Origin of the sequence: Arthrobacter sp. 92 (genome assembly GCF_050260325.1) — a bacterium.
Lineage (GTDB): Bacteria > Actinomycetota > Actinomycetes > Actinomycetales > Micrococcaceae > Arthrobacter.
The window spans coordinates 4326247-4381288 of record NZ_CP189863.1 but is presented as its reverse complement, the minus strand read 5'-3'; the positions used below and the strand labels follow the sequence as shown (position 1 = coordinate 4381288).

The following is a 55042-nucleotide window of genomic DNA, read 5'->3' as shown; positions in this document are numbered from 1 at the left end:
GGGTATGGGTGAGCGGGCCCATCTGGCTGGCGGCTGGGCAACCGCTGGACCTGATGGGGAACAGTTCCGGGTGACGGTATTCATTCCGTACGGTGTCCGCGCGGCGGGCGTGCCGTCGTCGTCCGGGCCGGCGCCGCTTTCGGTCCCTGCCCCGGCAGCCCCCGCGGTTCTCCGTGCCTGACGCCGGAACGCCCATCAGGGTGGCGCTGGTGGATGACCAGCCGCTATTCCGCGCCGGAATCAGGATGCTGATTGAAAGCCAGGCGGACATGCAGCTGTCCGGGGAGGCGGACGATGGCGAACAGGCCGTGACGCTTGCGGCCGAGCGCAATCCGGACGTGATGCTTATGGATCTCCGGATGCCGGTCCTCGACGGCGTCGCCGCCACCGGGCGGATCATGCAGATAGCGGACGCCGCGGGAACCGGCAGGCCAAAGATTATTGCGTTGACCACCTTCAACCGGGACCAGGCCGTGGTGGAGGCGGTTCAGGCCGGGGCCAGCGGGTATCTGCTCAAGAGCGCCGAGCCGGAGTTCCTGCTCGCGGCCATTCGGACGGTCTATCTGGGTTACTCGGTGATCGCCCCAGGTTCCGTGCACGCACTGTTCCAGCACGCCGCGCGCACCATGCCGTCGGCCCTGCCGGATCTGTCAGTCCTGGAAGTCCTCTCGGCGCGGGAGCGGGATGTCTTCCTACTCGCTGCCAAAGGCCTGGCCAACGGCGAAATGGCCGAGAGTCTGTTTGTCTCCGAGGCAACAGTCAAGACGCATCTTCGCAGCGTGTTGGACAAGCTGGGGCTCCGCACAAGGCTGCAGCTGGTGGCCTTTGCGCATGAGCGTCACCTCCTGGGATAGCGGTCAGAGAATCAGCTGCTCGGCCAGGAGCGCCGTTCCCAGTCCCACCATGATGATGCCGCTGGCGAGAGTGACCCTTCGGGCCGCGCCTGGCCGTGAATGGAGGAGCCTCCTGGCCAGCAGCGCCACACAGCTGTAAACAGCCCCGGCCAGCAGGACAAACGTCAGGCCCAACAGCCCCGACTGAACCGGAACCGGGAGCGGTGCCTCGGCGCTGACGAACTGTGGCACCAGGGCCACGTAGAACAGCAGGCCCTTCGGGTTGATGCCGCTGGTGCCCACGCCCTGGAGGTACGTGCGGAACTGGTTGGGCTGCGTGCGGGTGTCCGCGGGATCGGCTGGGACGGACATGTCCAACGCTGGGCCGGCACCGAAGCTGGCGCCGCGCCATGACCGGATGGTGCTGACACCAAGCCACAGCAGGTAGCCCGCGCCGGCTATTGTCAGCCAGCCCAGGACACCCGGCATGCCCGCCAGCAGCGCGGCCAGGCCGGCGACGATCAGCACGGTATGCAGGACGTAGCCGCTGCAGAGGCCAGCCACGGCCGGGATGAAGCTCCGTTCCTTCAGCCCAGCGGCGATCGAGTAGGCCCAGTCCACTCCCGGGGTGCATGCCAGCGCGGCGGCGACCACTACAAAGGCGAGGAATAGCTGGGGGTTCATGGCGATCTCCTGAGGACTGGGGTTACAGGAGAAACTGTAGGCAATTCCGCTCGACAAGTGTTCCCTGATTTAGCCCTGATGTGGATCGAAAGCGTAAGATTATTGCGTGATTGACCATATAGACAGAAATATATTGCGTCATCTGAAAAAGGATGGCCGGATGACCGCGACGGCCCTCGCAGCCAAGGTGGGGCTGACGGTCGCGCCATGCCACCGCAGGTTGCGGGACCTGGAGTCTTCCGGAGTCATCCGCGGCTACCGGGCGGACATCGATCCGGCGGCCGTGGGGCTGGGTTTTGAAGCGATCGTTTTCGTGACGCTCCGCCAGGTGGACCGCTCCACTATGGAGATTTTTGAGAACCGTGTGGCCGCGAATCCGAACATCGTGGAGGCCCAGCGGCTCTTCGGCTCCCCGGATTACCTCTTGAAGGTCATCGCCGCGGACCTGCCCGCCTACCAGCGCTTCTACGACGCCGAACTGACCTCGCTGCCCGGGGTGGAGCGGCTGACGTCCACACTGGTGATGAAGAACCTGAAATCCAATGCGGGTCCGCCGGTCTAGCAGGCTGGCCCTGCGGGCGGGCCTCTGCGGCAGACGTTCCTGCCCGCATACAAGCGGGCAGGAAGAGCATCGTCAGCTTGCTTATTATTTCCCGGCTTCATAGTGTTTAAGTCGCAAGGCATCACACTCTCCGCGTGGGAACGCCTCCACATGCTTGGTTGTGCGGACCCGCCTGGCAACAGGAGGAACCATGTCAGAACACAATATTGCAGGCAAGAAAGTCGCCTTTCTGCTGACAGACGGCGTGGAACAGGTGGAGCTGACCAGTCCCTGGGACGCCGTCACCAAAGCGGGTGGCCAGCCCACCCTCGTGGCGCCGAAGACCGGCAAGATCCAGGGGTACGAAGGCACCGAAAAGGGCGGAACGTTCGACGTCGACATCGCGGTGGCGGACGCGGACGCCAATGATTTCCACGCACTCGTGATCCCCGGGGGAGTCGTCAACGCCGACCACCTCCGGGTGGACAAGGACGCGCAGTCCTTCGCCCGGAGCTTCTTTGAACAGCACAAGCCGGTGGCCTCAATCTGCCACGGCCCGTGGCTGCTCATCGACGCCGGTGTGGTGCGCGGCCGGAAGATGACGTCCTACCACACGCTCCAGACCGACCTGAAGAACGCCGGTGCTGACTGGAGCGACCAGGAGGTGGTGGTGGACCAGGGCTTTGTGACCAGCCGCCACCCCGGCGATCTGCCCGCTTTCAACGACAAGTTGCTCGAAGAAATCGAAGAAGGCGAGCACGCCGGCCAGACTGCATAGTCGGAAACATCCTTCAGCGTTCTGAGGGCACAAAAGGGGCGATGACGGCATTCCGGGTTCCGGCATTTCGGGCCCCGCCGGTCATCGCCCCCTCTCGCGCTCGTGGGACCTAGTCGCTGGACCCCGGATCGGTGGTCAGCCCGCGGTCGTCCCCGGTCTGGTCGTCTTGCTCTTGGGCCGGTCCTGGTGGATTGGTGGCGTCACTGCTGCTGCCGCTGTCCGGCTGCTCTGGCTGCATGCCCGGGGCGTCAGCGTTGGGGCCGGGCTGGTCTTCGGGCTCACCGGTGGTTCCCCGGGGGACCGGCTTGGCGCCGCCTTGGGCGCCGCCGCCCTGGACGCCACCGCCTACGAGGTCGTCCGGTGCATTCTCATCCGTGCTCATGGATTCTCCTCGTCTTAGGGAGTAAATGTCCCTAGTAAGTGAATTGACCATCCCACGCTACAGCCGACGCCTGAACGCGTACAGGCTGGCCGCGGTGGTTTGCGGGCGCCTGGCTTTAGCGGACGGTCGCTTTATACGTCAGGATCTCGGTGCCATTACCCTCGTCGCCATTATCCGGGGCCACGCGGATGGTGAGCTCGCCGCCGTCCGCCGTCATTTTGAACGGGTTCCTGGTGGCCACGTGGCCGGCCGAGGACCACTGCTGGAAGGGTACGTCGCGGAGCACATTGTGGCTCGTCAGGTCAATCAGCGCCATTCCGCCAAGCTCGTACGTTGACGCAGTGCCGCCGGCGTCGGGCGTTTGGGGCAGATTGGTCACGCCTGCGCAGAGCATTTTGGAATTCGCGGCGTACTGGCAATCCTGGTAGTCGACGAAATAGTTCGGGTTTTCCCAGGTGTCCAGTTGCTTCCCCTGGAGGTCCCATTCGGCAAAGCGGCGCGAACCCCAGGTGTTGCCCACCAGATGCCCGGTCTGCTTGTCCATGACAATTCCACCAAAGTGGTCCGGTACCTCGAACTGCTTGTGGACGTCCAGGCTGGCCGCGTCAACGCGGTAGACAATCGCGCTGCTGTTGGGCCGGTACTGAGCCACAGGGACCCAGACGCTGGTGCCGTCGAAGTCGATGCCGCCGGGGTGGTACATGTCGCCTTCGCCGAGCGTGATGTCCTTCAGCAGGTTCCCTGCCTTGTCCATCACGAAGAGGTGTCCAATTCCCTTGCCCGGGGTTCGGTCGTAGCCGCCCTGCGGGCTCGGGTACTTTACCGTGGGCTCCGTGATCTGGACGGCGGAGAGGAAGATGCGGTCCCCGGCGAAGGCGATTCCCTCGGTGTGGTAGGTGGGGAAATTGAGTTTCAGCTTCTCCGTCAGTTGCCACTTGGTGTTGCGGTCGACGGCGTTGAAGCCGTCCGTCACAGCGGTGTCACTGGCGTGGTGGTCGGCGGCCCCGGCGTTATTCGAGTCCGCTTGGGCAACGGCTGTCCCGCCGATAGCGGCCGCGATCAGGGCCGTGAGTGCTGCTGCGAAGATGCCGCGGGTGCGAGTTGTGCTCATGTGTGCCTCTCGGTGGTTCGTGGACTGTCCGAGGCTAAATGAGGGTCATGAACCAGATGCATCCACAAGCTGAACAGATCATGGAACGCGGCGCCAGCCGGAGGCTGCCTAGTGGGGCAGCGCGGGCCACTGCCTCAGTTCGTGGGTCTCGCCGTACGGGACTTCGCGGCTGACGGCCACTGTGTAGGTAGAGTAGCCGGTCTGAGTCACGAGCACCCCGTGACGGCGCTCCTGCATCGCGTGCCGGAGCGCGATATCCACGGCGCAGTTCAAATCGTTTTCGATGGTCGCGGGGTCGCTGGCGGTGATTTCCAGCAGGATGTCCGAATGGCGCTTGATCATTTGGGACTCTCTTTCGCGGTGCTTGAATCAGGAGGGCAAGGGTCAAGGGGCAAGGGGGGCTTGGAGTCGTTTCGATGGTGAGGCCAGGGATGCCGATTGCGGCTTAAAAGTGAATCGTGGCGCCCGGCATTCTCTGATGGGGCGGGGGCCGGCGCGGTGCGTCCGGCGGAAGGGATCGGGAACGCTTGCGTTCCTTGCGGATCCACACTTAGTGTGGCCGACGCTCAGGCCGTTGGCAAGAAACTGCCGGATCTTTTTTGGCACGCATTCATTCAGTTGCCCGCTCCTACAGCGTTTACACGGAAAAATCACCTCTGGTTTGCCCGAGGTTGAGGTTCTACAATCAGGTTGGCGCGGCTGGCGAAGGCACTCCGGTTCGCCACATTGGGGCTATGAAAATGCTTCGGTGCCGACTTTAAGGACGCGATATGCCGGATATTCCCGGGTTGCTCAACGCACTGCTCCCGGAGGACCTGGCCCTGCTTCAACAGCACGGGCCGGACCATGCCCTTGATAGCGCCTTGATCGACGCGATCGACCGCGCCGCGGGTGGCCCCGGCGAAGGCCGCGGCTACTACGTGGTGCGCGGCAGCCTCGAGCCACTCGAACACCGCAGCTACTACTTGCGCGGTGACGTGGCCGAGGCCCTCTTCGCGCGGGCGGCCATCGAAGGTGCCTATGGAGGGAGTGCCTGAGCCGGCAGGCGCCTGGTTCTGCACCGGGACCGGGAGTCCGAGTCCGATGGTGAGCTGGTGAGTCGCTAAGGTCCGGCCGACGCCTGCCCTGCGCTGTGCAATAATATGCGCATGGATGCAGATAAGCAGATAGCAGGCTTGAGCGTGGACAGCCAATATGTGGAGCTCGCCGTGGAAGTTTTCTCCATGCTCGCCGACGCTACACGGATTCGAATCATCCTGGCGCTGCGCGATGGCGAACTTCCCGTGAGCAGCCTGGCCGAGATTGTGGGCAAATCCCCCGCAGCGGTCTCCCAGCATCTAGCCAAGATGCGGCTGACCCGCCTGGTGAGTGCCCGTCAGGACGGGGTGCGGGTGTACTACCGGCTGGAAAATGAGCATGCCCGCCAGCTGGTCAGCGATGCCATCTTCCAGGCCGAGCATGCCCTTGACGCGGAGCCCCGCCACCACGCCCGGGGGGTCAGCCACTCGGACGACTCGCATGCGGACGCCGCACGTGCAGGCGCTGGGCACCGGAGGGAGGACGCATGAGCCACCACGGACGCCCGTCGGGACCCGCCTCCGGGACAGATGATCACGGCCACGAGCTTAGTCCTCTGCCCGAGCACAACCCTCTGCCCGAGCACAGCCACGATCACCCTCATGACCATCCCCATCCCCATCCGCACGGCCATGACCATGACCATGAGCACGGCCATGACCATGAGCATCCCACGGGTCTCAAGGGTTTCCTGCATGCACTATTCGTGCCCCACAGCCACGACGCCGCCGACTCCATCGACGACGCCATGGAGTCGAGCAGCCAGGGCATCCGGGCCGTGAAAATCAGCCTGGCAGGCCTTGGGGCCACCGCCGTGCTGCAGTTGGCGGTGGTCCTCATCAGCGGCTCCGTCGCTTTGCTCGCGGATACGATCCACAACTTCTCCGACGCACTAACCGCAATCCCGTTGTGGATCGCCTTTGTGCTGGGCCGCCGGGCGCCCACGCGCCGCTATACCTACGGCTTTGGCCGGGCGGAGGATCTCGCCGGACTCTTCATCGTGGCCATGATTGCACTTTCAGCCGTGGTGGCGGGATGGGAGTCAATCGACCGTCTGTTCCATCCCCAGCCGCTGACTAATCTGGGCTGGGTCCTGGCTGCCGGCATCGTCGGCTTCGCCGGCAACGAGCTGGTGGCTATCTACCGGATCCGGGTGGGGCGCCGCATCGGTTCTGCGGCCTTGGTGGCGGATGGCCTGCATGCCCGGACGGATGGATTCACCTCCCTGGCCGTGGTGGCGGGCGTGGTGGGCGTGTGGCTTGGATTTCCGTTGGCCGATCCGATCGTGGGTCTTCTCATCACCATCACCATCGCAGTCCTCCTGTGGGGGACAGCCAGGGATATCGGCAGGCGGCTGTTGGACGGCGTCGACCCCGCCCTGGTCGCACGCACGGAGTCGGCAGTCGGAGCCATTCCGGGGATTGAATCCGTCAACACCGTGCGGCTGCGCTGGTCAGGCCACCGCCTCAATGCCGTGATCTCGGTTGCGACCGCCGGCTCGATGCCCGTGGCTGCCTTTCACGAGCTTGAGCACTCTTCGGACGAGGCACTCCGGCGGGTGCTTCCCAGCCTCGGAACGGTCACGCTGCACCCGGTCCCCTCCGGCCACTGACGCGGAGGGCGCCAGGCAGTGGGTCCAGAAACTCAGACGCCCGAACGCCTGGGCGGGAGGTCCATAGACCAGGGCGAATCCCTCAGCTTCACGCCGTAGTGTTACCCGTAGGTTGACGCTTTAGAACGGATTCGCATGGCAGAACTGAACGTCCAGGAGCGTAGCTCCAGGCAGATGTCCATCACCGATGCCGCCAGCCTCCCGCCGGAGCGGGTTGGTGAGCTGCTGGAGTCCGGCCCGGCGGGTCTTTCGGGTGTGGAGGCAGGCAGGCGGTTGGCCGAACTGGGTCCCAATGCGGTCCGCACCCACCGCGCCAGCGCCTGGTCGGTGCTGATACGGCAACTGGGCAGCCCCATCCTGATCCTGCTGCTGATTACCGCCGGGTTGTCCCTGTTCCTGGGGGATGCCACGAATTCGATTGTGATCGGCGTGATCTTGTTGGTGAGCGTGGGATTGGGCTTCACCAATGAGTTCCGCGCGGAGCGCGCAGCCGAGGCGCTCCATTCACGCGTCACGCATCGCGCCGTGGCAGTGCGTGACGGTATGCCACAGGAAGTGGACGTCACGGCGCTGGTTCCGGGCGACGTCGTGCACCTGGGACTTGGCGCCATCATTCCCGCCGATATCCGGCTGCTGACCAGCAAGGACCTCCTCTGCGACGAAAGCATCCTGACCGGAGAGTCGATGCCCGCAGGCAAGGACCCGGCCGCGGTTCCGCCCGGAGCCGCCCTGGCGGATCTGACCTCGTGCATCTTCATGGGCACGGTCCTTCAGTCGGGCAACTGCACGGGCCTGGTGGTGGCCACCGGTGGCCACGCTGAATTCGGGCGGATAGCCCTGGGCCTCGGCGAGCGGCAGCCTCAAACGGAATTCCAGCTGGGGCTGAAGCGGTTCTCGTTCCTCCTCCTCCAGGTGGCGATTGCGCTGACCTCCCTGATCTTCCTGGCGAACGTGCTGCTGCAGCGTCCCTTGATCGAGTCCCTCCTCTTTTCCCTGGCCATCGCGGTAGGCATCACCCCGCAGCTGCTGCCTGCGGTGGTAAGCACCAGCCTGGCCACCGGAACCAGGCAGCTCGCGCGGCGCAAGGTCCTGGTCAAACGCCTGGTGTGTATTGAGGACCTGGGGGACATGGACGTCCTGGTCACGGACAAAACGGGCACGCTCACCGAAGGGAAGATCAGCTTCACCGGCGCATTGCCGGCGGCCACCGGCGTCTCCGGCGCCGAACTGCTCACCTTGGGCCTGCTGGCCACCGAGGCCGACTACACCGAAGCGAAAGCGTCGGCGGTGGGGCAGAACGCCCTGGATGCCGCACTCTGGGAGAGCCCGGAAGCCGCAGCCTTTGACCCGTCCCGTTACGAACGCCTGGACGTGATCGACTTCGACCACCAGCGCCGCAGGACCAGCGTGCTGGTCCGGGAGGGCGGCGGCACTGTTCGTATCATCACCAAAGGATCCCCGGAAGACGTTCTGGCCCTCTGCGGCGAGACGTCTGCCGCCGTCCGGGCCATGCTGGATGAACAGTTCGACGCCGGGTCCCGGGTGGTGGCCGTAGCCACGCGTCCCGCTGACGGATTGAAGGACCTGAGGCCGGCCGACGAAAAGGACCTGAACCTCGCCGGGTTCCTCGTGTTCCTGGACCGGCCCAAGGCCAACGCCCGGGCCTCCCTGGACCAACTCGAGGCGCTCGGCATCACCGTCAAGATCGCCACGGGTGACAACGCCAAGGTGGCCGAGAAGGTCTGTGACGAACTCGGCGTCCTTTCCGGCGGGACACTCACCGGTGCGGCGGTGGAAGCCATGTCGGACGAGGAACTGAGCGCCGCTGCACGGGAGGCAAGCATTTTCGCCCGTGTTTCTCCGGAACAGAAAGCGCGGATCATCGGAATCCTTCGCCAAACCGGCGGGTCCGTGGGCTTTATGGGCGACGGCGTCAACGACGCCCTTGCGCTCCACGCTGCGGACATCGGCATCTCCGTGGACAGTGCGACGGATGTGGCCAAGGATGCGGCCGACGTGGTGCTGCTGGACAAGGACCTCGGGGTGCTGGCAGAAGGCGTGATGGAGGGGCGGAGGATTTTCGCCAACACCATCAAGTATGTGCTGATGGGAACGTCCAGCAACTTCGGCAACATGTTCAGCGCGGCCACGGCCTCGGTGGTGCTGAGTTTCCTGCCCATGCTGCCCGGACAGATCCTGCTCAACAACCTGCTCTATGACACCGGGCAGCTTGCCATCCCGGGCGACCGCGTTGACAAGGAGCAGCTGCTTGCTCCGTCGCACTGGAATATCAGCTTCATCCGGCGCTTTATGTTCCTTTTTGGACCGATCAGTTCCATCTTCGATTTCGCTACGTTTGGCCTCATGCTGTTTGTTTTCAACGCAGTCCCAGGCGAGTTCCGGGCCGGATGGTTCATTGAGTCCATCGCGACGCAGACTCTCATCATCTTTGCGATCAGGACACGGCGGGTCCCCTTCCTGCGCAGCCGGCCTTCGGCCGGTTTGCTGGGAGCGTCACTCGGCGTGGTGGCCCTCGGAGTGTTCCTGCCCCTATCGCCTCTGGCCGGCGTGCTCGGTTTCGACACCCTCCCGGTGCCGTTCTTCCTTGCGCTGTTAGGGATGACGGTGTTCTACCTGGTCCTCGTGGAGTTCGCCAAGCAGTGGTTCTTCTCACGTGCCGCGCAACAGCCTCCTGCGCCCACCATCCGCGTCCGCCGCCGCGCAGCCTCACACCACATCTCCCGCCGTGCCGCCCGATTCAGTTCTCCCGTTGCGGACATTGCACGCGGGCGCCTGGTGCAGGGAGGACGCAAGCGGAAACCGCGCAGCTCCCGCAGCAGGGCCTGATTCCCGCCCTGGAGCCTTCGCTGTTCCTCCGCTCCTCTTTCGCTAACCCATGGATAGCGGATAATCTGAATCCCGTCAGGATGCCGCTTCGGCGGCACCCCAGTTCCTGGCCAAGAGAGGCTAGTAATGACCGAGAAGCTGCATCTCACGCCGGAAGATGATTTTCCGGAGGATCTCGCCCAGGTGGAGGACAAGGACCTGCAAATCCTGGACAGCCAGGTCCAGCGTCAGCTCGACTACGAGTACGTGGCCGACGGGGAGCCTAACCCGGAGACGGAGTTCAGGCACTACGACCTCGACGAAGAATTTAGCGAACGCGACAAACGCGAGTAACCTTCCGGGTGCCGTACCAAATACTGTGCGGGTAAGGGTTCGAGACTTCCAACCACGCACAGAAACGGGTACGGCATTCATGACTGGTGAGTTAAGGGACGGCCCGCTCGTCTCCGAGATCGAAGTAGACGGCCTCCAAGGGCAGGTCTTCGCCTCCCGCCGACCTCGGGAAACACCCGCTGACGCCACAGTTCCCGCAGCGCCCGCCGTCGTGCTCATCCACGGCATCGGCGTCTCGCATCGGTACTTGGCCAGGCTCCACAGGCTCCTGTCGCGCTCCGTTGATACGTACTCGATTGATCTTCCCGGCTTTGGTTCCACCCCGAGACCGGAGCATCAGCTCACCGTCCCCGACTATGCGGCCTACATCTTGGGAGCCCTGGCGCAGGTCGGGGTGCACGAGTTCGTGCTGGTGGGCCACTCCATGGGCTCCCAGTTCGCCATCGAGGCGGCGCTGCAGGAGCCGGAGCGAATCCGACACGTGGTCCTGATGGGACCGGTGGTGGACTCGCGGCGCCGTTCAGTGCCCCGGCAGGCCCTCGCGCTGGGGATCGATTCGCTGTTCTTTGAGACGCCCTCTTCGAACTTCCTCGTGGCCAGCGACTACTTCCGCTGCGGCCTGTCCTGGTACCTGAAAACGCTTCAGGTGATGATGGACTACCCCACGGAGGAGCGGATCCCCGGCGTCAGGGCCCCCGTACTGGTGATTCGCGGAGCTAACGACCCCGTGGCAGGCGCCATCTGGTGCCGCCGGCTGGCCGCCCGGGCAGCAGGCGGCCGGCTGCTGGAAGTGCCGAACAACGGCCACGTGGTCCAGCACACCGGTGCCGGGGAAGTGGCGCAAGCCATCACGTCCTTTGCGAGCCTTCCTGCCGGCGCCCCCGAGCTCCAGCCGTGAGCCGGCTGCCCTGACGGCTAGGCGGAGGATGTTTGGCAGGGGATCTCCAGAACGGCACCGTGCTCAACCCATTCGCTCCCAGTGCCCAGCTCGGAACTCAGCCGCTGCATCCGCTCGGCGATCTTCCGCGACTCCCTTCCCGCCAGACGCGCCTGGAAACCGGCGATGACGGTGGGATGGAGCCGGAGCAGAGCCGGCACGCCGTCGTGGGTCTCCAGCCCGAAGATGAAGGACTGGTCGTTTCGCTCCTCCGGGTCCACGGCATAGTCGTCCACGAAATCGCCGGCGCTGTAGATGATGGGCCGGCCCTGGTGGATCTCCACGCCGCGGAAGATGTGGGCCGAATGCCCGAAGACGACGTCGGCGCCGGCCTCAACCAGCGCCCTGCCCAAGGCCTGGTGCGCCGGCGGGACCTCCGCACCCCAGTTAGGGCCCCAGTGCGCCGAAACCACCAGGATGTCCACCATTGCCTTGGTGTGCCGCACCAGCTCCAGCAAGCCCGAAGTTCGCCGGTCAACGGCGTCGACCGGGACATAGTAGACACCCGGGTGATGCGGTGCGGCCTCCCAGTCCGGCTGGTTGTCGGTGAAAGCGAGGAAACCAACCGTGGTGGAGCCAGCGGTCATGATGGCCGGATGCCGGGCCGTTTCGAGGTTGAGTCCGGCTCCCGCATGCAGGATGCCGGCCAGGTCAAGGACGTCAGGGGTTTCCCTGAATGCATCGACCCCAAAGTCGAGCACATGGTTGTTTGCCAGCGACACCACATCGATGCCCGCCGCCTTGAGGGTTTCCACGTTCTTCAAGTCCGAGCGGAAGTGAAAGACCTTCCTGGGCTGCGGCTGGCCGCCGTCGGCTAGGACGCATTCGAGGTTGGCGAACCGCAGATCGGCGGCTCTCAGGACGGGAAGGGTGTCGCCCCAGGGATAGGCGGCCGGGGCTTTCCTCAGGTGTTCGTTCACGAGCCGGCCCAGCATGACGTCACCCAGCAAGACCAGCCGCATGTCCACCCTCCTGTCGTCCGTGTTCTTCAACCCTGTTGGGGTCAGCCCTTCGCCGGTCCAGCCACGGCATGCTTGGATCCGGCCCGGAGGGCGGTCCTGATGCTGACCTTCGAGGTGTATGAGATGGAGCCGTACTGGAAGAGCCGCACCGCCACCCGGAGCATCAGGGCCGCACCCAGGTAGAGGATGGCAACCACCGTGGCTGCCTCGAACACGTTGAGCGAGCCGAAGGCGTTACGAAGCAATGCCGTGACGGGAGCGGAGAACGGGAAATAGGTGAACACCTGGACAATGGCCGCGTGCGGTTCCGAGACCACCAGGCTCACTGCGTAGAACGGAATGAAGATCAGGGCGATCATCACACCCATAAAGCTTCCGGCCTCCTTCGCTGTGGGCATCACGGCTCCTATGGCCACCAGCGTGGTGGTGAACAGCGCGAACCCACCCACCAGGATCAGGAAGCCCACGGTCATCCGGACCGGGTCGAACACCAGCTCGGCGGTATTGAAGTCAGGGATGGTCACCGCCTCGCGGTAGAAGAGCGCCGCGAACAGAATGGGGGAGGCGAAGACGATCACCTGCAGCAGGCCCACCATAAACAGTGCCACCACTTTGCCGGTGATCAGCGTGGTGGGCTTGAGGGTGGTCAGGATCATTTCCGTCACCCGGTTCTCCTTTTCCTCCAGGGTGGAGTTCAGCATCTGCCCGGCGAGGAGCACCACCAGGCCATAGAAGACCACCAGGAAGGCCATGGGCGGGATCACGGAGTTGATGCCGCCGGCCTCCACGGTGCCCCGGTAGGCGGTGGTCTGGACTTTCGCCGTCCCCGCCGCGAGGCTCGAAAGCTGCGGGGAACCGATCTTTTGGGCCACTCCCCGGGCAAGCATGGCTTGTGCCACCGCTCCGTACTTGCCGTTCTCGAACACTCCTTTGTCGATTCCGTAGACCCGGATGGGCGTGGACTCGGGGTGGGCGGGGAAATCGAAGAACGCCTCGACGGAACCGTTTTGGACGGCATGGATGCCTTCCTCGGGGGATGCCGCCGGAACGGCCCCGAAGGCAGCGGCGGAGCCGGGGGTGATCAGGCCCGAGGCATCCGTGAAGGAGATGGTGAACTGCGCGTTCTTCTGGGCGTCGGCGGCACTGCTGGTGCTCGTGTTGCTCAGGTAGATCATCCCGAACACCACCGCCATGATGATGGGAACGGACAATGTGCCGATCCAGAACCGGATCTTCGTAACAGTGCGGATGAATTCGAAACCAATGACTGTGCCGAGGTTGTGCTGTGCCATGGCCCTACACTCCTGCCGACGCGGTGACCTGGGATGGCGGCTTGTTCTGATCTCCGTACACGCGGATGAAAATGTCCTCCAGCGAGATTTTGGTGGTGGTGAAACTGCGGATGACGACGCCGGCATCCATCAGGTCCTTCAGGATGTCCGCTTCGTCCGTGTCATCCGCGATGGACAGCTCCGCGTAGTTGGTCTCCTGCAGCGTCACGTCATAGTGGGGCGACGGCGGGATGGGACCGGCATGGCGGATCCGGACGATCCGTCCGCCGTACTTGTCCTGCACCTCATCGATGGTGCCGTACGCCTCGGATGTGCCGTCCTTCAGGAGAATGATGCGGTCGCAGAGCCGTTCCACCTCCTCCATCTGGTGCGTCACCATAACCACAGTGGCGCCGTCGTTCTTCTGTTCCGCGATGATATCCATCAGAAGGCGGCGGTTCACCGGATCAAAACCCTTGGTGGGTTCATCGAGGATGAGAAGCTCCGGCCGGTTCATGATGGTGACGCCGAGCTGAACCTTTTGCTGCTGCCCGCTGGAGAGCTTATCCACCAGCGTGGTGGCCTTGTCCGCCAGATCCACCCGGTCAAGATAGGCCAGCGACCATTGCCTGGCATGGTGGCGGTCCATGCCCTTGAGGCGGCCAAAGTAGGTCATGATGTCCATGACTTTCTCTTTTTTGTAAAGGCCGCGCTCCTCGGGGAGATATCCCAGACGGCTGCCGTGCTCGGGTTTAAACGGCCGCCCGTTGATGTGGAGAATTCCGGCGGTGGGCTCGTAGAGGCCCAATAGCGCGCGGATGGTGGTGGTCTTGCCCGAGCCGTTGCTGCCCAGGAATCCGAAGGTTTCACCTGCGCGGACATCGAAGGAAAGGTCACGGATCACCGTGGTGTCGGCGAAGTCCATCCGGAAGCCACTGATGTGCACAACTGCTTCATCCATGGCTGATACCGCCTGTGCCGATCATTGCCTGCCGGTGTCCAGCCCCCAGTCCGACCTTCTTGTCACCAGCGTGGCGCGGAGCCCCCGGCACCGGAAGGGGCGAAGGTCCCGGACGCAGGATGGCCGGGACGCGAAGTTCCCGCGTCCCGGCCATCAGTCACGACTATTTCTCGTTAAAGGCGTCCTTGACGTCCTCACCAACCTGCTTCACGTCGGCAGTGCTCTTTTCGATCTTGCCTTCGGTTTCCAGCTTGTTGTTGTTGGTCAACTTGCCGAATGCTTCCTTGGCTTCGCCGACGGCTTTCTCGGCAGCGTTCTTGATCTTGTGGCCCAAACCCATGTTTGTTTCCTCAATCAGTTGTTGCTCAGTCGCAGACGGGCGGATGCCAGCCAATGCCCCTCCACCTTAGGTGCAACCGCCCCTCGGTATTGCCGCGGGGCGATTCAGGACTCGGGCGTCGGTGAGCCGATGACGTTAAATGTTGAGCCGGCTGCGGCGGAACTGGAACAGAACCTCGACGCCGATGCACCCTCCGAGGGCGGCAAAAAAGACCACGTTTGCCAGCTCCGGAGCAGGCCACGCAACGCCAAAGAAGTCCGCCACGAATGGAGTGGTGAGCAGCAGGAGGAGAACGGCGTACATGGCGCCGACGATGAGAATGCGCCAGGCGTTCATCGGGCGGGAGAGGACCACGAGCACCCACAGCGCCACGAGTGCGAGCACAATCACCGAACCCGTGCGCACCGTGTCCTGCTTGTGGCCGCCCACGATCGCCGCGTAAGCGTTCAGGGCAAGTACCGCCGCGGTGATGATGAGGCCTGCTGGCACCGCAAACCCCAGGGAACGCCTCAGGAACCCTGGCTTGTATCGTCGCGTATTGGGCATGAGGGCGAGGAAAAAGGCAGGGATGCCAATGGTGATTCCGTCCGTGGCGGAGAGCTGGCGCGGCAGGAAAGGAAATCCCCACAGCAGGGCCCCGAAGACCACAGAGAGGGCCACCGCATAGGCGGTCTTAGCCAGGAAAAGCATGGATACGCGCTCGATGTTGGCGATGACACGCCGCCCCTCCGCCACGACGCCCGGCAGCCGGTCGAAGCGGCCGTCCAGCAGCACAAGACGGGCAACGGCCTTGGTGGCCGGAGCAGCGGAGTTCATGGCGATTCCAATGTCAGCCTCCTTCAGAGCCAAGGCATCGTTGACCCCGTCTCCGGTCATGGCCACCACATGACCGCGGCTGCGGAGGGCACTGACCATTTCCCTCTTCTGCGCCGGAGAGACGCGGCCGAACACCATGTGGTTCTCCAGGACCTCCGCCATGAGCTCCGGATCCGCCGGCAAGTCGCGCGCGTCATACCCGTCGCCAGAGTCCAGGCCGACTTCGCGGGCTACTGCCGCCACCGTCCGGGGGTCGTCGCCTGAGAAAATCCTTAGCTCCACGCCTTGGTTGCCAAAATACGCGAGGGTCTCGGCGGCGTCGGGCCGCACCTTTTCGCGGAATGTCAGTAGGACCGAAGGCGCCAATTCGGCAGGCAATGAGCCGGCCGCGGCCTCCCGGGAAGTCATCGGCTCAGAGGCATGGGCGAGGACCAGGGTCCGAAACCCGGTTGAGGCCAGCCGGGCAGCTCTTGCCAAGGCGTCCGTGTTGCCCGGTGTGGTGGCCTTCAGCACCAGCTCGGGGGCGCCCAGCACCCACACGCCGGAGACTGCACCCTCGCCGAAGCTGACCGCGCTCCACTTCCGCACAGAGGCGAAGGGGACCGCGGAGACGGGACGAAGTCCGCTGTCATCCGTAAACCTGGCGGTGAGGCACCGCGCTGTGGCGTTCGCATTGGGGTCGGCGCCGAACCAGGTCAAGGCAGCGCTCCACCCCGGCGCCCGGTCGGGACCGGCGTCGTGAACATCGTCGAAAATGATCCTGCCCTCGGTGAGTGTGCCGGTCTTATCCAGGCAAAGCACATCCACCCGCGCCAGGCCTTCGACCGCGGCCAGCTCCTGGATGAGGACCTTCTCGCGGGCCAAGCGCAGTCCACCAACGGCGAAGGCGACGCTGGTCATGAGAACGAGGCCCAGCGGAATCATGGCTATCACGCTGGCGACAGCACCCACTGCCCCGGTCCTCCATTCCCCGGTTGCCAAGGCCTGGTTCCACCCGCCGTGGGCCTGCATCTCTCCATTGATAACAACCGCCATGACAGGCAGAAGGGCCAACGTAATCCAGCGAAGGATCTTGTTGAGTCCGTTGCGGATCTCCGAGTTGACCAGGGAAAATCGTTTGGCTTCACCCGTTAGCCGGCCAGCGAAGGAGTCGTCTCCGACGCGGATGACCCGGGCCCGGCCTTGGCCGCTGACGACGGTGGAGCCGGCGAGGACCTCGGCACCGGACTCCTTGTCCACGGGGTCGGATTCGCCGGTGAGCAGTGATTCATCAATTTCCAGCCCGCGGGCATCATGAACGGTGGCGTCAGCCGGTATCTGGTCTCCGGCAAAGAGCAGGATCACGTCATCAAGGACCACCTCTTCCATGGCGATGTCCTTGATGACACCGTCCCGCAGTACCCGGGCGTGCGGGGAGTTCAGCACTGCGAGTCTGTCCAAGGACTTCTTGGCCCGATATTCCTGTGCCACACCGATGACGGCGTTACCAACAGCAGCGAACCCGAAGAGCGCGTCCTGCCATTGGCCGAGAAACAGGAGCAGCGCGAAACTCCCCGCCACAACCGCGTTGAACAGAGTCAGGACGTTGGCGCGGAAGATATTCCACAGGCTTCGGCTGGACGTGTTGGAGACCAGGTTGGTCAGCCCTCCCCGGACGCGTTCGGAGACGTCCTCGCTGGAGAGGCCCTTCATCATCCATGTGCGTCCTCGAACATTTTGCGGCCGTGTCCCCGTGGTCATGAGCGTCTCTCCCTGCTGGACGGGACCAATTCGGGCGGTGCCGTTCGGCTGTTCCGGCTCCGCTACTGGCAGCGCGCCAACTTGGCCACGCGTCTTTGTTGTCCTTAGTGTGTCACTGCTGTTGCGAGGACACCTCCGGCGACGTGCGCGGGGACGGTACCATCGTGACCATGCGCGGAGTTTTCGACATCGCTGGGCCTATCCTGGAAGTGTTGGTGTGGATCTGCCTTCCTCCTGGTTTGGTGCTCCTGCTGACCGCCGGCGTGCTCAGGCGGCTTGGCGAACAATGGACCCAATCTGAGGGTGTTGTGTATGCCGACGAAAGCGGAGTGGGATTCCGCTGGTTCGACCATCACTTCCACGTGCACAACGCACCCATGTCGCCCCACGACATCAGCCATATGGCGCCCGGGGACCCCGTCACCATCCATTACGCCACCAAGACCCCGTCCCAGTGGCAGACCTCCGCGCCCCAGGTGCGCGGGGAGACGGCAGGGGTCCTGGGCCGGGTGCTGACGGGCATCGGCGCAGTGGCTATGGTCTCGGGTTTCTTTCTGCCGCTGTTCTGACCTGCCGCTGTTCCGGGAGGACTTGCCTGGGCATAGGAGCAGGTCCTCCCGGGGCCCCTATCAGCGGGGGCCGGCGGGTTCTGCGGACAGGGCGCCCCTGACCGATGGCCAGGATTTCAGGACCTCCAAAACCTCAGGGTTGCTCTCCACGAGGAGGCATTCCCGGAATGAGTCCTCAAGCAGCCCGTCCATGGTGACGCGGCGGCCGGAGGAGGCGCTGAGAATGGCGGCTTCCACCATCGCCAGGCTCATGACATTCTGGTGCGCCTGCCCCATGGGGCTGCTGCCTGTGCGAAGCGCCAGCACAAAGTCCCGCAGCGAGCCCGCGATCTCCTGGCCCGGGTCTTCGCTGCTTCTTCCCCTGGCTGGAGTCCCGGTGGTTTCAATGGTGGGCTCGTTCTCGCCGTCCCACAGGACGGAGCCGTGCTCGCCGCTGATCCGCCATGCGGCATTCCAGGAGGTCTCCTTGCCCGGGCTGCACCAGCTGCCGGTGAACACGAACCGTTCCCCGCCGGTCATCTCGAAAACGGCAGTGGCGCATGCGTCGCCGCGGTACCAGCTCCAGGGCGGGTTGTACTCCTCGCAGAAGACCGAGACAGGGTCGGCGTCGAGAACGAACCGTGCCATGTCGAACTGGTGGATGGCCATGTCCAACAGCAGCGGATGGTCCATGGCGTCCCTGAATCCGCCGAAGCGCGGGGCCTTGAAGAAATCGGCCGAGACGATGCCCACGCTGCCTAGCGAGGAGGCCAGCCGCTTGGCCTCGAACAGCTGCCGGTTGTATCTGCGGGACTGGCTGACCATAAACAGCTGACCGGACAGTTCGGCCGCGGCGGCTAGGGACAGCCCCTGCGCCACGGTGGAGGCCACCGGTTTTTCGCCCAATACCGGCAGGCCGGCGGCCAGCGCTTCGACGGTCACAGGGTGGTGCGCTGCGGGGACGGTGACATTGATGACGGCCCGCGCCCCAACGTCGGCCGCCAGCTGAGCGGTACCGATGCCGACCGGGAGATCCGGGCGCCCCAGCGCGGTTGCCGCCGCGCGGGCTGCGCCCAGATCCAGGTCCACAATGCCGGCCAATTCCACCAGCGGCGACTGCTCCACGGTACTAAGCCAGGCGCGTCCCATGCCGCCGGCCCCGACGACGATGACGCGAAGAGGAGTGCCGTCCTCGGGAATGGTGGCGAAAGTCATGCTCATGCGTTGGCCCCTTGATAGCTCTTGCCGTTGAAGAAGTCGTTGGTCTCGTAGCGCAGAAGTTCCGGGTAGGCGCGCACCGGTCGGTCCGCGAGAGCCCATATGACGGCGTTGGAGATGACCCGGCGGACATCCTTGTGGTGGTAGACGGGGTAGTCCTGGTCGCCGGGGCTGAAGAAGAAAATCTTGCCGTGGCCGCGCCGGAACGTGCAGCCTGACCGGAACACTTCCCCTCCGCTGAAGGAGCTGATGAACACGAGTTCTTCCGGGGTGGGGATATCGAAGAATTCTCCGTACATTTCCTGCTGATCGATGATGATGGGGTGCGGCACTCCCTTGGCGATCGGGTGCGTGGGGTCCACTGTCCAGACGAGTTCGCGGTCCTGCTCGGATCGCCAACGCAGCGTGCAGGAGGTGCCCATGAGCTTGGTGAATATTTTTGACCAGTGACCGGAGTGCAGCACAATGAGTCCCATGCCGGCCAGGACGTGACGGTGCACGCGATCCACAATGTCGTCGTCGACGTCGGTGTGGGACATATGCCCCCACCAGGTCAGAACATCGGTGTTGGCAAGGACGTCTTCGGTGAGGCCGTGATCGGGCTCGTCGAGGGTGGCAGTCCTGACGCTCACCTTGGCGCCGAGGTTCTCCTCGATGCCGGCTTTGACGGCTCCATGCATGCCATCGGGGTAGAGGCGGGCCACGTTCTCGTCGCGCTTTTCGTGCCGGTTTTCGCTCCAGACGGTGACCCGGATGGCACCGGTGTGGGAAGGGGCTGTGTCAGCCATGGTTGCTCCTTGAAATGAAATGGTGATTGGAAGATGTGATGGACTGGATTATTTGACCGTGCTGTTATGTCACGGCTCCTATTTCACGGCTCCGCCGGTGGTGCCTGCGGCGATGTACTTCTGTGCCGCCACCAGCAGGATGATGGCCGGAATGGAGGCGAGCACCGCCGTGGCCATGACCGAACTCCAGTCGTTCACGTAGGCGCCGATGTACTGGAAGATTCCCAGGGTTACGGGCCGGACGGCTTCGGTGGTGGTCAGGGTCAATGCGAACAGGAAGTCGCTCCACGCGAACAGGAAGGTAAAAAGCCCGGCCGTGATCAACGAGTTCCGGCTTAGCGGCAGCACAATCGACCAGAAGGCGCGGAAGTGTCCCGCACCATCCACCCTGGCGGCCTCAATGACGGAGGCTGGCAGGCCGTTCATAAATGCCCGGATGATGAGGATCGCGAACGGGATGCCGTGGGCCGAATCCGCCAGGATCAGGCCGGGGATGGAATTGAGCAGGCCCAGATCGTTGTACGCGGTATAGAGCGCATTGGCCACCACGATGCCCGGGATCATCTGGCTGATCAGGATCGCGAAGAGCACGATTCCGGCCCCGCGCACCTTGAAGTAAGCCAGGGCATACGCGGCCGGAGCGGCGATGGCCAGGCTCAGCGCCACGCTCCCCAGCGAAATGATCAGGCTGGTGCCCAGATTTCCACCTTGTTCGCTGATGGCGGTGGCATAGCCGGTGAAATCTGGCTTCAGCGGCAGCCACGACGTTTCCAAAGTGGCTCCGTTGGGCTGCAGGGAGGCATTGACCATCCAGTAGACCGGGAACAGCATCACGGCCAGAAAGAACAGGGCCAGGGCCGTGGATCCCCAGTTCTTCCGGTCTTCAGGCGCGCCGGGCTTGCCGGGACGGTGGACTGGACGGGAGACCGTTCTCGTCGTCATGGTTTCCTCACTCATCAACAGCCCGCCGGCTTGCCCGGAGGTACAGGACCGCGAACACCAGGGAGATCGTCACCAGGACGTTGCCCAGCGCGGCGCCCTCACCGAACTTGAACTCCTGGAAGGACAGCGCGTATGACTGCGTGGCGATGGTCTGGGTTGAGTTGGCGGGTCCGCCATTGGTCAGGCCCAGTATGATGTCCAGCACCTTCAGCGTGTAGACGACGCCGAGTACCAGGACAACGCTCACCACCGGCCTGAGCATGGGCCAGGTGATGTGCCGGAACGCCTTCCAGCCGGTGGCGCCATCCAGGGAGCCCGCCTCGTAAAGTTCATCAGGGATTTCCCGCAGGCCGCCGTAGAGGATGGTCAGGTTGAAAGGAATGCCGATCCAGATGTTCACTCCGACGACGGCGATCAGGGCCAGCGAGGTGCTTGTCAGCCACGGCACGCCGGTGTCCACGATGTGCAGCTCGCCCAGGAACCGGTTCAGCGCCCCGCTGTCCTTGTCCAGGATCCAGCGCCATACTGCGCTGGAAACGATCAACGGCAGGAGCCAGGGGAGCAGCAGCAGGCTTCGAAGGATCCCGTTAAGCGGAAACTTTCGCTGGAAGAAGATGGCCAGCGCCAGGCCGACCGCGAATTGGCCGGCTATCGAGCCGACGGTGAACAGCGCTGTATTGACCAGCGAAGTGGAGAATAACGACGACGACAGGACGGTCACGTAGTTGGCCAGCCCCACCCACGGGGCTTCGCCGGTGAAGAATGTGGCGGTGGTGTAGTCCTGGAAACTCATAACCACGTTCTTGACCACGGGATAGCCGAAGAACATGGCCATGTAGACCACGGCGGGCACCAGGAACAGCCATTGGAAGAGACGTTCGCGGCACCGGCGGGTGCGCCGACCCGGAACCGGAGCCGGCAGGCTGCCCCGGACTTTGGAGAGCGCGGGCCCGGTTTTCGCCTGGGACAAATCGGCTGTCAATGACATGGCGGCCTGCTCACTTGCCCTGGGCTTGCTTCAGGGCCTCCGAGGGGGACGCCTTTCCCGTGAGCGCTGTCTGGATGGCTGTGTAGATTTTGGTGGCCTGGGCCGGCCATCCCTCGCCGAGCTGGCCGGTCCGCGCACGGGCGGTCTTCACGAGCTCGGTGAAGGTGGCTAGCTTGGGGTTCTCGGAGGCGAACTTTGTGGCGAGGGAGGTTTTGGACGGAATAGTGTTCCGGACCTTGGCCATAGCCAGCTGGTTTTCGTCGCTGTTCATGCATCCGACGACCTCTGCCGCCTTGGCCTGGCGGGCCTTGTTCCCGGTCTGCGGGACAGTCCAGACTTCGCCGCCCAACGGCGCTACCGACGTCTGGGTGGCCTCCCGGACCGGGATCTTGACCACTCCGTACTGCAGGGACGCCTGCTTATCGAGGGACGGGATCTGCCATGGGCCGTTGACCATCATGGCGGATTTGCCTGCCAGGAACTGGTCCTTGACGTCGGCCTGAGTCCAGTTCAGGGCGGACGAGGACACCGAGCCGTCCTTGACCAGGTCGGTCCACAGCTGCAGTGCCTGCGCTGTTTCCGGGGTGTTTATGTCCTTCTCGTTACCGCCGTTGGACCACATGACCGGAAGGAACTGCCACGTGCCTTCGTAAGTGGGATTGGCGTTGAAAGCCAGGCCGTACTGCTCGCCTGCCGTCAGTTTGAGGGCTGCCGCTTTGAGTTCCTCCCAGGTGGCCGGCGGTGTGATCCCGGCTTTTGCAAGGATGTCCTTGTTGTAGAAGAGCGCGATGGTGTTGACGGTTGGTGCCAGTCCGTAGACCTTGTCTTTGTACGTTCCGGCGCTGAGCACCCCAGGAGCGAAATCGGCAGTGCTGATGTTGAAATCGGAGAGGGGAGCGAGGGCGCCGGTGGCAGCGATCTGCTGCAGGTCCGGGTTGTCCAGCATGAGCACGTCCGGGAGGGTCTTGGACGAGGACTGCTGCAGGACCTTGGAAATCAAGGATTTGCCCGGGACGGTCTCTCTTTTGATGGTGACGCCGGCTTTGACGCCGCAGGCTTTGAGTGCGTCGCCTATAAAGGTCTTGTCCGGCTCGTTGTTGTAGTAATCCATCACTGAGACCTCCGAAACGCTTTGGCCTGTACCGGCGCCGGCGCCAGCGCCGCAGCCGGAAAGTATCAGGGGGAGGCCAACGGCGGCCGTTACTGTGAGGGCCAGAGCCCGGTGTGTTGTGGTTGCTGACTTCATTGTCTGTTCCTTCTACTTGGATGATCCGTGCAATTACGTAACTGCGGTTGGCGCGGCCGGGGCAGCGTCATCTCGGGTTGAATCGTCGATGCGTATCGACGATTGTCGTGCAAGTTTGGGGTAGTTGATTGGGAATGAGGAAGGGAGGGTTATGTTCCGCTGCGTGGGCGGAGTGTGCTGGCCCGGTGTGTGATGGCCGGGGGTACCAACTCCAGGGATTCGTGTGGTCCGGTGGAGTCGCTGGCGAGGAGTTCACAAATGATCTTGACCGCTCGCCGTGACACTTCGGCCGGGCGCAGGTCGATAGTGGTGAGTGGCACAGGTTGGAGCTCGGCCAGGGCGGCCGAGGAGTTCCCGATGACCGACACGTTCTTACCCGGGGTGAGCCCCCGGGCTGACAGTGCTTGCCGCAGGATTTCCTGGGTGCCTCCGTCGGGGGCGATGAAGGCAGGAACATCCGGCGTGCGGGCAAGGGCCTTGTCGACGGAATTCGCGATGACCTCGCGGTTGGTCCCTCCCGGGAGATGCAGGACCCGTACGCCACGCTCCTTTGCCGCACGGTCCGTACCGCGGAAGAACCGTTCCACATAGTTCACGTGCCGGTCCACCACCCCGGGCTGCCAGCCGATCACCGAAATAACGCTGTGGCCGGCGTCGGCCAGTTCATTGACACATAACTCGCCTGCCAGGTCGAAGTCCGCATCGATGCATACCAAACCCGCATGGTCACGCGGTATTCCAATCAGGACCACCGGAACATTGAGGGTTCTGGCCACGGGCACCCGCTCGTCGTCACCTTCCACCTGCATCAGGATCAGACCGTCGCAAATCTGCTGACCTACAACGCGTCTGATGCCATTGGCCCCTTCGTCCTCGGTAACAAGGAGGATGTCGTGGTCGTATTGACGGGCGGTGGTGGCAATGACGGAGATGAACTCCATGATGGAACTCATGTGCAGCTCGGGGATAAACGGGATCACCAGGCCGATCACGCGGGTCCTCCGGCTCGCTAGGGCTCGCGCGCCCGCATTGGGCTGGTAGGTCAGTTGCTCGATCGCTGCTTCGACTTTTTTCCGGGTTTTTTCAGAGATGGGCCGCTTGCCGCTCAGGACATAGGAGACGGTGCTCTGGGCAACACCGGCCGCCTCCGCAACGTCTTTGCTGGTTGGCACGCTCCCGACCTCCTTGGCCTGTGAGGGGATTTGCCCATCCGATGTGGATGGATCGTCGATGCGCATCGTCGAAGCGTATCGAGAAAGATCATGACACACATCACATACCTGTTGCAATGATTTTTGGTTGGATGCGCCAGCCGCGGCCCCTAGGGCTCGAAATGCGTCTTGGCCGGTCCTTGCCCCAGGGCATCCACAATCGACGTCGCCACGCCGTGGAGTTTGACGTTGCGGGTGCTGGAAGCGGCTTTGAGGAACTGGAAGGCCTCTTCCTGGCTGCAGCGGTTCTGCGCCATGATGATGCCCACGGCCATGTCGATGGCGGTGCGGGATTCCAAGGTCGCCTTGAGATTGGCGGTCGTTTCGCTGTAGTGGGCGAACCGGACGGCCAGCCGGAGGGCGAGCGAGGCCTGCCCCACGAAGTCCTCGGCGAGGCCCAGGACCCGGCCATCAAACCGTCCCCGCCGATGGGAATAGAGGTTCAGCGCGCCACGGGTGTCATCACCCTCCAGTTCGAACGGCACAGCCAGGATGGAGCGGACCCCGAGGTCGAGGACCGTTGCAGCATAGGTGGGCCAGCGTTCATCGCTCCCGAGGTCCTTCACGTGGACCGTGACCTGTTCGCGCGACGCCGTCATGCAGGGGCCGTCACCGAACGCGTACTGGATCTCGTCCAGGGACTGCGCCTCAGGGCTGCTGCTTGCCACGGTGGCGGCCTTCCGGTGCCTCAGGAGCGTGATTCCGCACAGTACGGCATCTCCGGATTCGGAAAGGCTGCGCGCGGAGGTGCGGGCGAGTTCATGGAGGAAATGCTCGACGTCGGGACTGTTCAGCACGAGTTCGTGCAGATGCTTGCTGATTGACGTTCCGGTTTTTGCGGTCGACTCGCTGGCCACGATTTTCTTGCTGCCGTTTCGTTCAGGTCAAAACGAACCGGCTCTGCGCGGGCCAGGGCCCCTGGCGGAGGGGCCGGGGAAGAGGGCAGCGAAAGCCGGAACGTAGAACTATCCATCGGCTCGCTGCTAAACCGTACCGAGAAATTATATACATCACTTGACCGCCTCCTGGCACACATGACAGGGCGCCGAATCCGGGTCGAAAGGCCCTCGCAAGCCGTCGCCGGCTGCCGGATAGTGGGAGAAAAGCGGCCGCCGCGGTCCATCCGCATTTCTGATCGCGCCCGGAAGAGGACAGCGGCCACGTCCTGACGGGAACGGCTGGCGATGAGTATTTTTGAGGACAGGGTTGAGGCCGGACGCAGGCTCGGTAAGAGGCTGGAGTACCTTCGCGGCCAGGACATCGTGATCCTGGGCCTGCCGCGCGGCGGGGTTCCGGTGGCGTTCGAGGTTGCCACGGCGCTGGATGCGCCGCTCGACGTGATTGTGGTCCGGAAGCTGGGCGTGCCGTTCCAGCCCGAACTGGCCATGGGGGCCATCGGCGAAGGCGGCGCGCGGGTGCTGGATCCGCACATCGTGGCGAGCGTCCGTGTCACCGAGGCTGAGTTGGAGGCCGTTGAACAGCGGGAGCGTGCCTTGCTTGAGACCCGGGTGGCGCGGTTCAGGAAGGGCCGGGCACGCACTGACCTCAAGGGCCGCATCGCCGTCATTGTGGACGACGGGATCGCCACCGGCTCCACCGCCCGGGTGGCATGCCGCATTGCACGTACGCTGGGTGCGGCGAAAGTGATTCTGGCCGTCCCTGTTGCTCCGGCCGACACCCTCGCCGACCTGACCGAGCCCGACGAGATCGTCTGCCTGGCCACTCCGCACCAGTTCACTGCGGTGGGCTACCACTACCGTGATTTCTCGCCGACGGACGACGCCGAGGTGGTGCTGCTGCTGGACGCCGCGGCGAAGCGGCTGCACAGCGCCAGGTCCGCTGCCTCCGGGACCGATGTTGATGAGGAAGTGCAGATTCCCTGCGGGAGCGTTCGGCTCCAAGGGCATCTCTACGTCCCGGCGCCGGGAACGAGCGTGGTGGTATTCGCGCATGGAAGCGGCAGCAGCCGTCACAGTCCACGCAACCGTTTTGTCGCCTCTGTGCTCCAACAGGCGGGCCTGGGAACCTTGCTCCTGGACCTGCTCACTCCCGCTGAGGAGCTCAACCGGGCCAACGTTTTTGACATTGAGTTGCTTGCGGGCCGGCTCGCCGCGGCCACCGAGTGGCTGGGCGCCCGGCCGGACACCGCAGCAAGCACTGTGGGCTACTTCGGGGCAAGCACCGGCGCGGGCGCGGCGCTGTGGGCGGCGGCCGATCCGGGTGCCCGGATCGGAGCGGTGGTCTCGCGCGGTGGACGACCGGATCTCGCCGGTACCAGGCTGTCCGCCGTCCGGGCTCCCACCCTGCTGATAGTCGGCGGCGCCGACCATGAGGTGCTTGAACTCAACCACTGGGCCAAGGCCCTGATGCGCTGTACCAAAGAACTGGCTGTGGTTCCGGGAGCCACACATCTTTTCGAAGAGCGCGGCACCCTGGCGGAGGCTGCCGCCCTGGCACGGGACTGGTTCCTCCGCTATCTTCAGCCTGGCGCGAATGAAGCGCACGACGAGGCGGACAACTGAGGCATCCCGGCCGCGGGTAATGCCCCGTGTGTCCTAGGCCCCTGGCAGCAGATCCCGGTAGAGCGCGACGTGGTCCGACACCATTCGCCTGATGCTGAACCGCTCCTCCGCGGCCTTGCGGCAGGCACGCCGGTCCAAGCCGGGCACAAGGGAGAGCGCCTCGGCCAACTCAGGGATTCCGGCACGAAGAAATCCGGTGACGCCGTCGTCGACGATTTCCGGGGCGGCTCCGGAACCGGTGCCCACCACGGGAGTCCCGCTTGCAAGGGCTTCGACCATCACCAGGCCGAACGGCTCCGGCCACTGGATCGGATTCAGGAAGGCCACGGCGCCGCCCATGAGTTGGAATTTTTCGCCCGCAGTGATCTCTCCAATGAACTCCACTTCCGGACCCAGCAGCGGAGCGACCTGGCTGTCGAAGTAGTCCTGCTCTTCCTTGCCCTGGATGCGGGCCGCCATCAGGAGCCTGATCCCCGCACTCCGCGCTATGAGGATCGCTTCGCGGGGACCCTTATCAGGGCTCATCCGCCCAAGGAACGCCGCGTAGCCCCCGCGGCCGTCACCCACCGGGATGGCATCGACGTCGATGCCATGGTGGATGACCCGGGCGATCCGCACCCCGCCAGCATCCGAAGCCTGGTGGTGTGAGATTGCCACCATGGCCACGTCATCACCCAGATGACGGTACAGCTCGCCCAGCTTGGATCTGAATGGCCCGTGGTTCGTGGTCACCACGGGCAGCGACCCTGGCCGGTAGCGGAAGAAAGGGCCGGCCACAGTGTGATCGTGAACCAGATCCACATCCTTGAGCGCGGCGTAGGCGCTGGCCACATGATAGAGCTCGGTGGTGGCCGACCAGACGGCCGACGAGCCGGCGCAAGGCTCAGGCATATGGGGCACCAGGGGCACCGGGCACGTGCTGCCTTTGGGGGCGGCTAACAATACGTCATGACCGGCTGCAGCGAGTCCGCGTGCGAGGCCGTCCACCACCACCTCGGTGCCGCCATATTTGGGCGGAGGCACGGTCAACCACGGCGGCGCAATCAACCCGATGCGCACGCTGGATCACCTCCTCACTTCCGGGGAAGCTGCGGGACTCCGCAACCTCAGGGTGCCAGCGGGGAGCGTGGATTCCCAGTGTCTTTAGTCCCGCCCGGGATTCCCTTGAGAGCGTAAGTGCGTCTTGGTACTGTGTAGTAATCAGTCTGGGGTGATAAGTAAGAAGTCGGTGAAGCAGTCGCCGCTAAGTCTCTCGGTGCCTTGGGGAGTCGAATGAGCCCGGAACTGCTAGTGCTGTATCAACGCCGATTAGCCACACTGAATCACTATTTCTCAACCGTTGTTGCATTGAGCTCCGTCATGGTTGGGGACATTGCCGGGGCGCGCCATGTGGCGTGAACCGATCCGGAGGCGCACCGAAGACCTGTTGCGCGACTTTGTATCCCGCGCTGATGAGCTGGTGCGTGCCCAGGACCAGATGCAGGGTCTGCTGGGCGCGGTGGTATCCCTAACTGAGGATCTGAGCCTTGAGGCTGTCCTGGACCGCGTCGTCCAATCGGCCTGCGAGCTGGTGGGTGCCCGCTACGGCGCCCTGGGTGTGCTCAACGACGATCAGGAGCTGGGCCACTTCATCACGGTTGGAATCGATGACGAAGGCATGCGCCTGGACGGCGATTTGCCCACGGGCGGGGTTTTCGGCCATCTCCTCCGCCAGCCCCAGGCCCTGCGGGTGGACGGCCTCGGTGCACATCGAAGGCCCGGCGGCTCTCCATCCGACACTGCTTCGATGAATGCTTTCCTGGGCGTTCCGGTCAGGGTGCGGGGCGCGGTGTTCGGGAACCTCTACCTCACCGAAAAGATTGACGGCACGCCCTTCACCGGGGAAGACCACGATCTGGCCATGGCGCTGGCGGCCGCCGCGGGCGTCGCCATCGAGAATGCCAGGCTTTTCGAGGACGCCCGCCGTCGCCAGCAGTGGCTTGAGGCAGGCCTGGAAGTCAGTGACCAGCTGAGTTCGGCACTCTATCCAGGCGAGACGGACAATCTTGACCTTGTGGCGGAGCGAGCCCTGGCCGTATCGGACTCCATCCTCGCCATTGTGGCCAATCCCGACGGCAATGGCACCATGCGGTGCAGGACCATGGTGGGCGCGCAGTCGCTTGTGGCCGGGCACGAGCTCCCCGTCTCCGACGTCATGGCGGCGGTCCTCGAGACCGGAAACTCGGCAATGGTGAAGGACCCTACTGAGATCTTCGGGCCGGACGCCGGCGAGAAACTTGGTCCGCTTCTGATCACAGCCTTGGGGCGCAACAGCAGCGACTGCGGGCTCCTCATCCTTGGCCGCCCGGCCGGAGCCCCCTATTATCTGCAGTCCGACATCCAATCCAGTGCGGTGTTCGGATCCCGTGTGGGGCTGGCCCTGGGGCTGGTCCGCGCGAGGCGGCGCCGCGAGGAACAGCTGCTGTCCATGGACAGGGACCGGATCGCCCGGGACCTGCACGATCTCGTTATCCAGCGTCTGTTCGGTGCAGGCCTGAGTATGCAGAGCCTGCGCCGTTACACCCCTGACCCTGTGGCGCAGGAGCGCATCTCGGGCGTCACCGCGGAACTCGACAGCACCATCCACGAACTCCGCGACACCATTTACTCCATGCGGACGGGGCGCGGGCAGAAGGAGCCGTTGACCGGACTGGTGATGCGGACAATTCACGATGGGATCCGGAACTCGGCCTTTTCCCCCAAGGTCCACCTGACCGGACCGGTGGACGAAGCCGTTCCCGACTCAGTCGTGGAGCAACTGCTTCCCGTCTTGTCCGAAGGGCTGAGCAACGCCGTCCGGCACTCGGGTGCGGATGAACTCACCATCTCCCTGACGGCCAGGCTGGACCGTGTTGAACTGCAGATCACGGACAATGGGCGCGGATTCGAGAACCCGGAGCGTGTCAGCGGGATCGCCAATATGGAGCACCGGGCAGCGTGCCTAGGCGGCCGCTGCAGCATCCGCAGCAGCCCGGGAAACGGCACCCGCCTGACGTGGAGCGCCCCCTCGAAGTGAGGACGCCGAAGGGATGGGGCCGCTCACAGCCTGATGAAGCGGCTCACACCCGCCGTTCGAATCCGAGTTTTGCCAGGATCCCCGTGATGTGCAGCTTCACGGCGGTCCCGGCCAGAAGAGTTTCCTCACTGATCTGCCGGTTTGTGAGTCCCTGCCCGATGAGGGCGAGGACCCGCAACTCCTGAGAGCTCAGGCCCGTGGGCCTGAGCCGGACGTGCGACTCGTACAGGCCCTCCATAGCCCTGCGCTCGGCTCCGGGCTCGAGGAGCGTTCCTCCGGTGGCAACCCGGCGGATTCCCTCAACGAGGGCGGTGCCGGGAAGCTGCCTGAGGACGTAGCCTGCCGCCCCTGCCAGGACTGCGCCGCGGAGCGCGTGCTCGTCATCATAGCTACTCAGAAGCAGGCACCTGAGCCGCGCGTTCTCGGAGCGCATTTCCCTGCAGACCTCGATCCCGGTGCCGTCGGGCAGACGGGCTCCGAGGATCACCAGATCCGGCTCAAGCGCGGGGATCCGCAGGCACGCTTCGGTCGCGGAGCCGCTCTCGCCCACCACGTCGAACTGGGCCTCTTCCAACAATTCGCGCAGCCCCTGGCGGACCAGCGCATGGCTATCGAGGATGTAAACTCTGGCACGCCGCGCGGCCTCCCCAGAGATGGCTGGGTCAGTGTCCACCGTGCCCCTCACCAGGTCCCCGGAGGTGCTCGCGGACCAGCCCGCTCGGGCGGTCCAAAAGTGGCAGGAGCCCGACTGCAGGCAGCGAAGTGCCTGCGATGATGCCCGCCGTTGCTGCTTTCATGACGATGCTCCCGGAACTCGTTTGGCGGCCTCACCGCCGTATTGCATTCAGGTTAGGCTTGGGGGTTCGGCCCTGGTTAGGGCATAAAGTCACGGTCATTGTGTTGACGAAGCACACCCCGGCGACGCGTGTGAATCCGCCGGAAGCCGGTGACGGCCCGTGTCCGTGCCCGGGTCCAACGTTCGGATGGCCCCGAGGTGCGTGAAACTAGGCTGGCTCCGCTTGCGGAGTCTGCTTGTCCTGACCCACCACGAGAACCGGGCAATGGGCGTGCGCGGCGCACGCTCCGCTGACCGAGCCCATCACCTGTGCAAGGAAGCCGCCCTCGCCGCGCCTGCCCACCACCAGCATCTGGGCATCCTTGCTCTCCTCGATGAGGGTCTTCGCGGGTGGTCCGAACTTGACTGTCCGCGAGAGCTCCGCAGGAGGCGACGCGCCGAAAGCCCGTTCAACGGCCTGGTCCAGGAGTCGCTTGGCCGTTTCATCCAACTCTTCCATGCTGGGGACGCGCCCCGGGGGCATGTGGGAGGCAAGGTAGAAGTCCGACGTTCCCAGACAGGTGATGATCTCCAACGGCGCGTTAAGGCTGGTGGCCATTCGCCCCGCGAGTTTCAACGCCGCAGTGGCGAACTCGGAGCCGTCCACGCCAACAACGATCCGTTCTTCGCTTCTCATGCATTCCAGCCTGCGCCGCCGGGCCGCTCCTGCGTAGGGTCAAAGGTCACCGCCCGCCCGGGGTAACGGACGGTGACTTTAGGCTCTATTGGCGCTGACTGAACCGGCAGAGTCTTAAGGTGAAATCAGTTCGGGAGGTAATGATGCCGCTGTCGGAGCACGAGAAGGTTGTCCTTGAGGAAATTGAGCGTTTCCTCCACCGGGACGATCCGCGGTTCGCGGATTCCATGGAGTCCGAGCGGTCTGGCCGGCAGCCGGTCCGTCGGCTGGTGACAGGTTTGCTGTGCGCGGTGTCTGGATTTCTGCTGCTGCTCGTTGGGGCCTACATTCAGGCCGTGCCCTTGGGCGTTGCGGGTTTTGTGATGATGGTGGCCGGGGCGCACCAGGCTTCCCTTGGGGTAGGGCCCTCCCGGTTCCGTGTCCTCCGGCGCTTCCTGCGGCTACCGGGAAAAGCCGTCCGCTGATGAGCTGGCGCAGCGTAGTTCCTATGGCTGAACCCGGCGCCGGGATAAGGCCGGATGCGCGCAGGCTCAGACGCTGGGCCTGGGTGTCGGTGGCGGCGGTTCCCCTGGCATTCGCGGCCGCCATGTTTTTGGGCGACGGCCTGCTGTCCATGCAGGGCTACTCGTCCGGTGGCGAGAATCCGGTGCCGCTGGGAGCGGCTCTCCTGGCCGGCGTGCCGGCGGTGCTGCTGATGGCCTTCCCGGCCGTCGCCGCGATCGTGCTCGGGCTCCGGGCACGGAAGCGGGGAGCGGCGTACGGCATCGTTCCGGCTGCCATCGGACTTACGGTGGTGGCCTTCGCGCTCCTGACAAATGCACTTCCCGTCCTCTTGGGCCTGCGCTGAGTGTTGACGTGGGCGCTGAGGGGGAGGTTCTTTCCTAGGACTCACAGGGCCAGTCAGAATGGCTGCGGATGATGCGCACCCCCTCTAGGGTGGAATGACGACGGCGGCGGCAAGACCGCACTGGACCGCGCGCCGTCCCCAACCCAGAGGAGTTCCTGATGAGAGTTGCTGTTACCGGAGGAAGCGGGAAGCTGGGCAGGAGTGTGGTCCGCAGGCTGTCCGAGGACGGGCACGAGGTCTTGAACCTGGACCGCACCGGTGAGCGGGGACGCGGCTTCGCCGAGGTGGACCTGCGCAACTACGGACAGGTGCTCGATGTCATCCTAGGCCTCGAGGACCGCCACGCCGGCTTTGACGCGATCGTGCACCTTGGCGCCATTCCGGCCCCGGGCCACGCGCCCGATGCCGCGACGTTCGAGAACAACATGCTGGCCACTTACAACGTGTTCCAGGCCGCCCGCCGGGCCGGGGTGAAGAAGATCGTCTATGCCTCCAGTGAGACGGTGCTGGGACTGCCGTTCGACGTCGACCCTCCCTACATCCCGGTCGACGAGGAATACCCGGGCCGGCCGGAAAGCACCTACTCGCTCGTGAAGCACCTGGAAGAGCAGATGGCCATCCAGCTCACCCGTTGGGATCCGGATCTGAGCATCACAGGTCTGCGGTTCTCCAACGTGATGGACCCCGAGGACTATGAGAACTTTCCGTCCTTCGACGCCGACGCGACGCTGCGCAAGTGGAACCTGTGGGGTTACATTGACGGCCGCGACGGCGCACAGGCCGTGGCCCGCGCCCTGGAGAACGGCAAACCGGGCTTCGAGGCGTTCATCATCGCCAACGAGGACACCGTAATGAGCCGTTCCAGCGCCAGCCTGGCCGCGGAGGTTTTCCCCGACGTCAAGGTGGTCAAGGAGCTGGGGGAGCACGAGACCATGCTCTCCATCGACAAGGCGAAGCGTCTCTTGGGCTACGCCCCGGAACACAGCTGGCGCACCTACCACTCCAACCGAAAAACCCCTACGGAAGACTGAGGAAGACCATGGACTACCGCACACTGGGCAACAGCGGCGCCGTGGTTTCGAGCTATGCGCTCGGCACCATGACTTTCGGAGCCGAGGCCACCGAAGAGGCCTCCCATGCCATTCTTGATGACTACGTTGCCGCCGGCGGCAACTTCATCGACACCGCCGACGTGTACAGCGCGGGCGTCTCGGAGGAGATCATTGGCCGCTGGCTCACGAGCCGGCCTGACGCCAGGGACCGTGTGATCCTGGCCAGCAAGGGCCGCTTTCCCATGGGGAAGGCGCCGAACGACGTCGGGACGTCCCGACGGCATTTGACCCGGGCACTGGATGATTCCCTCCGCCGGCTCGGCGTGGAGCAGATTGACCTGTATCAGTTGCATGCCTGGGACCCCATCACACCGTTGGAGGAGACCCTCCGCTTCCTCCACGACTCCGTCAGCAGCGGAAAGATCGCCTACTACGGATTCTCCAACTTCCTGGGCTGGCAGTTAACCAAAGCGGTCCATATTGCCAAGGCGCACGGCTGGAGTGCTCCGGTGACCCTGCAGCCGCAGTACAGCCTGCTGGTACGGGAGATTGAGTCGGAGATCGTACCGGCCTCCCTCGATGCCGGCATCGGCCTGCTGCCGTGGTCGCCGCTGGGCGGCGGCTGGCTGTCCGGAAAGTACAAGCGGGACCAGCCGCCCGCTGGTGCAACCCGGCTGGGGGAGAACCCCAAGCGCGGGATGGAGGCCTGGGAGGCCCGGAACGATGACCCCCGCACCTGGGAGGTCATCGAGACGGTGGAAAAGATTGCCGCGGACCATGGCGTGGGCGCCTCCCAGGTGGCGCTGGCCTGGGTTGCGGAGCAGCCTGCCGTGACGTCTGTGATCCTCGGAGCCCGCACCGCCGCGCAGCTGGCGGACAACCTCGCGGCGGCCCACCTGGAACTGTCCGAAGAGGAATCCCGCAGGCTCACCGAGGTCAGCCAGCCCCGCGTCGGGGTATACCCGTACGGGCCCATGGCCCGGGAACAGCGGAGCCGGAAGATCGAAGGCGGCCGCTAACCAAGGAGCGGCCGGTAATCGCGGAACGGGCGGCTACGCCGGAGCCAGGTCCACGGGAAGGCCCTGCGGCTTTTCCTGGGGACCGTCCGGCGGGCCGCCCTGCTGGCCCTGGTGATGGGTTGACCAGATGACGTTCATTTCCTCGGTTGACTGCTCCACGATCCGGCTCATCGCGGCGTTGGCCGCGTTGGCCTCGCCGCGCTGGATGGCGCTGGCGACGTCCACGTGCAGCTGCAGCGCCTCATGATGGGGGAGGTGCGGCATCAGCCCGTGCTCGGTGCGTCCGGTCAGGACCTCCGTAACGAGGTTGTGCAGCTGGGAGAACATCGGGTTCCCGGAGGCGCGCAGGATTGCGGCATGGAACTCGATGTCCAGCCGGAGGAATTCGTCCTGGTTCCCGCGCTGGCCGGCGGCCCACAGCCGCGCAGCCTGTGACACAAGATCGCTGCCGGCATCCCAGGACGCGCGCTCGGCGGCCAGGCGCGCGGCCTGCGGTTCGATCGCGCCGCGCAGTTCGTTGAGGGCGCGCAGCTGTTCCAGCCGTTTGGAGGACGCAAGCCGCCAGCGGATGACCTGGGGATCATAGGCGTTCCAGGAATCTTCGGGCTGTACTACTGTTCCGAGCCTCCGCCGGGACTCCAGCATGCCCTTCGAGGAGAGCACCCGTGTGGCCTCCCGGACCACCGAGCGGGACACCTTGTGCTGGGCCTCCAGTTCGTCCAGTCGAAGGATGGAGTGCGGCGCCAGCGTCCCCTCGGCAATAGCGAGTCCCAGGTTCTGGACCAGCACTGAATGCAGGTCAGCCGAGGACTCCGCCTTTGGGGTTTTCATAAATAAATCATACGGGTGGAGCGCAAGGGGTTGTTTAAGTCTGCTTTATTTCTCTAAGATCACTTCCTGAGCAGATGTAAAGATGCATTTGCAGTTGGCTGGACGTTCTCCGGCACGAAAACATAGGGGAGTCGTAATGAAGCGGCGTTCAATTGTGAAGTATGCGGCCGTTGCCGCGGCCCTGTCGCTGGGGCTGACCGCCTGCGGCGGCAGCGGTGGCGGCGAGGCGAAATCCTCCGGAACCGTCCGGGTTACCCTCGCAAACCATGTCTGGACCGAAGGCATCAAGGCGGCCATTCCGGAGTTCGAAAAATCCACCGGCCTCAAGGTCGAACTCACCCAGCTCGGCGAAGACCAGCTCTCTGACCAGTACAACGTCAAGCTCAATGCCGGCAGCGACGAGATCGACGTCATGATGTACCGCCCGCTTCAGGAGGGCAAGGCGTTTGCCAAGAACGGCTACCTCGCGGATCTGACCAGCAAGGTCACCTCGGACGCGAACTGGGACTGGAAGGACTACCAGGAAGGCCCGGTCAAGGCCTCCACCGTCGACGGCAAGGTGGTGGGCGTCCCCATCATCACCGAGCGCGAAGTGCTCTACTACCGCAAGGACCTGCTTCAGGCCGCGGGCATCCAGGTTCCGAAGACCATGGATGAACTCCAGGCCGCAGCCAAGACCATCTCCGCTGCCAATCCTGACACTGCGGGTTTTGTGGCCCGCACCGGCAAGTCCGCGGCCGTCACGCAGTTCTCCAGCTTCCTCTACAGCTTCGGCGGCGACTTCGTCGATTCAAACGGCAAGTCCGCCGTCGGCAGCGACGCCGCTAAGAAGGCTTACTCCTTCTACGGCGGCCTGATCAAGAACTACGGCCCCAAGAACGTCAGCACGGACATGAGCTGGCCCGAGGCGATGGCGATCTTCACGCAGGGCAAGGCAGCGTTCTACACCGAGGCTGACTCGCTCTACAAGAATGCCACGGACCCGGCCAAGTCCAAGGTCGCGGACAAGGTCGGCTTCGCCGCACTGCCCGCCGGTCCCGCAGGCTCCAAGCCCTACAACATCCCGTCATGGGGCCTGGCCGTCAACAAGGCCTCGGCCAACCAGGACAACGCCTGGAAGTTCATCCAGTGGGCCACAAGCAAGGACCGCACCCTGGCGGCACAGAAGGCCGGCGTCCCCGGTCCCCGTGCCTCCGTCTGGGCTGATCCCGCCGGAACGTCCACCTACCCGAAGGACCTGGCCGAGGCAATCGCCACCAGCGCCAAGACCGGCGTGGGCCACGACCGTCCCGAGGTTGTCACGGTAGGAAAGGCCCGCGAAATCGTGGGCGGTCCCATCGTTTCGACCATCACCGGAGCCGACGCGTCCGCTGCGGCGGATACGGCAAATGACGCCTTCCAGAAGTTCCTGGACAGCGAAAAGAAGTAAAGCGCCACTGACGCATCACCGCGGGCGGGCCGGCCACAACGCCGCAGCCCGCCCGCGGCCGTCTCACCTCTTCACCCCCAACTCCTTAGGTGAACCATGTCTGTACTGAACCCCGCCCGCGGCGCGAGCCGCAGGGTGAGCCGCGGCCCGAACAGCACGCCAGGCCCGCGTGAGAACTTCTCCGCCTGGGCCAACCGCCACCGCAAATGGCTCTTCGCGGCACCCGCCATGATCTTCGTGGGTGTCCTGATCATCTTCCCCCTGGCCTGGACGCTTTATCTGAGCCTCACGGACTCGCAGGGCTCTGTCCGCGCAGCGTCCGAATTCGTGGGCCTGCAAAACTACCTCACCGTGCTTTCCGACGCCGAACGGTTCTGGCCCGCCGTCGGACGCACCCTGTCCTTCACGGGAGTCGCGCTGGTTTGCGAGGTGGTGCTCGGAATGGGCGTCGCCCTGTTGCTGTGGCGGCCGTTCCGCGGCGAGAAGTGGGTCCGCGTGGCCATCCTGCTCCCGCTTGTCGCCACCCCGGTGGCAGTCGGCATGATGTGGCGCCTGATCTTCGATCCCAACATCGGTTTCGTCAACCAGCTCCTGGGCATGGTGGGCATCCCGGCCCAGCCGTGGCTTTCCGGCCAGGACACGGCTCTGGGCACCACCATCTTCATGGACGTGTGGCAGTGGACCCCCATGGTGGTGCTGATCCTGCTCGCCGGCCTGACCTCACTGTCCGAGGAACCCGATGAGGCGGCCCGGATGGACGGCGCCAACGCCTTCCAGCGCTTCTTCTTCATCACCCTTCCGCTCATGATGCCTACGGTGATCGTTGCCATCCTCCTCCGGGGCATCGACGCCCTGAAGACCTTCGACATCCTCTACGCCACCAAGGGCAAGGGAGGCGGATCCTTCCACGAAGTGGAGACGCTGAACGTCTACGCGTACGGGCTGAGCTTCGATTACAACCAGTACGGGTTGTCCTCCGCGGTGCTGATCCTGTTCTTCATGATCATCATCGGCACCATGTGGCTGCTGACCATGCGCAAGAAAGCGGTAAGCAAATGACCGTCCAGACAGAAAACACAGAAAACACAGAAAACACCGAAACCCGAACGGCCGGCCAGCTTCAGCTGGCCCGCCGCCGTCGGAAGCCCCTGGCCACCCGCGCCTACAAGGTCTTCCGCGTCGTGGCCCTGGTGGCCGTGGTGCTGTTCCTGCTCGCCCCGCTGTTCTGGATGCTGCTGGCCTCCCTCAAGACCAATGTGGACATCTACGACACCGGCAAGTCGTTCTTCTTCACCCCGACGTTCGAGAACTACGCCAATGTGCTGCAGCGGAACAACTACTTGGTCTTCATTTTCAACAGCTTCTGGGTGGCCTTCGTCTCCACGGCCCTGTCGCTGGTCCTGGGTGTGCCCGCCGCCTACGCCATGAGCCGCTTCACGATGCACCGCTCGGCGCTTGTGGTCCTGATGGCCCGGGTCATCCCCGGGGTCTCACTGCTGGTGCCTTGGTACTACGTCTTCTCCAACCTGAAGATGGTGGGCGGCTTCGAGGTCCTGATCCTCAGCCACATGTTCGTCGCGCTGCCGCTGATCGTGTACATCATGATGAGCTACTTCGATTCCCTGCCGCTGGAGCTGGAGGAATCGGCCCAGGTGGACGGCCTCACCCCGATCGGTGCCTTCCGCCGCATCACCCTGCCGCTCTCGGTCGCGGGCATGGCCACGGCCGGCATCCTGTCTTTCATCTTCTCGTGGAACAACTTCATGTTCGCCCTGGTGCTCTCCGGCTCCAAGACCAAGACCCTGCCGGTCGCGATCTTCGACTTCGTCTCCTACGCAAGCATCGACTGGGGCGGACTCATGGCGGCCGCCACCGTGGTCACCATCCCGATCATGATCATCGCGCTCTTCACGCAGAAATACATCGTCTCCGGCATGACCGCCGGCGCGACCAAGGGCTAGGCAGCACATGACACGCATCAGCAGGATTGAAACCTTCCTCGTCGCGCCCCGCTGGCTCTTCGTCCGGATCGAGACCGACGGCGGCGTCGTCGGCTGGGGCGAGGCGAGCTGCGAGGGCCGCAGCGAAACGGTCCGCACCGCCGTCGAGCAGCTTTCAGAGCTGCTGATCGGTAACGATGCCCTTCGGATCGAGGACCATTGGCAGGTCATGACCAAAGGCTCCTTCTATCGCGGCGGCCCCATCCTTGCCAGCGCCGTGTCCGGCCTGGACCAGGCACTCTGGGACATCGCCGGCAAGCACTTCAACACCCCCGTTCACCAGCTCCTGGGCGGCCACGTCCGGGACCGGATCCGGATGTACGGCTGGGTGGGAGGAGACGAGCCCAACGAGGTGGCCGACCAGATCAGCGCCCAGCTCGAGGTGGGACTCACCGCGGTCAAGATGAACGCGAGTGGCCGGATGAGCCCCATCGCCTCGGTGGCCGAGCTCGACGGCGTCGTCCGCCGCGTCGCGGCCGCCCGCGAGGTCCTCGGGGAGCACCGCGATGTGGCCGTCGACTTCCACGGCCGCTTCAGCCTCGCCAACGCCCGGCGGGTGGCCCCGCTGCTGGAGCCGTACCGGCCCTTCTTCCTCGAAGAACCCGTGGTCCCGGAAAACACCCACCTGCTGCGCGAGTTCACCTCCTCGACGACGACGCCGGTCTCCACCGGTGAGCGGCTGTACAGCCGGCAGGAATTCCTGCCCGCGCTGCAGGCCGGCATCGCCGTGGCGCAGCCGGACCTTTCCCACGCCGGCGGCATCACCGAGGTCCGCAAGATCGCATCGCTGGCTGAAATCTACGACGTCCAGCTGGCCCCCCACTGCCCGCTCGGCCCGCTGGCGCTCGCGGCCTGCCTGCAGGTGGGCTTCGCCACCCCCAACTTCCTGATTCAAGAACAAAGCATCGGGATCCACTACAACCAGGGCGCCGAAGTGCTGGACTACGTGGTGGATAAGTCTCCGCTGAAGTTCGTGGACGGCCACATCGAACGGCTCACCGGCCCGGGGCTCGGCATCGAGATCGACGAGGCCGTGGTGCGCGCCGCCGACAAGCGCGGCCATGCCTGGCGCGGCCCGGTGTGGCGGCATGCCGACGGCGCATTCGCGGAATGGTGACGCCCAGCATGGGCAGTCCGGACCCGAGCCGCCCGAAAACGCAGAGAAGCCCGCAGAGAAGCCCGCAGAGAAGAAGGAACACAACATGGTGAACACCCTGAGCCCTGAGACCCTGTTGAGCGGCATCAAGGAGGTCCGGGTGGTGGGGATTGTCCGCGGCAGCGATGGCCGGGCCGCAGCAAAGGCTGCCGTTGCGGCGATGGAGGAAGGCTTCCGCTTCGTTGAGATAGCCCTCACCACGCCGGGCGCACTTGACGCGATCCGCGAGGTTCGGTCCGCAGCACCCGCGGGCTGCTTCGTCGGTGCGGGAACAGTCCTGACAGCGCAGGACGTGCTCGACGTGGCCGAGGCCGGCGCCCAGTTCACTGTGACGCCTGCCCTGGCGGAGTCAATCGGTGAATCGGCGCGACAGGGCATCCCGGTCCTCGCGGGTGCGCTCACCCCCAGCGAAGCTTATGAGGCCATGAACAGGGGTGCCACGGCCGTCAAACTCTTCCCGGCTTCGATCGGCGGACCGGGCTATCTCAAGGCAGTCCGCGATCCCTTTCCCGAGATACCGTTCATCGCAGTGGGGGGAGTGGGGCTCGGCGAGGCCACCGGATACTGGGAAGCCGGCGCAATCGCCGTCGGAGTCGGGGGACCGCTGTTCGGGGACGCAGCCTCGGGGGGCGATCTGGGCCCAGTACGTGAGCGCGCCCGCGGTTTTGTGAGCCTTGCCGCCGATTTTGACAGGCGGATGGCCGTGACGGGCGCGCGGTGACAGCCGCCGTCGGCCTCCTGACGCTGGGTGAGTCCATGGTTTCGCTCCGCTGCCCGGGGCCGCTGGCCGCTGGCGGCAACCTGTCAATGCACGTCGCCGGTGCCGAGTCCAATGTGGCAGTGGGGGTGGCCCGGCTCGGCCACAGCGTCCGGTGGGCCGGGGTGGTGGGCGCCGATCCGCACGGGCAGTTCATCCTGCGCCAGTTGCGCTCCGAAGGTATTGCGGTTCGGCACCGGGAGGATGCCGAGCGCAGCACCGGGGTGATGTTCCTGGAACAGCGCACCGCGGACGTCACCCGCGCTTTCTATTACAGGGCAGGTTCCGCAGGTTCCACCCTCGGGATTGAAGATGTGGACAGGGCATTCTGTGGCGGTGCCCGGGCGCTGCACCTGACCGGGATCACGGCCGCACTCAGCGTGGAGTCGCGGCGGGCCGTGGAATATGCCGCCGCCCGCGCAACCGACGAAGGCATGGTGGTCTCCCTCGACGTCAACTACCGGAGCAAGCTCTGGTCACGGGGGGAGGCCTGCGCGGCCCTGAGCCAGCTCGTCCGCTATGCCAACGTGCTGATCGCCTCCGACGACGAACTCCCCCTGGTGGCCCCCGGTCCCTGGGCGGGCACACGGGAAGAGGATCCGGACGAGGCCGAAGTATCCATGGCCGAGTACCTTCTCGACCAAGGCGTCGAGGAAGTGGTGGTCAAGCGCGGCGCCGCGGGAGCGGGCGTCCACACTGCGTCGGGGAGGTGGGAAGCACCTGCCCTTCCCGTCACGAGCATTGACACCGTGGGCGCCGGCGACGCCTTCACCGCCGGGTACCTGTCCGTAATGCTCGACGGCGGGGACGTTCCTGCGCGCCTGCAGCGAGGCGCCATCGCGGGAGCGTTTGCCGTCAGCACGGCCGGCGACTGGGAGGGCCTTCCGCGCACCGGCGAACTTGGGCTCCTCGGAATCTCAAGCGGAACCACCCAGCGCTGAGCGGCCCGCCTGCCTAGTCCACTTTGCCTACCCTTTGTCCATCCCAACCTCATCGACTCGACCAAGAAAGCCTGGACCTGCCATGAAAATCATTGCCGCGGAAGTTTTCGTGACAAGCCCGTCGCGTAACTTTGTGACTCTTCGGATCACTACTGAGGATGGGGTGACCGGGATCGGGGATGCGACCCTGAACGGGCGTGAGCTCGCGGTGGCGGCGTATCTGAAGGAGCATGTTGCGCAGTTGCTGATCGGGAAGGATCCGCACCGGATCGAGGATACCTGGCAGTTCCTGTACCGGTCCTCGTACTGGCGCCGGGGTCCGGTGACGATGGCCGCGATCGCCGCGGTGGATATGGCGTTGTGGGATATCAAGGGCAAGGTGGCCGGGATGCCGGTGTATCAGCTTCTGGGGGGTGCGTCCCGGAACGGGCTGCGCGCGTACGGGCATGCCTCGGGGGCGGATATTCCGTCGCTGTTCGATTCGGTCCGGGAGCACCTGGAGCTGGGGTATAAGTCGGTCCGGATCCAGACCGCGGTTCCGGGGATCAGGGCCGTGTACGGGGTCGCGGCGCAGGCGCAGGCCTCGGGGGAGCGGTATGACTACGAGCCCGCGGGCCGGGGCGCGTTCCCGGTGGAGGAGGACTGGGACACCCGGGCGTATCTGCGGCATCTGCCCACCGTGTTTGAGGCGGTGCGGAACGAGTTCGGTCCGGAGCTGCCGTTGCTGCATGACGGGCATCACCGGATGACCCCGATCCAGGCCGCGAAGCTGGGCAAGGCCTTGGAGCCGTATGACCTGTTCTGGCTGGAGGACTGCACTCCGGCGGAGAACCAGGAGGCGCTGCGCCTGGTCCGGGCGCACACCACCACCCCGCTGGCCATCGGGGAGGTCTTCAACACCGTGTACGACTACCAGAGCCTGATCAAGGAGCAGCTGATCGATTACGTCCGGGCCGCGTCCACGCACTTCGGCGGGATTTCGCCGTTGAAGAAGGTGATGGATTTCGCCGCGCAGTACCAGATCAAGTCCGGTTTCCACGGGCCCACGGACATTTCCCCGGTGGGCTTCGCCGCGCAGCTGCACGTGGGCCTGGCGATCCACAACTACGGGATCCAGGAGTACATGCAGCACTCGGAGGCCACCAACACGGTGTTCGAGCAGTCCATGACGTTCACCGACGGCTACCTGCACCCGGGGGACAATCCCGGGATCGGGGTTGAATTCAACGAGGAAGCCGCCGCGGCGTACCCGTACCAGCAGGCCTACCTGCCCTACAACCGGCTCGTCGACGGCACCGTCCATGACTGGTAATCGCCGGACCTGATGCCCGCAAGGGCGCGGTCGTTGAAGCCGCGTCACTTCGGATGCCAGCCGCTCAGAGTTCCACCAGGAACTCCGTGTATCCGTAGCGGACGCCGTTGATCTGAAGTTCCAGCCCGTGCCTACCGGCGTGGTGTACCCGCGTGGTCATCTGGCGGAAGGCGTGCCGCTTGGCGACCAGACGGGTTTCGAGGGGGTCCAGCGTGATGGCTGCGAGTTTGAAGACCTTCTCCGACTGGGAGCCGTTGGCCTTCATGTAGTGCACCACGTAGTCCACAGCGAGTCTGGCCGGCGCCGGGCCCTCGTTGGAGATTTCGAATTCGAAGGCCAGGTCCGAAGGCAACTCCACCACGTTCCGGTCCAGCCGCGGGGCCGTTACGATGACCGACGCCGGGGCGAAGCCCAGCAACTTGAGTGCCCCGGGATGGGCCTTCTTGATTAGGGTCCGCAGCCCGTGACGGACCACCCATCCGGTGTTGGCGTCGGGCGCTGCGGCCCAGGAAGCCGCTGCGGCGATCACGGAATCGGGCGCGTGGCGCGCCAGGTCGTTGAGATGGTTCGCCACCGAGCGCCGGACGTATTCGCTCGGATCGCGGTAGAGGGCATCCAGGATAGGAACGGTGGCAGAAGGCCGTGCGGCGATCCCGGGGATGCGGACAGCCCACGGCAGATAAGGGCGGGTGCCTTCACTGGCGAGGCGGCGGACGTGTTCATCCTCGTGGCCGGTCCACGTCTGGACGATAGCAAGGGCGCGATCCAGATCGGCGGCCAGGAGCCTGCGGATGGCGAACTCGCCAGTGAGGCGCGGGGTCAGTTCGGCGAGCAGTGTCAGGCAGTCCTCGAAAGCGCCAGGCTCCTTCGACGCGAGCGCCAGCGTCACCACCGTTTCGCTCACCGGCCATAGTATCCACCCGGTGAAACCGACGTCGCGGAGCGCGCGGCGAACGGTGCCTGCCGCCGTCGGGTAGTCGCCCGGAAGGCTGCCTGCACCCTCCAGATCGGCCAGGAGTGCCCGGCTTACATGATCCGTGCGCTCCCGCAGGCTGAGCCCGTCCAGCGATGCGGCAGCTTGTTCGAGGTGTTCCCAGCGGGTGCCGGCGCCTGTTGCATCCAGCACGCGGATCAGGGAGACGACGGCTCCCTTGTCAATCAGTTCGTTCATGGCACCCATCCAGTCAGGCTACCGGCAGTCCTTCCCGGTCCTGTTCCAGGCTGACCGCCCGCCGCCGCGCCAAACCCCTCGATCCGGGATAATGTTCACGGAGAATTGTTTCAATAGTGCTTAGGCGGATGCAGCAAATGGCTGACGATCGATCAGAAAACTCGCCCGGCCGGTGGCGGGTCTTCCACGAAAAGTTCGTGGTGGAAGAGCGGTTCATGAGCGCCGAGGCGCGGAAAGCCCTCTACCGGACAGCAGCGGTCCTGATGGCGGTGGGCGCTATCCTGTTCTCGCTGGCGTTGGCCGGGGTCCTGCAGAAGAACGGGCTGACGGTCCTTGACGAGCCCGTCCGGACCTGGCTGCTGGGGATCCGGTCCGGACCGCTGACCGCGGTGATGATCTTCCTGGCCATCATCTTCGGCCCCATAGGCTTGCCCATCATCGTCTTGATCGTCACCGTCGCTTGGGGGTTGGCCGCCAAGCACGCCTGGCGGCCAATCCTCCTTGCCGCCGCCATGCTCACCGGCGTCGCGCTGGCGCAGATCATCGGACGCTCCGTAGGGCGCGGCAGGCCGCCCGTTGACTTGATGCTGTTTGGGCAGGACACCACGTTCTCCTTCCCGTCGGGTCACGTGCTGGGGGCATCAGACTTCCTGCTTGTCACGGCGTTCCTCGTCTTTTCCCGCCGGCAAAGCACCTGGCCTTCCGTGGTGGGGTTCGCGGGAGCTGTTGTGGGGATCTTCTTCGCGGCCATCAGCCGGCTATACCTCGGCTACCACTGGACCACCGATGCCCTGGCCTCGATCTTCATCTCCTTCGTGGTCCTGGGCGGCGTCATCATGCTGGACACGTGGCGGACTGCCCGGATTCCGGGCGAACGTGTCACGGGGGAACTGTCCAAGGCCGAGGCTAATCCGGAGTAGGAACACCCTCAGCGCTTCCGCGCTCGCTTAAGTTCCGCGCGAAGCCGGGCGTTTGCCGCCTCCAGTTCCAGCACCTTGGCCACGCCGGCCAGGTTCAGGCCTTCCTCCAGCAGTTCGCTGATGCGCCGCAGTACAGCCAGGTCCTCCTGGCTGTACTGCCGTGTGCCCCCGGCCGTACGGTCCGGAGTGAGCAGCCCCTTCCGCTCGTAGAGCCTGATGTTCTGCTGCCCCGTGCCCACGAGATTTGCAACGACGGAAATGGCGTAGACGCCAGTCTCCATTCCGTGGTCCGTCACGGTCCTCCTTGAAAACGGGTGAATTTCCTATTGCCTTAGTCTCTCACCGGTGCTATAAAAAATCTATACCCGCCAATACAGATAAGCGGGCATGATGGATAGACAGACAGCAACAATCACATGCTGAAGGAGTGGGAAATGATGTTGATGCGCACGGACCCGTTCCGTGAACTGGACAGGTTGACCCAGCAGGTGTTTGGAACCGCGGCACGCCCCGCGGCCATGCCCATGGACGCCTGGCAGGAGGACGGGGAGTTCGTCGTCTCGTTCGATTTGCCGGGAGTCGACGTCGACTCCGTGGACCTCAATATTGAGAAGAACGTGCTGACTGTACGGGCTGAACGGCGCGATCAAACGCAGCCCAATGTCGAGATGGTTGTGTCGGAGCGCCCCCGTGGAGTGTTCAGCCGGCAACTGATCCTCGGCGACACCCTGGATACGGAGAAGATCAAGGCGAAGTACGACGCCGGTGTCCTGACGCTGCGCATTCCTATCTCGGAGCAGGCCAAGCCCCGCAAGATCGAAATCGAGCGCAAGCAGGACACGATGCACGAGATCAGCACTTAGGTTGAGGAAAGGAATCCGGGGCGGCCTCCGGTAATCACCGGGGCCGTCCCGGCCGTCAGGTCCAATGGACGCCTACCTGCCCGATTACTACGCGGCGCTGAACGTGGCCAGAACTGCCACTCAGCAGGAAATCTCGCGCGCGTACCGGGCCTTGATGAGGACCCTCCACCCCGACGTCGACGGCGGCAGCGCCAGGGATGCAGGCAGACGGTCCTCCACCGCAGCGGCTCTGCTGGAGATTATGGAGGCCTATTCGGTGCTTCGTGACCCGAGGAGCCGCGCCGAATATGACACCCGCTATGACAGCCAAACCGCCGTCCACGGGAGGGCCGGCGATCCGCGCGAGGTGCCGGTCCGCCGCGTGAGCCGGCAGCAGCCGCATCTGCTGCGAGTCAGCCCGGTCCGCTGGGAACCCCGGTGAATCGGAAGCACTGGTAACGCGGCCCCGGAACGGACCCGGACAACAGCAAGAAGGAGCCCCCATGAGCGCTTGGCGCCGTTATGATTCCCACCTGATTCCGGCGTTCCACGAACGGTTCGAAAAGCGGTGGGGCGCGGGTACGGCTCCGTTCCTGGATCCCGAGGCCCACGAGGAACCTTTACCGCGGGCCCAGTGGATCCACCCCGAAACAGGAGCAGCCTTGGCTGTGGTTCCCATCTGGACTCCGGATGACCCCCAGCACCGGTCCTTCGGTGTTTTCTATTTGCCTCCCGCGGGCGACATCTGGGTCTTAAGGCCCGGCTTCACGGGATACCTGGAGCCAGCTGCGGATGACACCGAACATGTCATTACCCTCAGGAACGACGCCTTCAAGAAGGCACTGAGCCACGCCAAGGAGTTCCTTTTCGGCGCCGACACGGTGCTGCATGATTAGGACGGCGCCTTCTGGCGCAGGTCCCTGCGGAGGCCTAAAATCAATCAATCACTCAGCCCGGCAACTACATAAGGGATCCAGCCAATGAACTTTTCCGCCAAAGATTTGGCTGCCATGATCCCGCCTTCCTTCACCCTGGGGGTGGCAACGTCCGCTTTCCAGATCGAGGGAGCCCTTGACGAGGACGGCCGCGGACCGTCCGGCTGGGATGTGTTCGCTGCGAAGCCGGGGGCCATCGTGGATGACCACAGCCCCGTTGTTGCCTGCGATCACTATCACCGTATGCCCCAGGACGTCGCCCTCATGAAGGAACTGGGCATTGATTCCTACCGCTTCTCGCTATCCTGGTCCCGCATCCAGCCGGGGGGCAGCGGACCGGTGAACCCCGCGGGGCTGGACTTCTACGACCGCCTTCTGGACCAGCTCCTGGCCAGCGGCATTTCGCCGACGGTGACCCTTTATCACTGGGACACGCCGCTGCCCCTGGACGAGGCAGGGGGCTGGATGAACCGGGATACGGCCTATCGTCTCGGTGAATTCGCCGCCATTGCCGCGGCCGCCTTCGGAGACCGCGTGGCACGGTGGGTCACCGTCAATGAGCCGGCCACCGTGACCACTAACGGTTACGCCCTGGGCCTTCACGCGCCAGGGGAGTCGCTGCTCCTCAAGGCGTTGCCCAGCGTCCACCACCAGCTCCTCGGCCACGGTTTGGCCCTGCAGGCGCTGCGTGCCGCGAACGTTCCCGGCGAAGTCGGCATCACCAACGTGTATTCGCCTATGATCCCGGCGTCCAGCAACCCCCTGGACAAGCTCAGCTCCGGGCTGATGGACGTGGCTCAGAACCGGCTCTACGCCGACCCTGTCCTCACCGGAAAGTACCCGGATGTCATCCGGGCCGCCACCTTCTTTACCTCCTTCAGCCCCTCTGCCGCGGACATGGCCCTGATCTCCCAGCCACTGGACTTCTACGGGCTCAACTACTACATGCCCACGCGCGTGGCCGCGGGGCCCGGAGAAGGAGCCGTTCCTCCCGGCATGGCGGAGGCGATGGGGGATGACCTCAGCGGAAGCGCACCCGGAGCCCCGTTCCACATCACGCCATTCCCGGATGCGGAGACCACCGCCTACGGCTGGCCGATCAAACCCGAGTACATCTCCGTGGCACTGGCGGAAATGGCCGAACGCTACCCGAACCTCCCGCCCGTCTTTATCACCGAGGGGGGAGCGAGCTTCGAGGACGTTGTTGTCCGGGACCGGGCAGCGGACCGGATCCTCATCCCGGACGAGCGCCGCCTACGGTACCTGGCGGAGCACATCGCCACAGCACTGGAGGCCACGGCGCCTGGCGGCGCGGCGGAGTCCGTTGACCTGCGGGGTTACTACGTGTGGTCACTGCTGGACAACTTCGAGTGGTCCGCGGGCTACAAGCAGCCGTTCGGGCTGCTGCACGTTGACTTTGAAACGCTGGAGCGGACCCCCAAAGCCTCGTACTACTGGCTCCAGGAGTTGCTTGCCGCACGGAAGGAGGCCGACGCCGGGGCCGCCGCCTCAGCCATCCGGGAACCATCGGGCGCCGGACAGGCCGCTGCGGAGGCGCCCGCCGTCGGGGAAGCATCCGGCCTTACCGGTGAGCCCGACCCGGTGCCGTGACCTGGCGCCGGGGTGCCGGACGCCGGATCCCGGGGGTGCCGGCGTCCGGTTCAGATGACCTTTAAGTCCCGGAGCCCCTTCGAGATGCCGGCGCCGTCGGGGGAGTAGATCCACGGAACCTTGGAGGCGCTGTGGTCCCCGGTTTCCGAGTGCCCGCCGGCCAGCACTGACTCGCCCACGGACAATTGGCGGATGGCGATGGCCGCCACCCGGTCCCCATGCGACTGGGCGAACCGGGAGTAAATCTGTTCATCATGCTGGCCGTTGTCGCCGATCAGCAACCAACGAATTCCCGGGAATTCCTCGGCCAAACGCTCCAGGTTGCGGCTTTTGTGCTCCTGGCCGCTGCGGAACCAGCGGTCCTGGGTGAGCCCCCAATCAGTAAGCAGAAGGGGTCCCGCCGGGTACATGTTCCGGCTGAGGAAACGCGCGAGCGTGGGCGCGGCATTCCACGGCCCCGTGGACAGATAGATGACTGGAGCGTCCGGATGTTCCACCACCAGCCGGTCCAGCAGCACTGGCATCCCGGGCGTCGCCATGCGCGCCCGCTCACTCAGCACAAAGGTGTTCCACAGGGCCAGGAAGGGCCGGGGCAGGGCGGTCACCATAACGGTGTCATCGATGTCGGAGACAATCCCGAATGTGGTCTCCGGGGCGATGATCAGGATATTGGCCTCCACGGCCTCGGTCCCCTCGGCCCGGAGGACGGCGGTATGCCAGCCGGGGGAAAGTGAAACGGGCACCACGGTGTCCACCAGGCCACCGCGGTCAGCTTTGACCCGGGTCACCACGCCGCCGATTTCGATCTGAACATCGGTGTACGGCAGCGGGGCGCTGGTGAAGGCCCGCCAGCCACGAATGTTCTGGTTGCCGTTCTGGGCGGCGTGCTCGGCCCGGCTGCCGGGCGCGGGCTTGCTGGTGAGCACAACCCTGCCGAGCACGCGCACCCATTCAGTGGAGCCGTAGCCTTGATATTCGATGGTCTGCGGGACAAATTTCCAACGCCGGGCCAACCGTATGCGGATGCTGTTGGCTGTATCCGACACCCTGTGCGCCAGCCGGAAAACATGGCTTCCGGACGGCGTCGATTCCTGCGAACCCAATTCCATGCTTCCACTCTGCCACAGTGGAACACTGCGGCACGGTGATTCAGCCGTCGCCGAGAAGCCAACGCAGGGTGCTGGCGTTCCGCACGGCGTTGCCGCCGCCGTCATTGTTGAAGTAGACGTACACGTCCTTGCCGGACCCCTGCCACTCGCGGATCCGATCCGCCCACCACCGCAGGTCATCGTCCGAATATGAACCACCGTAGAGATACTCATGGTCCGGCCCGTGCATTCGGACGTAGACAAACGGTGCCGTGGCCCGGAGGATGCACGGGAGGTGGGCGCCGCTCATGATGCAGTAGGCGGCCCCGTGGCGCTCCAGCAGTGCATACACGTCGTCGTGGTCCCAACTGGGATGCCGGAACTCCACCGCAACGCGGACCCACCACGGCAGCAGCGCCAGGAAATAGTCCAACCTCGCGTCATCCCGGGCGAAATCCGGGGGCAGCTGGACCAGGAGGACGCCCCGTTTGTCGCCGAGCTCATGCCAGCACCTGATGATTCGCTCCACCCAGACCTCGGGGGAGTAAAGCTTCTTCCCGTGCGTCAGCCCCCGGGGCGCCTTGACGGACATGGTGAAGCCTTCGGGCAGGCGGCGGTGCCAGCTGATGAACGATGACTCCCGCGGCCAGCGGTAAAAGCTGGCATTGAGTTCAACGGTGGCAAAGCGCGACACGTAGTGTGCCAGCCGGTCACGGGCCGGAAGCCCGGGCGGGTAGAGCACGTTTTCCCAATGGTCGTAGCTCCAGCCGGAGGTGCCGATATGCAGACTCATGGTCCCACCCGCTCCTGGCCGGCGGCATTGGCTCCGAAACTTCGGGCGGCGGGAGCGGCAGACGCGGAGCCAAAGTTCCGTTGCAGCATGAATGGATAGTAGTGCGTCGCGGCGGAGAGGAGGCAAACCGGCGGCGCCACCGGCGTTGCGGGCCTGAACCTCGCCTGTGGAGACCACATATGGCACTGTAAGGGACATGGCACGCATCGAGGATTACGCGATCGTCGGGGATCTGCACACGGCGGCATTGATCAGCACGGAAGGCTCCATCGACTGGCTGTGCCTGCCGCGCTTCGACTCCCCGGCCTGCTTCAGTGCGCTGCTTGACACTCCGAAAGCCGGACGCTGGCTCCTGGCGCCGGCGGACGGCGGCGAATGCGCCGGGCGCCGGTACCGCAAGGGCACGCTGATCCTTGAAACCGAATGGGAGACCCCCACCGGGAAGGTGAAGATCATTGACTTCATGCCCCCGCGCGATGATGTGGCGGATATCGTCAGGATCGTGGTGGGCATCCGGGGCACAGTGAAGATGCACGGCGAACTGGCGCTGCGGTTCGACTACGGCAACATCGTGCCCTGGGTGCGGCACGACGATTACGGCATCCATGCCATCGCCGGACCCGACGCGGCCTACCTGGTCACGGAAGCACCGTTGCGCGGCGAGCACATGCACACCGTAAGCGACTTCACGGTCCACGCCGGCGAAAGGGTGCCTTTTGTGCTCACCTGGACTCCCAGCCATCTTCAGCGGCCGAGGGTCATCGACCCGGAAGCCGTGCTTGACTCAACCGAAACGTTCTGGCGGAACTGGTCCGCGAAATGCAGGATCACCGGGTCCTACCGTGACGCCGTCCAGCGCTCGCTGATCACCCTGAAGGCGCTGACGTATGCCCCCACCGGCGGCATCGTTGCCGCCGTGACAACATCCTTGCCCGAACAGCTGGGCGGCCCGCGAAACTGGGACTACCGGTACTGCTGGCTGAGGGACGCCACCTTGACTTTGCAGGCCATGCTTGCCGCGGGTTACACCGATGAGGCCGCCTCCTGGCGCGACTGGCTGTTGCGGGCCGTGGCCGGAGACCCGGCGGATCTGCAGATCATGTACGGCATCCACGGGCAACGCCGGTTACCGGAAATGGAGCTCCCTTGGCTCGCCGGCTATGAAAAATCCACCCCGGTCCGGATCGGGAACGGTGCCGCCGGGCAGCTGCAGCTGGATGTGTGGGGGGAGGTCCTGGACTGCCTGGCCCTCACCCGGAATTCGCTGCTGAAGCACACTGATGAGGCCTGGGACGTCCAGGTTGCCCTCATGGAGCACCTTGAGCGAGTCTGGCACCGGCCGGACAACGGCTTGTGGGAGATGCGCGGCCCCCGCCGCCACTTCACCCACTCGAAAGTGATGGCCTGGGTCGCGGCGGACCGAATGGTGAAGGGCGTGCGTGACTTCGGCCTGACTGGAGCCGCGGACCGGTGGGAGGAACTGCGGGACAGGATCCACGCCGATGTCATGACGCACGGATTCGACGCCGGGCGGAACACGTTCGTGCAGTCCTACGGGCGACCTGAGCTGGACGCCAGCCTGCTCCTGATCCCACGGGTGGGATTCCTGCCGCCGGACGATCCCCGGGTGGTGGGCACCATAGACGCCGTTCAGCGGGAACTGACCCACGACGGCTTCCTTTTGCGATACCGGCCGGCGGACAGCGACGACGGGCTGCCGGGGGGCGAGGGCGTGTTCCTGGCCTGCTCGTTCTGGCTGGTGGACGCGCTGGTGGGTGTCGGCCGGCGCCGGGAGGCCAAGGAGCTGTTCGAGCGGCTGCTGGCCCTGCGCAATGATGTGGGGCTCCTCAGTGAGGAATGGGGGGTGGACGAAGGAAGGCAGTTGGGCAACACGCCCCAGGCTTTCAGCCATTTCGCCCTGATCAGGAGCGCGATGGAACTTCATACGGACACCCTGCAGCGTAGCGACTCCCCGCTGCGCGGCAGGTGAGGCTGCGCCTGCTTGCGGAACCCCCTAACGGAGGAAGCTGGCGTCAAAGGAGTTCAGATCCACCAGGACTCCGCCCAGGTTCTGGTTGAACTTCTGCTGGATCCCCACCCGCATGTTGCCGGCGATGTTCCAGCCGCCGTAGGCAACCGGCAGGGGTGCCAGGTGGTCTGGAATCCACTGCGTAAAGTCGAAGGAGCGCGGATCCGCGTCCCAGAGCGGCAGGTCCGAAAAGTCGCTGCTGTTGGCCATGATGGCCGGCCACATGGTGTGGGTGCTGTAGATGACCGGCTGAACCCCCATGCCGATGACGCCATCCACCATGTCCCGCGTCACCGGGGGCTCGCCCGTCTCGACATCCAGGGCGAAGAATTGCAGTTGGTCCCGGTACGTACCCGTGGCCTCTATCCCGCCCTGCCAGCACTGGGCATTGCGGGTATACGCGGCGATCTTTAGTCCAGCATCGAGTGCCATCTTCAGCTGTTGCTGGGTCCGGTCCCAAGGGGAGCAGGTTCCCCATGCGGTCGAATGCAGCACATAAAGACGAACTCCGGCGTTATAGGCATTGACGAACCATGCCGGATCGGTGATATTGGCCGCGGTATCGACCACCTTCACGGAAGCTCCGGAAGGCGCGGACGTGTCCGCAGCGACGGATACCGAGGGGGCCGCAAGGGCCGCCGTAACCAGCAAAAGTGAAGTTAGGAACACCGTGAGAATCTTTGTTTTCACTTGAGGTCTCCCTCATGTCGCCTTGCCGCCAAGTTTAGGACTCCGGGCCACGAATCGGAATAGAAGGGGCCCGCGCAGTCACATTTCGTTCAGCTGGGAAGAGGCCTCCGCGGCGTGGTTCCATGGTCGGGAGTCCATTTGCAGCAGGCACTAAGGAGTGTTGACCGGTGAAATTTGCGCGTCTCGGAGACCCTGGTAGTGAACAGCCAGCCGTACAGCCCGGCGGCAGTGGGGCGGGCGAAAAATGGTATTCCCTCGCGGGACTTACCGCCGACATCGGCGGTACGTTCCTGGAGGGGGGCGGGATCTCCCGGACGAGGGAGGCGCTCGCGGCCGGGAACTTGCCGGAGCTAACCGGGGCGGCCGGGCTGCGTGTTGGTGCGCCCCTGTCGCGCCCGGGCGCGGTGATTGGAATCGGCCTGAACTACGCCGGCCATGCCGCCGAGTCAGGCGCCGCCGTCCCCGATGTCCCTGTTGTTTTCCTCAAGCCCAGCAACACGGTGGCCGGCCCATTCGACGACGCCCGGATTCCGCCGTCGTCCGTGAAGTTCGATTGGGAAGTGGAGCTGGCCGTGGTGATCGGCCGGCGCGCGAGCTATCTGGCGCCGACGGAGGACGCGATGGGCTGCGTTGCCGGATACGTCCTGGCGAACGATCTTTCGGAGCGGGAGTACCAGCTGCCTGGTGCGGCCGGCCAGTGGGTCAAGGGAAAGTCCCTGCCAGGGTCCACCCCCCTTGGCCCATGGTTCGTTCCCGCGGAGGACCTGGACCCGTCGTCCCTTCGGCTGCGGACCTGGGTCAACGGTGAGCCGCGTCAGGACTCGTCGACGGCGGACCTGATCTTTGGCGTTCCGGCGCTGGTGCATCACCTGAGCCAGTTCATGGTGCTGGAAGCGGGCGACGTCATCCTGACCGGAACACCGGAAGGCGTGGCGCTCTCGGGCCGTTTTCCATACCTGCAGGACGGCGATGTGCTTGAGCTGGAAGCGGAGGGCCTGGGCCGCCAGCGCCAGAACCTCCGCCGGGCTTCCGGTCTTTGACGACGCCTGGGCTTTGAAGACGCCTTGGCCTGAATTCTGTGGTTCGGGCTTCCCTCCGCCACGTCAGTAAGTATACTTACTAATACCTCACTTTGAGGTGACGTACGGAGGAGATGCAAATGGCTGGATATTTCGAGCTGGTTGATGCCCCCGATGGCGGATACCGCATCAGGCTTCTGGACGGGGCCGGTGAACTGATGGCAATCACGGTCACCTTTCCCACCAAGAGGGCCGCGGTGGCGGGAGTTGCCAAGGCGCGTGAAATCGCCGGGACAGGGCTGATCCGCGACCTCAGCCGGGATCAGCAAACAGGGGCGCTGAAGCAGCCCTCCATGAGGCAGCACAGCAAGCTGGTCAAGAGCGCAAGCGGTCTTGGCTCGGGCAGGCCAACGGGCGCGACGAGCCAGAAACGTGCCCGGTCCCACCATCAACCCGAACGCCGGGCGTGAGGCGAGAGCTGAGCATGCAGAACACCAGGCCGGGCGGCAGGCGAAACCGGGGGGTACTTTTCGACGTTGACGGAACCCTCATAGACTCGGCGTACCTGCACACGATTGCGTGGTGGCAGGCGTTCCGGCAGGCGGGGCTGGACGTTCCCATGGCCTCGATTCACCGGTCCGTGGGGATGGGCGGGGCCAACCTGCTGGACAACGTGCTGCCGGGCCGGGACCGTTCCGAGGACCAGGCGATCATGGCGGCGCACGGAGCAGTGTTCTCCACGTTCTGGCCTGGCCTGCGCGCCTTCGACGGAGCCCGGGACCTTCTGGCGCAATGCTGCGAGAGCGGCCTGGCCGTGGCGCTGGCGTCGTCGGCCCGCGAACGGGACCTGGACGTGTTGAGATCCACGCTCCGGGCCGATTCGTTTATCCACGCCTCCACCAGCGCCAACGATGCGAAGGAGAGCAAGCCGGCTCCGGACATCCTGGAGGCGGCTCTCAGGGCTGTTGAGCTTCATGCCGCGGACGTGGTCTATGTGGGGGACTCAGTCTGGGACGTCTATGCCGCCGCACGTCTGGACATTCCCACTATCGGACTGACCTGCGGCGGAACCAGCGCAGCTGAATTGAGCGAAGCCGGTGCCGTTGAAATCTATTCGGGCCCGCGGGAGCTGCTGGAAAACCTAAGGGACAGCGCCATCGGAAAGCTGGCGCGCCGGCCCCTGTAAATGAGCAGCCCCGCCGAACGGCCCCAGGCCGGCGGGGGCTGTGCGCGGGAACTGGCCGCGGGGACTGTGGCGCGGGGACAGGGCGGCTCCGCCGGGCTGGCTAGGCCGGTTCGGCCGCAGGGGACGCGCCTGCGGGGGTTCTGCCCGCAGGATTGCCACCGGCGGGGGCCGCGTGCCGGGCAGGGATCCTGCTCCACGA

General features: G+C 64.7%; 59 protein-coding genes (2 of these 59 running past the window's edge). 33 read left to right on the top strand and 26 right to left on the bottom strand.

Annotation, left to right across the window (positions count from 1 at the left end; all coding sequences use genetic code 11):
• Window positions 1–181: the end of a sensor histidine kinase gene (locus ACP4XC_RS20355; RefSeq protein WP_427172538.1), read on the top strand. It extends 1133 nt beyond the left edge of the window; 181 of the gene's 1314 nt are visible here — the last part of the coding sequence; its start codon lies beyond the left edge, outside the window; its stop codon occupies window positions 179–181.
• Window positions 174–854: a response regulator gene (locus tag ACP4XC_RS20350; protein ID WP_427172537.1), complete on the top strand. Its 681-nt coding sequence runs from the start codon at window positions 174–176 to the stop codon at window positions 852–854. Before ACP4XC_RS20355 ends, ACP4XC_RS20350 begins: the two co-directional genes overlap by 8 nt.
• 3 nt (window positions 855–857) lie before the next feature.
• Here ACP4XC_RS20350 and ACP4XC_RS20345 read toward each other — a convergent pair whose 3' ends face one another.
• Window positions 858–1517, bottom strand: coding sequence for a LysE family translocator (locus ACP4XC_RS20345; RefSeq protein WP_427172536.1), 660 nt, complete (start codon window positions 1515–1517; stop codon window positions 858–860).
• A 106-nt stretch (window positions 1518–1623) separates the two neighbouring features.
• Here ACP4XC_RS20345 and ACP4XC_RS20340 point away from each other — a divergent pair, with 106 nt between their 5' ends.
• Both ACP4XC_RS20340 and ACP4XC_RS20335 read left to right on the top strand, forming a co-directional pair.
• On the top strand, window positions 1624–2079 hold the full coding sequence (locus ACP4XC_RS20340; RefSeq protein WP_427172535.1) for an Lrp/AsnC family transcriptional regulator: 456 nt from the start codon (window positions 1624–1626) through the stop codon (window positions 2077–2079).
• A 190-nt stretch (window positions 2080–2269) separates the two neighbouring features.
• Window positions 2270–2836 carry a type 1 glutamine amidotransferase domain-containing protein gene (locus ACP4XC_RS20335; protein ID WP_427172534.1) on the top strand — a complete coding sequence of 189 codons (567 nt, stop codon included), beginning with the start codon at window positions 2270–2272 and terminating at the stop codon, window positions 2834–2836.
• A gap of 109 nt (window positions 2837–2945) precedes the next feature.
• Here ACP4XC_RS20335 and ACP4XC_RS20330 read toward each other — a convergent pair whose 3' ends face one another.
• The 3 genes from ACP4XC_RS20330 to ACP4XC_RS20320 form a co-directional block, all read right to left on the bottom strand.
• Entirely contained in the window at window positions 2946–3218 is a 273-nt protein-coding gene (locus tag ACP4XC_RS20330) for a hypothetical protein (protein ID WP_427172533.1), read from the bottom strand.
• A 115-nt stretch (window positions 3219–3333) separates the two neighbouring features.
• Window positions 3334–4329: a DUF6454 family protein gene (locus ACP4XC_RS20325; RefSeq protein WP_427172532.1), complete on the bottom strand. Its 996-nt coding sequence runs from the start codon at window positions 4327–4329 to the stop codon at window positions 3334–3336.
• Between the two features lie 108 nt (window positions 4330–4437).
• Window positions 4438–4671, bottom strand: coding sequence for a hypothetical protein (locus ACP4XC_RS20320; protein ID WP_427172531.1), 234 nt, complete (start codon window positions 4669–4671; stop codon window positions 4438–4440).
• 428 nt (window positions 4672–5099) lie between these two features.
• Between ACP4XC_RS20320 and ACP4XC_RS20315 the strand changes: the two genes are divergently transcribed.
• The 6 genes from ACP4XC_RS20315 to ACP4XC_RS20290 all read left to right on the top strand — a co-directional run bounded on the left by ACP4XC_RS20315 (window position 5100) and on the right by ACP4XC_RS20290 (window position 11096).
• Window positions 5100–5366 carry a hypothetical protein gene (locus ACP4XC_RS20315; RefSeq protein WP_427172530.1) on the top strand — a complete coding sequence of 89 codons (267 nt, stop codon included), beginning with the start codon at window positions 5100–5102 and terminating at the stop codon, window positions 5364–5366.
• A gap of 111 nt (window positions 5367–5477) precedes the next feature.
• Window positions 5478–5897 (top strand): ArsR/SmtB family transcription factor, encoded by a 420-nt coding sequence (locus tag ACP4XC_RS20310; protein WP_427172529.1) that lies wholly within the window; start codon window positions 5478–5480, stop codon window positions 5895–5897.
• Entirely contained in the window at window positions 5894–7018 is a 1125-nt protein-coding gene (locus tag ACP4XC_RS20305; protein WP_427172527.1) for a cation diffusion facilitator family transporter, read from the top strand. Before ACP4XC_RS20310 ends, ACP4XC_RS20305 begins: the two co-directional genes overlap by 4 nt.
• Before the next feature lie 135 nt (window positions 7019–7153).
• Window positions 7154–9865, top strand: a complete 2712-nt coding sequence (gene mgtA / locus ACP4XC_RS20300; protein WP_427172526.1) for a magnesium-translocating P-type ATPase — start codon at window positions 7154–7156, stop codon at window positions 9863–9865.
• 126 nt (window positions 9866–9991) lie between these two features.
• Window positions 9992–10198: a hypothetical protein gene (locus ACP4XC_RS20295; protein ID WP_427172525.1), complete on the top strand. Its 207-nt coding sequence runs from the start codon at window positions 9992–9994 to the stop codon at window positions 10196–10198.
• Between the two features lie 79 nt (window positions 10199–10277).
• Complete coding sequence (locus ACP4XC_RS20290; RefSeq protein ID WP_427172524.1) at window positions 10278–11096, top strand: alpha/beta fold hydrolase; 819 nt, start codon at window positions 10278–10280, stop codon at window positions 11094–11096.
• 17 nt (window positions 11097–11113) lie between these two features.
• On the opposite strand, the gene ACP4XC_RS20285 is transcribed toward ACP4XC_RS20290, so the two are convergent.
• From ACP4XC_RS20285 to ACP4XC_RS20265, 5 genes are all read right to left on the bottom strand, one after another.
• A complete protein-coding gene (locus ACP4XC_RS20285) occupies window positions 11114–12097 on the bottom strand; it encodes a CapA family protein (RefSeq protein WP_427172523.1) in 984 nt (327 codons plus the stop codon).
• Between the two features lie 41 nt (window positions 12098–12138).
• The gene (locus ACP4XC_RS20280) at window positions 12139–13389 is read right to left on the bottom strand and encodes an ABC transporter permease (protein ID WP_427172522.1); all 1251 of its coding nucleotides are present in this window, start codon (window positions 13387–13389) and stop codon (window positions 12139–12141) included.
• A gap of 4 nt (window positions 13390–13393) precedes the next feature.
• The gene (locus ACP4XC_RS20275; protein ID WP_427172521.1) at window positions 13394–14329 is read right to left on the bottom strand and encodes an ABC transporter ATP-binding protein; all 936 of its coding nucleotides are present in this window, start codon (window positions 14327–14329) and stop codon (window positions 13394–13396) included.
• Window positions 14330–14492: 163 nt separating this feature from the next.
• Window positions 14493–14669 (bottom strand): CsbD family protein, encoded by a 177-nt coding sequence (locus tag ACP4XC_RS20270; protein ID WP_427172520.1) that lies wholly within the window; start codon window positions 14667–14669, stop codon window positions 14493–14495.
• A 135-nt stretch (window positions 14670–14804) separates the two neighbouring features.
• Window positions 14805–17180 carry an HAD-IC family P-type ATPase gene (locus tag ACP4XC_RS20265; protein ID WP_427172519.1) on the bottom strand — a complete coding sequence of 792 codons (2376 nt, stop codon included), beginning with the start codon at window positions 17178–17180 and terminating at the stop codon, window positions 14805–14807.
• Between the two features lie 215 nt (window positions 17181–17395).
• Between ACP4XC_RS20265 and ACP4XC_RS20260 the strand changes: the two genes are divergently transcribed.
• Complete coding sequence (locus ACP4XC_RS20260; protein ID WP_427175179.1) at window positions 17396–17794, top strand: hypothetical protein; 399 nt, start codon at window positions 17396–17398, stop codon at window positions 17792–17794.
• Between the two features lie 60 nt (window positions 17795–17854).
• Here ACP4XC_RS20260 and ACP4XC_RS20255 read toward each other — a convergent pair whose 3' ends face one another.
• The 7 genes from ACP4XC_RS20255 to ACP4XC_RS20225 all read right to left on the bottom strand — a co-directional run bounded on the left by ACP4XC_RS20255 (window position 17855) and on the right by ACP4XC_RS20225 (window position 25023).
• The gene (locus ACP4XC_RS20255) at window positions 17855–18994 is read right to left on the bottom strand and encodes a Gfo/Idh/MocA family protein (RefSeq protein WP_427172517.1); all 1140 of its coding nucleotides are present in this window, start codon (window positions 18992–18994) and stop codon (window positions 17855–17857) included.
• Window positions 18991–19779 (bottom strand): ThuA domain-containing protein, encoded by a 789-nt coding sequence (locus ACP4XC_RS20250; RefSeq protein ID WP_427172516.1) that lies wholly within the window; start codon window positions 19777–19779, stop codon window positions 18991–18993. Before ACP4XC_RS20250 ends, ACP4XC_RS20255 begins: the two co-directional genes overlap by 4 nt.
• Before the next feature lie 78 nt (window positions 19780–19857).
• The gene (locus ACP4XC_RS20245) at window positions 19858–20721 is read right to left on the bottom strand and encodes a carbohydrate ABC transporter permease (RefSeq protein ID WP_427172515.1); all 864 of its coding nucleotides are present in this window, start codon (window positions 20719–20721) and stop codon (window positions 19858–19860) included.
• A gap of 7 nt (window positions 20722–20728) precedes the next feature.
• Entirely contained in the window at window positions 20729–21709 is a 981-nt protein-coding gene (locus tag ACP4XC_RS20240; protein WP_427172514.1) for a carbohydrate ABC transporter permease, read from the bottom strand.
• 10 nt (window positions 21710–21719) lie between these two features.
• Window positions 21720–22955, bottom strand: a complete 1236-nt coding sequence (locus ACP4XC_RS20235) for a sugar ABC transporter substrate-binding protein (RefSeq protein WP_427172512.1) — start codon at window positions 22953–22955, stop codon at window positions 21720–21722.
• A gap of 149 nt (window positions 22956–23104) precedes the next feature.
• The gene (locus ACP4XC_RS20230) at window positions 23105–24127 is read right to left on the bottom strand and encodes a LacI family DNA-binding transcriptional regulator (protein WP_427172511.1); all 1023 of its coding nucleotides are present in this window, start codon (window positions 24125–24127) and stop codon (window positions 23105–23107) included.
• Window positions 24128–24276: 149 nt separating this feature from the next.
• Window positions 24277–25023 carry a GAF and ANTAR domain-containing protein gene (locus ACP4XC_RS20225; RefSeq protein WP_427172510.1) on the bottom strand — a complete coding sequence of 249 codons (747 nt, stop codon included), beginning with the start codon at window positions 25021–25023 and terminating at the stop codon, window positions 24277–24279.
• A gap of 327 nt (window positions 25024–25350) precedes the next feature.
• Here ACP4XC_RS20225 and ACP4XC_RS20220 point away from each other — a divergent pair, with 327 nt between their 5' ends.
• Window positions 25351–26688, top strand: coding sequence for a phosphoribosyltransferase family protein (locus ACP4XC_RS20220; RefSeq protein ID WP_427172509.1), 1338 nt, complete (start codon window positions 25351–25353; stop codon window positions 26686–26688).
• Between the two features lie 33 nt (window positions 26689–26721).
• Here the strand turns inward: ACP4XC_RS20220 and ACP4XC_RS20215 are convergent, their stop codons facing one another.
• Window positions 26722–27747, bottom strand: a complete 1026-nt coding sequence (locus ACP4XC_RS20215; RefSeq protein ID WP_427172508.1) for a glycosyltransferase family 4 protein — start codon at window positions 27745–27747, stop codon at window positions 26722–26724.
• Window positions 27748–28075: 328 nt separating this feature from the next.
• Here ACP4XC_RS20215 and ACP4XC_RS20210 point away from each other — a divergent pair, with 328 nt between their 5' ends.
• The gene (locus ACP4XC_RS20210) at window positions 28076–29743 is read left to right on the top strand and encodes a GAF domain-containing sensor histidine kinase (protein ID WP_427172507.1); all 1668 of its coding nucleotides are present in this window, start codon (window positions 28076–28078) and stop codon (window positions 29741–29743) included.
• A 43-nt stretch (window positions 29744–29786) separates the two neighbouring features.
• Here ACP4XC_RS20210 and ACP4XC_RS20205 read toward each other — a convergent pair whose 3' ends face one another.
• Together ACP4XC_RS20205 and ACP4XC_RS20200 are read right to left on the bottom strand one after the other, a co-directional pair.
• A complete protein-coding gene (locus ACP4XC_RS20205; protein ID WP_427172506.1) occupies window positions 29787–30416 on the bottom strand; it encodes a response regulator in 630 nt (209 codons plus the stop codon).
• Between the two features lie 331 nt (window positions 30417–30747).
• Window positions 30748–31215, bottom strand: a complete 468-nt coding sequence (locus ACP4XC_RS20200; RefSeq protein WP_427172505.1) for a universal stress protein — start codon at window positions 31213–31215, stop codon at window positions 30748–30750.
• Window positions 31216–31334: 119 nt separating this feature from the next.
• Here ACP4XC_RS20200 and ACP4XC_RS20195 point away from each other — a divergent pair, with 119 nt between their 5' ends.
• The 4 genes from ACP4XC_RS20195 to ACP4XC_RS20180 all read left to right on the top strand — a co-directional run bounded on the left by ACP4XC_RS20195 (window position 31335) and on the right by ACP4XC_RS20180 (window position 34133).
• Window positions 31335–31679, top strand: a complete 345-nt coding sequence (locus ACP4XC_RS20195) for a DUF3040 domain-containing protein (RefSeq protein ID WP_427172503.1) — start codon at window positions 31335–31337, stop codon at window positions 31677–31679.
• 23 nt (window positions 31680–31702) lie between these two features.
• On the top strand, window positions 31703–32062 hold the full coding sequence (locus ACP4XC_RS20190) for a hypothetical protein (RefSeq protein ID WP_427172502.1): 360 nt from the start codon (window positions 31703–31705) through the stop codon (window positions 32060–32062).
• 158 nt (window positions 32063–32220) lie between these two features.
• A complete protein-coding gene (locus ACP4XC_RS20185) occupies window positions 32221–33093 on the top strand; it encodes an NAD-dependent epimerase/dehydratase family protein (protein WP_427172501.1) in 873 nt (290 codons plus the stop codon).
• Window positions 33094–33101: 8 nt separating this feature from the next.
• Complete coding sequence (locus ACP4XC_RS20180) at window positions 33102–34133, top strand: aldo/keto reductase (protein ID WP_427172500.1); 1032 nt, start codon at window positions 33102–33104, stop codon at window positions 34131–34133.
• A gap of 33 nt (window positions 34134–34166) precedes the next feature.
• On the opposite strand, the gene ACP4XC_RS20175 is transcribed toward ACP4XC_RS20180, so the two are convergent.
• Window positions 34167–34964: a FadR/GntR family transcriptional regulator gene (locus ACP4XC_RS20175; RefSeq protein ID WP_427172499.1), complete on the bottom strand. Its 798-nt coding sequence runs from the start codon at window positions 34962–34964 to the stop codon at window positions 34167–34169.
• Between the two features lie 136 nt (window positions 34965–35100).
• Here ACP4XC_RS20175 and ACP4XC_RS20170 point away from each other — a divergent pair, with 136 nt between their 5' ends.
• From ACP4XC_RS20170 to manD, 7 genes are all read left to right on the top strand, one after another.
• Entirely contained in the window at window positions 35101–36393 is a 1293-nt protein-coding gene (locus tag ACP4XC_RS20170) for an ABC transporter substrate-binding protein (protein WP_427172498.1), read from the top strand.
• Window positions 36394–36489: 96 nt separating this feature from the next.
• Window positions 36490–37452: a carbohydrate ABC transporter permease gene (locus ACP4XC_RS20165; RefSeq protein WP_427172497.1), complete on the top strand. Its 963-nt coding sequence runs from the start codon at window positions 36490–36492 to the stop codon at window positions 37450–37452.
• A complete protein-coding gene (locus ACP4XC_RS20160; protein ID WP_427172496.1) occupies window positions 37449–38354 on the top strand; it encodes a carbohydrate ABC transporter permease in 906 nt (301 codons plus the stop codon). The genes ACP4XC_RS20165 and ACP4XC_RS20160 overlap by 4 nt, the downstream gene beginning before the upstream one ends.
• Window positions 38355–38361: 7 nt before the next feature.
• Window positions 38362–39510 carry a galactonate dehydratase gene (gene dgoD / locus ACP4XC_RS20155; protein WP_427172495.1) on the top strand — a complete coding sequence of 383 codons (1149 nt, stop codon included), beginning with the start codon at window positions 38362–38364 and terminating at the stop codon, window positions 39508–39510.
• A gap of 85 nt (window positions 39511–39595) precedes the next feature.
• Entirely contained in the window at window positions 39596–40270 is a 675-nt protein-coding gene (locus tag ACP4XC_RS20150; RefSeq protein ID WP_427172494.1) for a bifunctional 4-hydroxy-2-oxoglutarate aldolase/2-dehydro-3-deoxy-phosphogluconate aldolase, read from the top strand.
• Window positions 40267–41247, top strand: a complete 981-nt coding sequence (locus ACP4XC_RS20145; protein ID WP_427172493.1) for a sugar kinase — start codon at window positions 40267–40269, stop codon at window positions 41245–41247. The genes ACP4XC_RS20150 and ACP4XC_RS20145 overlap by 4 nt, the downstream gene beginning before the upstream one ends.
• Window positions 41248–41329: 82 nt before the next feature.
• On the top strand, window positions 41330–42559 hold the full coding sequence (manD, locus tag ACP4XC_RS20140) for a D-mannonate dehydratase ManD (RefSeq protein WP_427172492.1): 1230 nt from the start codon (window positions 41330–41332) through the stop codon (window positions 42557–42559).
• A 64-nt stretch (window positions 42560–42623) separates the two neighbouring features.
• Here manD and ACP4XC_RS20135 read toward each other — a convergent pair whose 3' ends face one another.
• Window positions 42624–43739: a DNA alkylation repair protein gene (locus ACP4XC_RS20135; protein ID WP_427172491.1), complete on the bottom strand. Its 1116-nt coding sequence runs from the start codon at window positions 43737–43739 to the stop codon at window positions 42624–42626.
• Between the two features lie 128 nt (window positions 43740–43867).
• Here ACP4XC_RS20135 and ACP4XC_RS20130 point away from each other — a divergent pair, with 128 nt between their 5' ends.
• Window positions 43868–44650: a phosphatase PAP2 family protein gene (locus ACP4XC_RS20130; protein ID WP_427172490.1), complete on the top strand. Its 783-nt coding sequence runs from the start codon at window positions 43868–43870 to the stop codon at window positions 44648–44650.
• Window positions 44651–44658: 8 nt separating this feature from the next.
• On the opposite strand, the gene ACP4XC_RS20125 is transcribed toward ACP4XC_RS20130, so the two are convergent.
• Window positions 44659–44931 carry a MerR family transcriptional regulator gene (locus tag ACP4XC_RS20125; RefSeq protein ID WP_427175178.1) on the bottom strand — a complete coding sequence of 91 codons (273 nt, stop codon included), beginning with the start codon at window positions 44929–44931 and terminating at the stop codon, window positions 44659–44661.
• Window positions 44932–45087: 156 nt separating this feature from the next.
• On the opposite strand from ACP4XC_RS20125, the gene ACP4XC_RS20120 reads away from it, so the two are divergent.
• From ACP4XC_RS20120 to ACP4XC_RS20105, 4 genes are all read left to right on the top strand, one after another.
• Entirely contained in the window at window positions 45088–45513 is a 426-nt protein-coding gene (locus ACP4XC_RS20120; RefSeq protein WP_427175177.1) for an Hsp20/alpha crystallin family protein, read from the top strand.
• Window positions 45514–45577: 64 nt separating this feature from the next.
• Window positions 45578–45934, top strand: coding sequence for a J domain-containing protein (locus ACP4XC_RS20115; RefSeq protein WP_427172489.1), 357 nt, complete (start codon window positions 45578–45580; stop codon window positions 45932–45934).
• A gap of 61 nt (window positions 45935–45995) precedes the next feature.
• Window positions 45996–46388 carry a hypothetical protein gene (locus tag ACP4XC_RS20110; RefSeq protein ID WP_427172488.1) on the top strand — a complete coding sequence of 131 codons (393 nt, stop codon included), beginning with the start codon at window positions 45996–45998 and terminating at the stop codon, window positions 46386–46388.
• Between the two features lie 84 nt (window positions 46389–46472).
• A complete protein-coding gene (locus tag ACP4XC_RS20105; RefSeq protein WP_427172487.1) occupies window positions 46473–48038 on the top strand; it encodes a glycoside hydrolase family 1 protein in 1566 nt (521 codons plus the stop codon).
• Between the two features lie 50 nt (window positions 48039–48088).
• On the opposite strand, the gene ACP4XC_RS20100 is transcribed toward ACP4XC_RS20105, so the two are convergent.
• Window positions 48089–49147: an App1 family protein gene (locus tag ACP4XC_RS20100; protein ID WP_427172486.1), complete on the bottom strand. Its 1059-nt coding sequence runs from the start codon at window positions 49145–49147 to the stop codon at window positions 48089–48091.
• Window positions 49148–49187: 40 nt separating this feature from the next.
• Window positions 49188–49919, bottom strand: coding sequence for a DUF72 domain-containing protein (locus tag ACP4XC_RS20095; protein ID WP_427172485.1), 732 nt, complete (start codon window positions 49917–49919; stop codon window positions 49188–49190).
• Window positions 49920–50115: 196 nt separating this feature from the next.
• On the opposite strand from ACP4XC_RS20095, the gene ACP4XC_RS20090 reads away from it, so the two are divergent.
• Window positions 50116–51909: a glycoside hydrolase family 15 protein gene (locus tag ACP4XC_RS20090; RefSeq protein WP_427172484.1), complete on the top strand. Its 1794-nt coding sequence runs from the start codon at window positions 50116–50118 to the stop codon at window positions 51907–51909.
• A gap of 24 nt (window positions 51910–51933) precedes the next feature.
• Here the strand turns inward: ACP4XC_RS20090 and ACP4XC_RS20085 are convergent, their stop codons facing one another.
• Complete coding sequence (locus ACP4XC_RS20085) at window positions 51934–52638, bottom strand: hypothetical protein (protein ID WP_427172482.1); 705 nt, start codon at window positions 52636–52638, stop codon at window positions 51934–51936.
• Between the two features lie 167 nt (window positions 52639–52805).
• Between ACP4XC_RS20085 and ACP4XC_RS20080 the strand changes: the two genes are divergently transcribed.
• The 3 genes from ACP4XC_RS20080 (at window position 52806) to ACP4XC_RS20070 (ending at window position 54843) form a co-directional block, all read left to right on the top strand.
• Window positions 52806–53678 (top strand): fumarylacetoacetate hydrolase family protein, encoded by an 873-nt coding sequence (locus ACP4XC_RS20080; RefSeq protein WP_427172480.1) that lies wholly within the window; start codon window positions 52806–52808, stop codon window positions 53676–53678.
• A 119-nt stretch (window positions 53679–53797) separates the two neighbouring features.
• Window positions 53798–54127, top strand: a complete 330-nt coding sequence (locus ACP4XC_RS20075) for a YegP family protein (protein WP_427172478.1) — start codon at window positions 53798–53800, stop codon at window positions 54125–54127.
• 14 nt (window positions 54128–54141) lie between these two features.
• Window positions 54142–54843 carry an HAD family hydrolase gene (locus ACP4XC_RS20070; protein WP_427172476.1) on the top strand — a complete coding sequence of 234 codons (702 nt, stop codon included), beginning with the start codon at window positions 54142–54144 and terminating at the stop codon, window positions 54841–54843.
• A 100-nt stretch (window positions 54844–54943) separates the two neighbouring features.
• Here ACP4XC_RS20070 and ACP4XC_RS20065 read toward each other — a convergent pair whose 3' ends face one another.
• Window positions 54944–55042, bottom strand: the 3' end of a protein-coding gene (locus ACP4XC_RS20065; RefSeq protein WP_427172474.1) for a hypothetical protein. It continues 186 nt past the right edge of the window; 99 of the gene's 285 nt are visible here — the last part of the coding sequence; its start codon lies beyond the right edge, outside the window — the gene reads right to left on this strand; its stop codon occupies window positions 54944–54946.

Coding starts and splice junctions, on each gene's coding strand:
- ACP4XC_RS20305 (WP_427172527.1), top strand. CDS start 5,894: ATGAGCCACCACGGACGCCCGTCGGGACCCGCCTCCGGGACAGATGAT.
- ACP4XC_RS20110 (WP_427172488.1), top strand. CDS start 45,996: ATGAGCGCTTGGCGCCGTTATGATTCCCACCTGATTCCGGCGTTCCAC.
- manD (WP_427172492.1), top strand. CDS start 41,330: ATGAAAATCATTGCCGCGGAAGTTTTCGTGACAAGCCCGTCGCGTAAC.
- ACP4XC_RS20310 (WP_427172529.1), top strand. CDS start 5,478: ATGGATGCAGATAAGCAGATAGCAGGCTTGAGCGTGGACAGCCAATAT.
- ACP4XC_RS20095 (WP_427172485.1), bottom strand. CDS start 49,919: ATGAGTCTGCATATCGGCACCTCCGGCTGGAGCTACGACCATTGGGAA.
- ACP4XC_RS20335 (WP_427172534.1), top strand. CDS start 2,270: ATGTCAGAACACAATATTGCAGGCAAGAAAGTCGCCTTTCTGCTGACA.
- ACP4XC_RS20165 (WP_427172497.1), top strand. CDS start 36,490: ATGTCTGTACTGAACCCCGCCCGCGGCGCGAGCCGCAGGGTGAGCCGC.
- ACP4XC_RS20135 (WP_427172491.1), bottom strand. CDS start 43,739: ATGGGTGCCATGAACGAACTGATTGACAAGGGAGCCGTCGTCTCCCTG.
- ACP4XC_RS20290 (WP_427172524.1), top strand. CDS start 10,278: ATGACTGGTGAGTTAAGGGACGGCCCGCTCGTCTCCGAGATCGAAGTA.
- ACP4XC_RS20090 (WP_427172484.1), top strand. CDS start 50,116: ATGGCACGCATCGAGGATTACGCGATCGTCGGGGATCTGCACACGGCG.
- ACP4XC_RS20220 (WP_427172509.1), top strand. CDS start 25,351: ATGAGTATTTTTGAGGACAGGGTTGAGGCCGGACGCAGGCTCGGTAAG.
- ACP4XC_RS20235 (WP_427172512.1), bottom strand. CDS start 22,955: ATGAAGTCAGCAACCACAACACACCGGGCTCTGGCCCTCACAGTAACG.
- ACP4XC_RS20130 (WP_427172490.1), top strand. CDS start 43,868: ATGGCTGACGATCGATCAGAAAACTCGCCCGGCCGGTGGCGGGTCTTC.
- ACP4XC_RS20115 (WP_427172489.1), top strand. CDS start 45,578: ATGGACGCCTACCTGCCCGATTACTACGCGGCGCTGAACGTGGCCAGA.
- ACP4XC_RS20240 (WP_427172514.1), bottom strand. CDS start 21,709: ATGTCATTGACAGCCGATTTGTCCCAGGCGAAAACCGGGCCCGCGCTC.
- ACP4XC_RS20255 (WP_427172517.1), bottom strand. CDS start 18,994: ATGAGCATGACTTTCGCCACCATTCCCGAGGACGGCACTCCTCTTCGC.
- ACP4XC_RS20265 (WP_427172519.1), bottom strand. CDS start 17,180: ATGATGAAGGGCCTCTCCAGCGAGGACGTCTCCGAACGCGTCCGGGGA.
- ACP4XC_RS20070 (WP_427172476.1), top strand. CDS start 54,142: ATGCAGAACACCAGGCCGGGCGGCAGGCGAAACCGGGGGGTACTTTTC.
- ACP4XC_RS20245 (WP_427172515.1), bottom strand. CDS start 20,721: ATGACGACGAGAACGGTCTCCCGTCCAGTCCACCGTCCCGGCAAGCCC.
- ACP4XC_RS20100 (WP_427172486.1), bottom strand. CDS start 49,147: ATGGAATTGGGTTCGCAGGAATCGACGCCGTCCGGAAGCCATGTTTTC.
- ACP4XC_RS20160 (WP_427172496.1), top strand. CDS start 37,449: ATGACCGTCCAGACAGAAAACACAGAAAACACAGAAAACACCGAAACC.
- dgoD (WP_427172495.1), top strand. CDS start 38,362: ATGACACGCATCAGCAGGATTGAAACCTTCCTCGTCGCGCCCCGCTGG.
- ACP4XC_RS20105 (WP_427172487.1), top strand. CDS start 46,473: ATGAACTTTTCCGCCAAAGATTTGGCTGCCATGATCCCGCCTTCCTTC.
- ACP4XC_RS20125 (WP_427175178.1), bottom strand. CDS start 44,931: ATGGAGACTGGCGTCTACGCCATTTCCGTCGTTGCAAATCTCGTGGGC.
- ACP4XC_RS20295 (WP_427172525.1), top strand. CDS start 9,992: ATGACCGAGAAGCTGCATCTCACGCCGGAAGATGATTTTCCGGAGGAT.
- ACP4XC_RS20280 (WP_427172522.1), bottom strand. CDS start 13,389: ATGGCACAGCACAACCTCGGCACAGTCATTGGTTTCGAATTCATCCGC.
- ACP4XC_RS20175 (WP_427172499.1), bottom strand. CDS start 34,964: ATGAAAACCCCAAAGGCGGAGTCCTCGGCTGACCTGCATTCAGTGCTG.
- ACP4XC_RS20210 (WP_427172507.1), top strand. CDS start 28,076: ATGTGGCGTGAACCGATCCGGAGGCGCACCGAAGACCTGTTGCGCGAC.
- ACP4XC_RS20345 (WP_427172536.1), bottom strand. CDS start 1,517: ATGAACCCCCAGCTATTCCTCGCCTTTGTAGTGGTCGCCGCCGCGCTG.
- ACP4XC_RS20270 (WP_427172520.1), bottom strand. CDS start 14,669: ATGGGTTTGGGCCACAAGATCAAGAACGCTGCCGAGAAAGCCGTCGGC.
- ACP4XC_RS20260 (WP_427175179.1), top strand. CDS start 17,396: ATGCGCGGAGTTTTCGACATCGCTGGGCCTATCCTGGAAGTGTTGGTG.
- ACP4XC_RS20325 (WP_427172532.1), bottom strand. CDS start 4,329: ATGAGCACAACTCGCACCCGCGGCATCTTCGCAGCAGCACTCACGGCC.
- ACP4XC_RS20315 (WP_427172530.1), top strand. CDS start 5,100: ATGCCGGATATTCCCGGGTTGCTCAACGCACTGCTCCCGGAGGACCTG.
- ACP4XC_RS20075 (WP_427172478.1), top strand. CDS start 53,798: ATGGCTGGATATTTCGAGCTGGTTGATGCCCCCGATGGCGGATACCGC.
- ACP4XC_RS20250 (WP_427172516.1), bottom strand. CDS start 19,779: ATGGCTGACACAGCCCCTTCCCACACCGGTGCCATCCGGGTCACCGTC.
- ACP4XC_RS20150 (WP_427172494.1), top strand. CDS start 39,596: ATGGTGAACACCCTGAGCCCTGAGACCCTGTTGAGCGGCATCAAGGAG.
- ACP4XC_RS20200 (WP_427172505.1), bottom strand. CDS start 31,215: ATGAGAAGCGAAGAACGGATCGTTGTTGGCGTGGACGGCTCCGAGTTC.
- ACP4XC_RS20320 (WP_427172531.1), bottom strand. CDS start 4,671: ATGATCAAGCGCCATTCGGACATCCTGCTGGAAATCACCGCCAGCGAC.
- mgtA (WP_427172526.1), top strand. CDS start 7,154: ATGGCAGAACTGAACGTCCAGGAGCGTAGCTCCAGGCAGATGTCCATC.
- ACP4XC_RS20120 (WP_427175177.1), top strand. CDS start 45,088: ATGTTGATGCGCACGGACCCGTTCCGTGAACTGGACAGGTTGACCCAG.
- ACP4XC_RS20190 (WP_427172502.1), top strand. CDS start 31,703: ATGGCTGAACCCGGCGCCGGGATAAGGCCGGATGCGCGCAGGCTCAGA.
- ACP4XC_RS20330 (WP_427172533.1), bottom strand. CDS start 3,218: ATGAGCACGGATGAGAATGCACCGGACGACCTCGTAGGCGGTGGCGTC.
- ACP4XC_RS20275 (WP_427172521.1), bottom strand. CDS start 14,329: ATGGATGAAGCAGTTGTGCACATCAGTGGCTTCCGGATGGACTTCGCC.
- ACP4XC_RS20185 (WP_427172501.1), top strand. CDS start 32,221: ATGAGAGTTGCTGTTACCGGAGGAAGCGGGAAGCTGGGCAGGAGTGTG.
- ACP4XC_RS20170 (WP_427172498.1), top strand. CDS start 35,101: ATGAAGCGGCGTTCAATTGTGAAGTATGCGGCCGTTGCCGCGGCCCTG.
- ACP4XC_RS20285 (WP_427172523.1), bottom strand. CDS start 12,097: ATGCGGCTGGTCTTGCTGGGTGACGTCATGCTGGGCCGGCTCGTGAAC.
- ACP4XC_RS20180 (WP_427172500.1), top strand. CDS start 33,102: ATGGACTACCGCACACTGGGCAACAGCGGCGCCGTGGTTTCGAGCTAT.